51 protein-coding genes, 1 tRNA gene and 2 pseudogenes (1 of these 54 running past the window's edge) are annotated in these 57671 nt (G+C 62.6%); 27 read left to right on the top strand and 27 right to left on the bottom strand.

Annotated elements, in window-relative coordinates; genetic code table 11:
• The 15 genes from H7E91_RS06590 to H7E91_RS06520 all read left to right on the top strand — a co-directional run.
• Nucleotides 1-51: the 3' portion of a GntR family transcriptional regulator gene (locus tag H7E91_RS06590; RefSeq protein WP_182354306.1), read on the top strand. It extends 615 nt beyond the left edge of the window; the window shows 51 of its 666 coding nt (coding positions 616-666); its start codon lies beyond the left edge, outside the window; its stop codon occupies nt 49-51.
• 46 nt (nt 52-97) lie between these two features.
• Complete coding sequence (locus tag H7E91_RS06585) at nt 98-1966, top strand: FAD-dependent monooxygenase (protein WP_182354305.1); 1869 nt, start codon at nt 98-100, stop codon at nt 1964-1966.
• Between the two features lie 35 nt (nt 1967-2001).
• Nucleotides 2002-2787: a 2-oxo-hept-4-ene-1,7-dioate hydratase gene (gene hpaH, locus H7E91_RS06580; RefSeq protein ID WP_182354304.1), complete on the top strand. Its 786-nt coding sequence runs from the start codon at nt 2002-2004 to the stop codon at nt 2785-2787.
• The gene (locus tag H7E91_RS06575) at nt 2772-3584 is read left to right on the top strand and encodes an HpcH/HpaI aldolase family protein (RefSeq protein ID WP_182354303.1); all 813 of its coding nucleotides are present in this window, start codon (nt 2772-2774) and stop codon (nt 3582-3584) included. Before hpaH ends, H7E91_RS06575 begins: the two co-directional genes overlap by 16 nt.
• 155 nt (nt 3585-3739) lie before the next feature.
• A complete protein-coding gene (locus H7E91_RS06570; protein ID WP_182354302.1) occupies nt 3740-4234 on the top strand; it encodes a nucleoside deaminase in 495 nt (164 codons plus the stop codon).
• Between the two features lie 28 nt (nt 4235-4262).
• Nucleotides 4263-5066: a sensor histidine kinase gene (locus H7E91_RS06565; protein WP_338401752.1), complete on the top strand. Its 804-nt coding sequence runs from the start codon at nt 4263-4265 to the stop codon at nt 5064-5066.
• 21 nt (nt 5067-5087) lie between these two features.
• Nucleotides 5088-5792 carry a response regulator transcription factor gene (locus H7E91_RS06560; RefSeq protein WP_182354301.1) on the top strand — a complete coding sequence of 235 codons (705 nt, stop codon included), beginning with the start codon at nt 5088-5090 and terminating at the stop codon, nt 5790-5792.
• A gap of 141 nt (nt 5793-5933) precedes the next feature.
• Nucleotides 5934-7343, top strand: coding sequence for an MFS transporter (locus H7E91_RS06555; RefSeq protein ID WP_182354300.1), 1410 nt, complete (start codon nt 5934-5936; stop codon nt 7341-7343).
• A 64-nt stretch (nt 7344-7407) separates the two neighbouring features.
• Entirely contained in the window at nt 7408-8433 is a 1026-nt protein-coding gene (locus tag H7E91_RS06550) for an extracellular solute-binding protein (RefSeq protein WP_182354299.1), read from the top strand.
• Nucleotides 8420-9937, top strand: a complete 1518-nt coding sequence (locus H7E91_RS06545; protein ID WP_182354298.1) for an ABC transporter permease family protein — start codon at nt 8420-8422, stop codon at nt 9935-9937. Before H7E91_RS06550 ends, H7E91_RS06545 begins: the two co-directional genes overlap by 14 nt.
• A complete protein-coding gene (locus H7E91_RS06540) occupies nt 9934-10995 on the top strand; it encodes an ABC transporter ATP-binding protein (protein WP_182354297.1) in 1062 nt (353 codons plus the stop codon). The genes H7E91_RS06545 and H7E91_RS06540 overlap by 4 nt, the downstream gene beginning before the upstream one ends.
• An 83-nt stretch (nt 10996-11078) precedes the next feature.
• Nucleotides 11079-11453, top strand: coding sequence for a metallopeptidase family protein (locus tag H7E91_RS06535; protein ID WP_182354398.1), 375 nt, complete (start codon nt 11079-11081; stop codon nt 11451-11453).
• Nucleotides 11454-11493: 40 nt separating this feature from the next.
• On the top strand, nt 11494-12315 hold the full coding sequence (locus H7E91_RS06530; protein WP_182354296.1) for an alpha/beta fold hydrolase: 822 nt from the start codon (nt 11494-11496) through the stop codon (nt 12313-12315).
• A 26-nt stretch (nt 12316-12341) separates the two neighbouring features.
• On the top strand, nt 12342-16508 hold the full coding sequence (locus H7E91_RS06525; RefSeq protein WP_182354295.1) for a hypothetical protein: 4167 nt from the start codon (nt 12342-12344) through the stop codon (nt 16506-16508).
• A complete protein-coding gene (locus tag H7E91_RS06520; RefSeq protein ID WP_182354294.1) occupies nt 16505-16720 on the top strand; it encodes a hypothetical protein in 216 nt (71 codons plus the stop codon). The genes H7E91_RS06525 and H7E91_RS06520 overlap by 4 nt, the downstream gene beginning before the upstream one ends.
• Nucleotides 16721-16722: 2 nt before the next feature.
• On the opposite strand, the gene mscL is transcribed toward H7E91_RS06520, so the two are convergent.
• The 4 genes from mscL to H7E91_RS06500 all read right to left on the bottom strand — a co-directional run bounded on the left by mscL (nt 16723) and on the right by H7E91_RS06500 (nt 18851).
• Nucleotides 16723-17112 (bottom strand): large conductance mechanosensitive channel protein MscL, encoded by a 390-nt coding sequence (mscL, locus tag H7E91_RS06515; protein ID WP_182354293.1) that lies wholly within the window; start codon nt 17110-17112, stop codon nt 16723-16725.
• Entirely contained in the window at nt 17113-17730 is a 618-nt protein-coding gene (locus H7E91_RS06510; protein WP_182354292.1) for an SAF domain-containing protein, read from the bottom strand.
• 130 nt (nt 17731-17860) lie between these two features.
• On the bottom strand, nt 17861-18136 hold the full coding sequence (locus H7E91_RS06505; protein ID WP_182354291.1) for an FmdB family zinc ribbon protein: 276 nt from the start codon (nt 18134-18136) through the stop codon (nt 17861-17863).
• A 103-nt stretch (nt 18137-18239) separates the two neighbouring features.
• Nucleotides 18240-18851, bottom strand: coding sequence for a 5-formyltetrahydrofolate cyclo-ligase (locus tag H7E91_RS06500; RefSeq protein ID WP_182354290.1), 612 nt, complete (start codon nt 18849-18851; stop codon nt 18240-18242).
• A 93-nt stretch (nt 18852-18944) separates the two neighbouring features.
• Between H7E91_RS06500 and H7E91_RS12105 the strand changes: the two genes are divergently transcribed.
• The 3 genes from H7E91_RS12105 to H7E91_RS06485 all read left to right on the top strand — a co-directional run bounded on the left by H7E91_RS12105 (nt 18945) and on the right by H7E91_RS06485 (nt 21404).
• Entirely contained in the window at nt 18945-20162 is a 1218-nt protein-coding gene (locus H7E91_RS12105) for a molybdopterin-binding protein (RefSeq protein WP_182354289.1), read from the top strand.
• A gap of 90 nt (nt 20163-20252) precedes the next feature.
• The gene (locus H7E91_RS06490; protein WP_182354288.1) at nt 20253-21260 is read left to right on the top strand and encodes an RAD23 family protein; all 1008 of its coding nucleotides are present in this window, start codon (nt 20253-20255) and stop codon (nt 21258-21260) included.
• Between the two features lie 68 nt (nt 21261-21328).
• Nucleotides 21329-21404 (top strand) — tRNA-Ala (locus H7E91_RS06485).
• Nucleotides 21405-21992: 588 nt separating this feature from the next.
• Here the strand turns inward: H7E91_RS06485 and H7E91_RS06480 are convergent.
• Both H7E91_RS06480 and H7E91_RS06475 read right to left on the bottom strand, forming a co-directional pair.
• A complete protein-coding gene (locus H7E91_RS06480; RefSeq protein ID WP_182354287.1) occupies nt 21993-22490 on the bottom strand; it encodes a DUF4411 family protein in 498 nt (165 codons plus the stop codon).
• Nucleotides 22490-23647 (bottom strand): ImmA/IrrE family metallo-endopeptidase, encoded by a 1158-nt coding sequence (locus H7E91_RS06475; protein WP_182354286.1) that lies wholly within the window; start codon nt 23645-23647, stop codon nt 22490-22492. Before H7E91_RS06475 ends, H7E91_RS06480 begins: the two co-directional genes overlap by 1 nt.
• Before the next feature lie 1338 nt (nt 23648-24985).
• On the opposite strand from H7E91_RS06475, the pseudogene H7E91_RS06470 reads away from it, so the two are divergent.
• Nucleotides 24986-26208 (top strand): annotated as a pseudogene (locus H7E91_RS06470) (IS3 family transposase).
• A gap of 170 nt (nt 26209-26378) precedes the next feature.
• Here the strand turns inward: H7E91_RS06470 and H7E91_RS06465 are convergent.
• The 5 genes from H7E91_RS06465 to H7E91_RS06445 form a co-directional block, all read right to left on the bottom strand.
• Nucleotides 26379-26963 carry a DUF305 domain-containing protein gene (locus tag H7E91_RS06465; protein ID WP_182354285.1) on the bottom strand — a complete coding sequence of 195 codons (585 nt, stop codon included), beginning with the start codon at nt 26961-26963 and terminating at the stop codon, nt 26379-26381.
• Between the two features lie 723 nt (nt 26964-27686).
• Nucleotides 27687-27893, bottom strand: coding sequence for a hypothetical protein (locus H7E91_RS06460; RefSeq protein ID WP_182354284.1), 207 nt, complete (start codon nt 27891-27893; stop codon nt 27687-27689).
• Nucleotides 27894-28007: 114 nt separating this feature from the next.
• Entirely contained in the window at nt 28008-29066 is a 1059-nt protein-coding gene (locus tag H7E91_RS06455) for a TerC family protein (protein WP_182354283.1), read from the bottom strand.
• Between the two features lie 162 nt (nt 29067-29228).
• Entirely contained in the window at nt 29229-29822 is a 594-nt protein-coding gene (locus tag H7E91_RS06450) for a TetR/AcrR family transcriptional regulator (protein WP_206680373.1), read from the bottom strand.
• Between the two features lie 10 nt (nt 29823-29832).
• A complete protein-coding gene (locus H7E91_RS06445) occupies nt 29833-32628 on the bottom strand; it encodes an MMPL family transporter (RefSeq protein ID WP_182354281.1) in 2796 nt (931 codons plus the stop codon).
• 191 nt (nt 32629-32819) lie between these two features.
• On the opposite strand from H7E91_RS06445, the gene H7E91_RS06440 reads away from it, so the two are divergent.
• A complete protein-coding gene (locus H7E91_RS06440) occupies nt 32820-33791 on the top strand; it encodes a DNA topoisomerase IB (protein ID WP_182354280.1) in 972 nt (323 codons plus the stop codon).
• A gap of 5 nt (nt 33792-33796) precedes the next feature.
• Here H7E91_RS06440 and H7E91_RS06435 read toward each other — a convergent pair whose 3' ends face one another.
• The 6 genes from H7E91_RS06435 to H7E91_RS06410 form a co-directional block, all read right to left on the bottom strand.
• Nucleotides 33797-34273 carry a heme-binding beta-barrel domain-containing protein gene (locus tag H7E91_RS06435; RefSeq protein ID WP_182354279.1) on the bottom strand — a complete coding sequence of 159 codons (477 nt, stop codon included), beginning with the start codon at nt 34271-34273 and terminating at the stop codon, nt 33797-33799.
• 57 nt (nt 34274-34330) lie between these two features.
• The gene (locus tag H7E91_RS06430) at nt 34331-34894 is read right to left on the bottom strand and encodes a hypothetical protein (protein ID WP_182354278.1); all 564 of its coding nucleotides are present in this window, start codon (nt 34892-34894) and stop codon (nt 34331-34333) included.
• 365 nt (nt 34895-35259) lie between these two features.
• The gene (locus tag H7E91_RS06425) at nt 35260-35475 is read right to left on the bottom strand and encodes a hypothetical protein (protein WP_182354406.1); all 216 of its coding nucleotides are present in this window, start codon (nt 35473-35475) and stop codon (nt 35260-35262) included.
• A 2-nt stretch (nt 35476-35477) separates the two neighbouring features.
• The gene (locus H7E91_RS06420; RefSeq protein ID WP_182354277.1) at nt 35478-37187 is read right to left on the bottom strand and encodes an NAD-dependent epimerase/dehydratase family protein; all 1710 of its coding nucleotides are present in this window, start codon (nt 37185-37187) and stop codon (nt 35478-35480) included.
• A gap of 103 nt (nt 37188-37290) precedes the next feature.
• Nucleotides 37291-38829 (bottom strand): D-glycero-beta-D-manno-heptose 1-phosphate adenylyltransferase, encoded by a 1539-nt coding sequence (gene rfaE2, locus H7E91_RS06415; RefSeq protein ID WP_182354276.1) that lies wholly within the window; start codon nt 38827-38829, stop codon nt 37291-37293.
• Complete coding sequence (locus H7E91_RS06410) at nt 38826-40196, bottom strand: aldehyde dehydrogenase family protein (RefSeq protein WP_182354275.1); 1371 nt, start codon at nt 40194-40196, stop codon at nt 38826-38828. The genes rfaE2 and H7E91_RS06410 overlap by 4 nt, the downstream gene beginning before the upstream one ends.
• Nucleotides 40197-40233: 37 nt before the next feature.
• On the opposite strand from H7E91_RS06410, the gene H7E91_RS06405 reads away from it, so the two are divergent.
• Nucleotides 40234-41316 carry a glycosyltransferase family 9 protein gene (locus H7E91_RS06405; RefSeq protein ID WP_182354274.1) on the top strand — a complete coding sequence of 361 codons (1083 nt, stop codon included), beginning with the start codon at nt 40234-40236 and terminating at the stop codon, nt 41314-41316.
• A gap of 36 nt (nt 41317-41352) precedes the next feature.
• Here H7E91_RS06405 and H7E91_RS06400 read toward each other — a convergent pair whose 3' ends face one another.
• Genes H7E91_RS06400 through H7E91_RS11535 form a run of 5 tightly spaced genes read right to left on the bottom strand, consistent with a single transcriptional unit; the run spans nt 41353 to nt 46299 of the window.
• The gene (locus H7E91_RS06400; RefSeq protein WP_182354273.1) at nt 41353-42042 is read right to left on the bottom strand and encodes an SDR family oxidoreductase; all 690 of its coding nucleotides are present in this window, start codon (nt 42040-42042) and stop codon (nt 41353-41355) included.
• Between the two features lie 39 nt (nt 42043-42081).
• Nucleotides 42082-43500, bottom strand: coding sequence for a glycosyltransferase (locus H7E91_RS06395; RefSeq protein ID WP_182354272.1), 1419 nt, complete (start codon nt 43498-43500; stop codon nt 42082-42084).
• Nucleotides 43497-44516, bottom strand: a complete 1020-nt coding sequence (locus tag H7E91_RS06390; RefSeq protein WP_182354271.1) for a glycosyltransferase — start codon at nt 44514-44516, stop codon at nt 43497-43499. The genes H7E91_RS06395 and H7E91_RS06390 overlap by 4 nt, the downstream gene beginning before the upstream one ends.
• Nucleotides 44513-45664, bottom strand: coding sequence for a glycosyltransferase family 9 protein (locus H7E91_RS06385; RefSeq protein WP_182354270.1), 1152 nt, complete (start codon nt 45662-45664; stop codon nt 44513-44515). Before H7E91_RS06385 ends, H7E91_RS06390 begins: the two co-directional genes overlap by 4 nt.
• Nucleotides 45661-46299, bottom strand: a complete 639-nt coding sequence (locus tag H7E91_RS11535) for a D-glycero-alpha-D-manno-heptose-1,7-bisphosphate 7-phosphatase (RefSeq protein WP_338401758.1) — start codon at nt 46297-46299, stop codon at nt 45661-45663. Before H7E91_RS11535 ends, H7E91_RS06385 begins: the two co-directional genes overlap by 4 nt.
• Between H7E91_RS11535 and H7E91_RS06375 the strand changes: the two genes are divergently transcribed.
• The 5 genes from H7E91_RS06375 to dhaL all read left to right on the top strand — a co-directional run bounded on the left by H7E91_RS06375 (nt 46201) and on the right by dhaL (nt 50989).
• Nucleotides 46201-47139 (top strand): glycosyltransferase family 9 protein, encoded by a 939-nt coding sequence (locus H7E91_RS06375; protein ID WP_206680371.1) that lies wholly within the window; start codon nt 46201-46203, stop codon nt 47137-47139. The genes H7E91_RS11535 and H7E91_RS06375 overlap by 99 nt on opposite strands.
• Nucleotides 47140-47418: 279 nt before the next feature.
• On the top strand, nt 47419-48153 hold the full coding sequence (locus H7E91_RS06370; RefSeq protein WP_182354267.1) for a PIG-L deacetylase family protein: 735 nt from the start codon (nt 47419-47421) through the stop codon (nt 48151-48153).
• A gap of 117 nt (nt 48154-48270) precedes the next feature.
• A complete protein-coding gene (locus H7E91_RS06365) occupies nt 48271-49035 on the top strand; it encodes a YggS family pyridoxal phosphate-dependent enzyme (protein ID WP_182354266.1) in 765 nt (254 codons plus the stop codon).
• Nucleotides 49036-49354: 319 nt separating this feature from the next.
• Nucleotides 49355-50353: a dihydroxyacetone kinase subunit DhaK gene (locus H7E91_RS06360; protein ID WP_182354265.1), complete on the top strand. Its 999-nt coding sequence runs from the start codon at nt 49355-49357 to the stop codon at nt 50351-50353.
• A 3-nt stretch (nt 50354-50356) separates the two neighbouring features.
• Nucleotides 50357-50989, top strand: coding sequence for a dihydroxyacetone kinase subunit DhaL (gene dhaL, locus H7E91_RS06355; protein WP_182354264.1), 633 nt, complete (start codon nt 50357-50359; stop codon nt 50987-50989).
• A 116-nt stretch (nt 50990-51105) separates the two neighbouring features.
• Here the strand turns inward: dhaL and H7E91_RS06350 are convergent, their stop codons facing one another.
• The 4 genes from H7E91_RS06350 to H7E91_RS06335 form a co-directional block, all read right to left on the bottom strand.
• Nucleotides 51106-52389 (bottom strand): DUF2254 domain-containing protein, encoded by a 1284-nt coding sequence (locus tag H7E91_RS06350; protein ID WP_182354263.1) that lies wholly within the window; start codon nt 52387-52389, stop codon nt 51106-51108.
• A gap of 85 nt (nt 52390-52474) precedes the next feature.
• Complete coding sequence (locus tag H7E91_RS06345; protein WP_182354262.1) at nt 52475-53524, bottom strand: zinc-binding dehydrogenase; 1050 nt, start codon at nt 53522-53524, stop codon at nt 52475-52477.
• A 214-nt stretch (nt 53525-53738) separates the two neighbouring features.
• Complete coding sequence (locus tag H7E91_RS06340) at nt 53739-54764, bottom strand: GmrSD restriction endonuclease domain-containing protein (protein ID WP_422111033.1); 1026 nt, start codon at nt 54762-54764, stop codon at nt 53739-53741.
• A gap of 108 nt (nt 54765-54872) precedes the next feature.
• Nucleotides 54873-56639 (bottom strand): helix-turn-helix domain-containing protein, encoded by a 1767-nt coding sequence (locus tag H7E91_RS06335; RefSeq protein ID WP_182354261.1) that lies wholly within the window; start codon nt 56637-56639, stop codon nt 54873-54875.
• Nucleotides 56640-56739: 100 nt separating this feature from the next.
• Here H7E91_RS06335 and H7E91_RS06330 point away from each other — a divergent pair, with 100 nt between their 5' ends.
• A complete protein-coding gene (locus H7E91_RS06330; RefSeq protein WP_182354260.1) occupies nt 56740-57543 on the top strand; it encodes an N-acyl homoserine lactonase family protein in 804 nt (267 codons plus the stop codon).
• On the opposite strand, the pseudogene H7E91_RS06325 reads toward H7E91_RS06330, so the two are convergent.
• Nucleotides 57540-57671, bottom strand: a pseudogene (locus H7E91_RS06325) (IS481 family transposase); the annotation flags it as partial. The gene H7E91_RS06330 and the pseudogene H7E91_RS06325 overlap by 4 nt on opposite strands.

Below are 57671 nucleotides of genomic sequence, written 5' to 3'. Positions count from 1 at the left end.
AACCACAAGATGGCATCGATGCGTGAAGCGCTTCTGGCAGACGACGTCTAGCCAGCCGAACGCGGCCTCATCCACCTCTGCAAATGAAGGATGAACCATGAAATTCCACCACCACGGCTACGTGTCGGAAGACCCTCGTACCAGGCAACCCGCCGGTGTCGGCATCAACCGAAGCCCCGAACTACCGGACGAAATGGATGTGCTGATCGTCGGAGCAGGGCCCGCCGGCATGCTCGCCGCGGCACAGCTTTCCGTGTTCCCGGAGATCCGCGCCCACATTGTTGAGCGGCGCGTGAACCGCCTCGAACTCGGCCACGCTGACGGCGTCCAGGCCCGCTCCGTCGAAACGTTCCAAGCATTCGGATTCCGCCACGAGATCGTCGATGAGGCGTACCGGATCACGGAGACCGCGTTCTGGAAGCCAGACCCGGAGAACCCGGACCACATCATCCGTACCGCCATCACCGACGATGACCCGTACAACATCTCCGAGTTCGAACACATCATCGTCAACCAAGCCAGGGTCCTTGACTACTTCCGAGAGTTCATGGCTCGTCAGCCTTCCCGCATGGGAGTGAACTTTGGGTATGAGTTTGTCGGCCTCACGATCGACGACTCCGAGTACCCTGTCGAAGTCGAGCTGCTCGCCACGTCCGGCCCAGATCAGGGGGAGATCCGGAAAGTCCGCACCAAGTACGTCCTCGGAGCGGACGGCGCCCACTCGAAGGTCCGCAACGCCATCGGTGCGACCCATCAGGGGAAGATCTCCTACCACGCATGGGGCGTCGCCGACGTTATCGCAAAGACCGACTTCCCAGACATTCGCCTGAAGTCGATCATCAACTCCGCCAAGGGCAATATCCTTCACATCCCGCGCGAAGGTGGGTACCTGTTCCGCACCTACGTCGACCTCGGCGAGGTACCGGAGGACGACAACCACGACATTCGCAAGACTCCGCTCGATGAAATCATCCGCCGCGGCAACGCGATCATGGCGCCCTACACGTTCGACGTGCAGGACGTCGCGTGGTGGTCCGTCTACGAGGTCGGCCACCGCGTCACCGACCGTTTCGACGAAGTCGAGGATCCGAGCAGCGATCAGATGCCGCACGTGTTCATCGCTGGCGATGCGTGCCACACGCACTCGGCGAAGGCCGGCCAGGGGATGAATGTCTCCATGCAGGACGGGTTCAACCTCGGTTGGAAACTCGCACAGGTGCTGCGCGGCTACTCGTCGGAGGGACTGCTGCGCACCTACACGCAAGAGCGTCAGAAGATCGCCCAGGATCTCATCGACTTCGACCTTGAATGGTCGGGTCGGATGGCCGGCAACGACGACGGTGAGGCGATCGAGGAGTTCTACGTCCGTACCGCAGAGTTCCCGGCCGGATTTATGACCCAGTACCAGCCTGGCCTTCTCATTGCCAGCGATGCGAAGCAGGAGCTGGCGACCGGGTACCCGCTCGGCAAGCGGTTCAAGTCAGCTCGCGCCGTGCGCCGGGCTGACGCAAACGACCATCACATCGGCCACCAGCACCGCGCTGACGGCAGGTGGCGCATCTACGTCTTCGCCGACGCGGCGCATCCGGCCGAGCACTCGCGAGTCGATGACTTCGCCCACTGGCTTGGCAACGACCCGTCGTCCCCGGTCGTTCGCCACACCAAGCCGGGAGAGGACCCGGATTCGGTGTTCGACGTCAAGGTCATCTACCAGCAGCCGCACCGTGAGTTCGATGTGACGGATGCGCCGCAAGCCTTCCGTCCCGAATGTGGGAAGCACCGCGTGGAGGACTGGAACCAGGTGTATGGCGTCATCCCCGACGAGGACATCTTCGAGCTGCGCGGGATCTCCCGAGACGGCGCAGTCATTGTTGTCCGTCCGGACATGTATGTCGCTCACATTGTTGGCCTCGAGGACACGGACTCGCTCGCGCGATTCTTCGAGCCGATCTTCGATCTCAGCTAGGGCCGGGCCGCCAGGCACCGCGATAAAGGAATGCAATGTTAGACAGACACGTGATCGAGACGATCGCTGCCGAACTCGCCGAAGCAGATGGGACGAAGGAACCGGTCCGCCGGATCACTGCCCGATACCCCGAGGCGACAGTCGAGGACGCCTACGCCATCCAAGGCGTATGGCGTGACCAGCAGATGTCGTCGGGACGCAGGCTCATCGGTCGCAAGATCGGCCTCACCTCGAAGGCTATGCAGGCCGCCACCGGAATCACCGAACCTGACTATGGGGTCATGTTCGACGACACGGTGTACGAGAACGGTTCAGTCATCGACTATGACCGTTTCGTCCAGGTCCGCATCGAAGTCGAGCTCGCGTTCGTCCTCAAAGACGCACTCGAGGGACCCAACTGCACGATCTTCGACGTGCTCCGTGCAACCGAGTATGTCGTGCCGGCGCTCGAGATCCTCAACTCCCACATTGAGCTTGAGGGCCGCACGATCATCGACACGATCTCTGACAATGCTGCCTACGGAGCGATGGTGCTGGGCGGCAACCCGGTCAGCCCGGACGCCGTCGACCTTCGGTGGATTTCTGCACTCCTCTACAAGAACGAGTCGATTGAGGAGACCGGCGTCGCCGCCGGTATCCTCAACCACCCCGCCACGGGGGTGGCCTGGCTGGCGAACAAGTTCGCCCAGCACGGAGCCAGGCTCGAGGCAGGGGAGATTATCCTCGCCGGCTCGTTCACGAGGCCGATGTGGGTCCATCGCGGTGACAGCGTGCTATGTGACTACGGTCCGACGGGGACGATCTCATGCCGGTTCATGTGAACCTGCCGCCTACATTCGGTCAGGTGCTGCGGGATTCGTCCCGCACCCTGGCCGGCATGTGGGTGAGCTCAGGCAGTGCCATCAACGCCGAGATTTGTGCAGGATCCGGACTTGATTGGCTCCTCATCGACGGGGAGCACTCGCCGCTCTCGCTCGCCTCCATCCAGGCGCAGTTGCAGGCCGTTGCAGCGTATCCGGTCACTCCGGTCGTTCGCGTGCCCGTAGCCGACACGGTTCTTATCAAGCAGTACCTCGACCTCGGCGCGCAGAACCTGCTCATTCCCATGGTCGACACTCCGGAGCAGGCGGCGCACGCTGTTGCCGCAACGAGGTATCCGCCCGAGGGCGTCCGGGGGGTCGGTTCCGCGCTCGCACGTGCCGCGCGTTGGAACAGAGTGGATGGCTACCTGCAGAGAGCCAATAGCGACCATGTCTCCGTCACCGTCCAGATAGAGAGCGCAACGGCTGTCGACCATGCGCGCGACATTTGCCGGACTCCCGGGGTGGACGCGATCTTCATCGGGCCATCCGACCTCGCAGCCTCCATAGGCCTCATCGGCCAGCAGGCCCACCCCGACGTCGTCGAGAACATCCACCGTGCGATCGCGGCAGCGCGTGAGGCCGGCATCCCGGTTGGCATCAACGCCTTCGATCCAATCCTCGCCCGGGGCTACATCGATAACGGCATCGACTTCATCCTCGTCGGAGCCGACGTCGCCATTCTTGCTCGGCAATCGGAAGCGCTCGCACACACCTTCGTCGAGGGCAGTTCCGGGACGGAGCGTTCCTCCTACTGATGTCTCGCGTGCCGACGGGCGCTCACGTCGGCATGGCACGGGATGGCGAGCGGACCTCCTCCCGCCGCACATCCCCAGGTCCCCCTGCGGTTTGTCCTCTGCCGCAGGGGGACCTTCCACTTTCCGCCGAGCCCGCGACGTGCTTGAGTAGTGCTATGGCTGGGACGGGACAGATTACACAGGAAGATCGGGAGTACCTGCGACGGTGCGTGGAACTTGCGCGCAGTGCGCTCGACTGCGGTGACGAGCCGTTCGGTTCGATTCTCGTCGACCCGAACGGGCGCCAGCGGATTGCTGACCGCAACCGTGTCGCCAGCGGGGACCACACTCGTCACCCAGAGTTCGCGATCGCCCGCTGGTCGGCCGAACACCTCACACCCGAGACCCGCGCTCGATCGACCGTCTACACCTCTGGGGAGCACTGCCCGATGTGCGCGGCAGCCCACGCCTGGGTCGGTCTCGGCCGCATCGTCTATGCGGCCAGCACAGAGCAGCTCATATCGTGGAACAGGGAGTGGGGAGTTCCTCCCGGGCCGGTCGCGCCCCTTCCGATCAGCACCGTCGCCCCCGGTGTCCCCATCGCCGGGCCCGACCCAGAGCTGAGCGCCGAGGTGAAGGAACTGCATCGCCGCGCAACGAGCATGCGGTGACTCACTGCGGTTTCTGTGTGAAGATCCAGTGGTGGTTGTCCTTCTCGTCATCGCCATGACGCTTCTCGTCGCAACATCATCCGCCGTGCTCGTCCTGCTTGCCCAGAGGAAGAGGCAGAGGGCCGAAATTGCGGCGCTCTCGCGGGAGCTTAAAGCGCGCCAGAAGCGCCCGGCGATCATCTCACACGAGATCCGCACCCCTCTTGCACTAGTTCGCGGTGCCGCTGAACTGTTGGCCGAACAGACCCCGGGCCCGCTCAATGAGCGACAGGTCGACTTTGTCGAGACCATCACCGAGAACGTTCAGCAGGTGATCGACATCGCCGAGAACTTCATCTCCCAGGTCCGGCTCGAGGATGATCCCTCGATTCAGACATACGAGTTGGTCGACGTGCGTGGTGTCGTCTATGACGCTGCGCGTGAAATGAGGAGGATCACGTCCGTGCCGATCCGTGTCGATGCTCGCGGCGGCTTGGTTCCCATCTACACGGAGCCCCAGTTAATCCGCCAGCTCGTCTGGAATCTCGTAAACAACGCAATCCGCCATGCGGGCGAGGGTGTGGCTGTCATCGTGCGCATCACCCCGTCCGAGGACGGCGGGGCACTCCTCTCCGTCGGAGACACCGGCGCGGGCATGTCCGAAGCGGATCTCGAATCGCTCTTTACTCCGTTCGCGACGGGGTCCTCCCGGAGGCCGGGAAGTGGAATCGGTATGCTGGTCACCCGGAAGATCGTCGAAGCCCACGGGGGCACCATCATGGTGGACTCCGAGGAGGGCTGCGGGACGGCAGTGCTCGTATCGCTTCCGCGTGGGCGGGGCGATGAGTCGTGATCGTGGAGAGAGGGGGAGACCATGAGCAATCTAGTCGCCCTCATCGTCGATGATGAGAGACAGATGCTGTCCATCGTCGGATTTGCCCTTGAGGTCCAAGGATTCGATTTCGTCGAGGCTAGCGGCGTCACTGAAGCCTGGCGGATTCTCTCTTCGCGTCACATCGACATTGTCGTCCTCGATGTCATGATGCCGTCCGGATCCGGCATCGACCTCGTCACACGGATCCGAGCCTCATCCAACAACGTGCCCATCATCCTTCTGACTGCTCTGGGCGGTGAGCGAGATCGAATCAAGGGTCTCGAGGCGGGGGCCGATGATTATGTGACGAAGCCGTTCAGTCCGCGTGAACTCGCTCTCCGAGCGCAGGCGATCGTTCGCCGGTCCCAGCCGGTGGAGGGTCGGGACCGGCTCGAGCACGGTCCTCTTTCTGTCGACCTGCAGGCCATGGTCGCGTACTGGCAGAAAAGTCGTATTGACTTGTCCGCGACGGAGACCCGTGTGCTGCTCGCTCTGGCACGACGAATCGGTGACATCGTCAGCCACCGGGAGCTCCTCAACGAGGCATGGGCGACAACGGAGAGCGCAGGTGGCCGGGAGATGGTGAAGACGACGATCTACCGGTTGCGCAGGAACCTCGCCTCATCGGGTGCGGTCGGTGCTCATATCGAAGCGCACCGTGGCCTCGGCTACAGCCTGACCATCGGTCCGTCCGGAGACGCCTGATAGGGCGTGCGAGAACGTTTGGTGACACGGCTGTGACCGAGTGTGACCCCCGCCCGTAGCCCTGTCACCAGCACGTTCGCAGAATGGGACATGACGGCGCCGTCGACGAAGATGCGATGGCGCATGACCAGGGGGAATTTCATGTCTGACAAGAATCGAGCGAGCCTCGGCGTGCTTTCTGCGCCGCCTGCGGCCGCACGCGTACCAGAGTCCGAGGTTGAGCCGCTGTTCAAGCGCATGCGGCGCCAAGCGTTCCTCGGAATCTTCTTCGGCTACGCAGGCTTCTATCTCATCCGAAACAACGTGTCGATCGTCTCCGCGGTCCTTAAGGAGAACGACGTCCTCGACGCGCTCGGCCTCGGCATCGTCGCCAACGCAGTCCTGTTCTCGTACGGCCTGTCAAAGTTCTTCATGGCGATGCTGTCGGACCGGGCCAACGCCCGCTACTTCATGCCGCTGGGCCTCGCGCTCTCGGCAATCGTCAACCTTCTTATCGCGTTTGTGCCGGTTCTTTCCGCATCCGTCGGCGTCTTCGCCGCCATGATGTTCCTCAACGGCTGGATGCAGGGCATGGGATGGCCGCCATCCGGCAGGGTCCTCGTCCACTGGTTCTCCACCAACGAACGTGGCTGGATGACGTCGATCTGGAACTGTGCACATAACGTGGGCGGCGCGGGCGTCGGCATTCTCTCGGCATGGGCGTTGGATCGCTTCGGCTCATCCGATGCTGACTGGACTCCGGCGTTCTGGGTTCCGGCACTCGTCGCCCTCGTCGTCGCACTCTTCGCTTTCGTCACCATCCGTGACCGTCCGGAGGCTGTCGGCCTGCCGACGATTGAGGAGTACCGCAATGATCCGGCCAAGGTTGAGGTCACACCCGACGAGGACGGCATGTCGTGGAAGGAGACGCTATTCAAGCATGTTCTGACGAACCGTGTCATCGTCCTCCTCGCCCTGACGAACGTCTTCGTCTACACGCTGCGCTACGGAGTCCTCAACTGGATTCCCGTATATCTGACCGAGCAGATCCATGCAGCAAACATCACCGACGGCATCATCGGCTTTGCGATCTATGAGTTCGCTGGCATCATCGGCACTCTCCTTTGCGGCTGGATGTCTGACAAGGTGTTCAAGGGGTGGCGCTCCGGTGCCGGACTCGTGTTCCTCGCGGGAGTCGGCGTGGCGCTCGCGCTCTACTGGCTTGTCCCGCCCAGCGCGCCTCTGTGGATCTTCTACGTCCTTATCGCCGCCATCGGCGGCCTCATCTACGGTCCTGTCATGCTCATCGGACTCCAGGCAATTGACCTCTCTCCGGTCCATGTTGCGGGTACCGCGGCTGGCTTCACGGGACTCTTCGGATACCTTCTGGGAGCATCTCTCGCGTCCACGGGAGTCGGTGTACTAGTCAAGTACTTCGGTTGGGATGTGACATTCATGGCGCTCCTCGGCATCGTGGTCCTCTCCCTCGTCTTCATGTGGATCGTCGGCAGGGACGAACGCGCAATGATGGACGCACGGGAAGCGAAGCTCAACGAGGACACTATCGTCTGAGATGGACGGGTCGCCGTATCCGCCGGTTCCTGGGCTGGGAACCGGCGGATACACTTGTCCCGATATGAGACGGTCCCGCTGGTGGTCAAAGATGGCGCCCCGCATCGCCGCGGGGACTGTGGTGGGCGTCACGGTGCTCGGCCTGGTCACACTCGAGCAGCTCGACTCCCCGGAGCTCGTCGTCCTCTGCTCGAACAACGTTGACTCCTGCACGGCGGTCGTAGCGCGATACGAGCAGATTGCCGGATCGAGAGTGACGATTGTGCGGATGCCGACGACGGAGGCCCTCGCCCGCATTCGAGTGCCGAAGGAGGCTGGCGAATTCGATGTGTGGATGGGCGGCCCCGCAGAGGCGTACACGATTGCAGCCGACGAAGGCCTGCTCTCACGTGCAGAAGTTGAGAACGCGGACAGCATTCCAGGCAATCTCCGTGATCCCGACGGACGCTGGTACGGCATCTATGGCGGTATTCTCGCCTTTTGTGCGGCAAGTGACGTCGCAGCGCCGACGACGTGGGATGACCTCGTCGCCGCCGGCAGCGGCGAACGCGTCGTCGTTCCGAATCCGATGACTTCCGGCACGGCGTTCACGATGCTCTCCGTCCAATTCGAACGGCTCGGCTCTCTCGACGCCGCCATGGACTACATGTCGCGGCTCGACTCGCGCGCAGCGACCTATACGGACTCGGGAACCGTCACAGCACATGTCGTCGCGTCCGGCCGTGCCGGCATCGGCGTCACTTTCGGACCCTACTGCGAGACGGAGAACGAGCTCGGCCGCGACGTGCGGACAATCTATCCGCGTGACGGCACCGGCTTCGAGGTCGGAGCGATTGCCATTCTTCGGGAATCTTCTGCGCCGGATGAGGCGGGGCGCTTCGTCAGCTTCACGATCTCCGCCGAGGGACAACACATCGGTGCTGAATCGTCTGGCCAGCTGCCGGTGAGCGCCAGCATCCCCGGCAACCTCAACGCACGGCTGGACGCCCTCGATGTCACGGTCTTCGGGCAGGACATCGATGCCGCGGGCAAGAGGCGGGCGAGTCTGATCGCGGCATGGGCAGAGAAAGTGCGACATGGCGCGTATTAGCACTACCCTCATCGCATTCTTGGCGCTCATCATTCTGCTCGCCGCGGTAGCGAGCGGTGAGCATGACGCGGTAGCCCGCACAGCGCAGTCGAGCATCGCAGCCAGCACGGCGGCCTCTGCCGCGGGCGGGATGCTCTCCTTCGCACATCGCCTCGGCGGCAGATGGCGATGGATCATCGCGTTCGGAGCCTGCATCCCACTGGCGATCCCGGCGACAGCTATCGCAACCGCACTCATCCAGAACCCGTTCGCCATGGATCCTTACGGTCCTGCCGTTATCATCGCCGCTCAAGCAATCGCACATCTGCCGATTGCATTTCTCATTCAGGCGGGCGCGCTCAACTCGGTGCCCGACGATCTCCTCATGGCTAGCGCCACGCTCGGTGTGTCGCCTGGCGCAACGGTCCGCCGAGTTTTGTGTCGACCGTGGCTCCGCTCGTTCTGGGTCAGCACCGCCCTCACGGCACTCATCATCGCCAGCGACCCGTCCGTCACACTTGTCTATGGTGGAACTGATTCCTATCTCGCCTCCCACATATTCCGGTCGATGAGCACAGGCATGACGGACGACGTCGGGCCGAACGTGGCCGCGCTCGTCATCCCGGCAATCCTCCTCGCCGGTCTCCTATCGAGGCGCGCGGGCAACTGGATCGACATCCAACATAAGGTTCGACGGCGCAGCCCGGAATTCGTCAGTTCTCAATTCGTGTGGCGGCACCGGCTGCTCATTGCCGTCGTCCCACAGCTCATCGTCGTCGCCGCCATCGTCGGCACCATCGTCGCAGGGGCTGTGGGCGCCAGCCATGTGGCATCCGGCAGCCTCATCAACACGACCCTGGCGGTCCTCATCATCGCTGTTCCAGCGGCACTTGTCTGCGGGCTGTTGACGGCAGTGCTGGCCGGGCGTGGGGGAGTCGTTGGCTTCACGGTCACCGCTGGACTGCTGGCGACTTTCCTCCTCTCGCAAACTGCCATTGGCATGATGCTGTCAGCGCTGTTCCGAGATTCGACGTCGATCTGGATTGTCACCTTCCCGTCCCTTGTTGGCGGCGGGTCGGTCGCCGGCGGCTATGTCGCGGTCGGCATCGCATATCTCACCGTCGCGGTCCCGATCGCCCACGTCGGCTTCACTGTCATGTTGCGCAGCACACGAGACCTGTTCGACGCCGCGCGCGACGCGGGCGCGGACAGCGTTCGCGCCGGGGTCACGCTCCTCCCGGTCCTCGCCCCCCAGATCGTCGCCGTCACCGCCCTCGTGTCGGGGATTATTCTCACCCGGACGGCGCCGATCACATTCGTTCAACCACCTGGTTTCGACACGGCGTCGACGAGCCTAACCGCGCTCGCAGCAGCTGGTTGGGACGATCGAGTTTTCGCCATGAGCCTGATGACGGCCTCAGTCGCCGGCGGTCTTCTCCTCCTGGCAGTGGGAAGCGGAGTCCTGTTCGGCCGTGGCATGTGGAGCGGTTCGCCGCGCACCAGAGAGACGACGGGAGTGGCATGAGTGGCTGGGACGAGGGTCATGAGGGCCTGCACATCGAGGAGCTGACAGTCGAGTTCGATCGACCCATCATCCGCGATCTCACGCTTACCGTACCCCGGGGCACCATCCTCTCTCTCGTCGGCCCATCCGGGTGTGGGAAGACCACCCTGCTCCGCACGATCGCCGGTCTCAACAGATCCACGGGCGGCCAGATCGTCATCGACGGCGAGGACGTGACGGACCTGCCGGCGCAGCGCAGGCAGACCGGCCTCGTCTTCGAGGAGCCGACACTCTTCCCTGGCAGCGTCCGGGAGAACATCGCCTTCGGTCTGGATGATGCTCGGATGAGTGAAAGGCGCCGCGACGATCTCGTCGACATCGCGATGGCGATCATGAACATCACCGGGCTTGCGGGCCGGATGCCGCACGAGCTGTCAGGCGGCCAGGGGCAGCGGGTCTCGCTGGCCAGAACCATCGTGCGCCGACCGCGCGTGCTCCTCCTCGATGAGCCGGTCGCGCATGTCGAAGTTTCCCTCCGACAAGCCATCCATGCAGATATCCAATCCCAGGTGACGCGCATGGGGATGAGCGCCATCTACGTGACACACGATATCGACGAGGCGTGCATGGTCGGGGACAGAATCGCCGTCATGAATGAGGGACGCATCGTGCAGGTCGGGAGACCCCGTTGGGTGTACAACCGCCCAGCCTCCCGCTTCGTTGCGAACTTTATGGGGGTCGACAACATCATCCCTGGCGTCGCAGATACACCGAGCGGCGAATACGTGAAGGTCGCAATGGGACGACTGTCCGTTAGCTTGCCCTGTGCCGAAGACGTCAGACCCGGACCAGTCACAGTCGTTGTCACTCCGGAATCGATTGTCCTTCACGATGGTCATCGCGCGAGCGCCGTCGAGCCGGAAGGGCAGGTCATTGCGGCGGGATTCGCCCGCTCACACATGGTCTACCACGTCGAAACGAACATTGGAACGCTCGTCGTTAGAGAACCCGCTACACACGAGCCGCGTGCGATCGGCACAGCCGTCACCGCCGCAATTCAGGGCGGTTGGGTGATCTGACGGTGCCGACAGAACGCACCTGCGGCCGGCCGAGTGTTCTCATCGACTCGCCGCGCACATGGCAGGATGGGGGCGTGGTCGAGATGACGGAAGACGAGTTCGAGCAGGCTGTCGCGGATGCTCTCGACATGGTGCCGGACGAGCTCATGGCGGCGGTCGACAATGTTGTTGTCCTCATCGAGGACGAGCCGCGGCCAGACATGGTCCTGCCTGGCGAGCGCGACGAGAACGGGCAGGCGCAACTTCTCGGACTGTACGAGGGTACGGCGCTGACGGACCGCGATGATGGGTGGGCGGGCGCCCTGCCCGACACGATCTTCATCTTCCGGGGCCCACTGAGCCGTTTCTGCGACACCCGCGAGGAGCTCATCGACGAGATCGCCGTGACCGTTATCCACGAAATCGCCCATCACTTCGGGATTGACGACGAGCGGCTCCACGAGCTTGGCTGGGCCTGAACCTCCAGCGGAGTAGGGATTCTTCTGGGAAAGTGGAGGCATGGACCTCACCCATATCATTGCAGTCGGAGAGCCCCGCGCAACGATCCTCATCCTCCACGGATATGCGGAGCACGCTGGGCGGTACTCATCACTCACGGAGACGTTCGCCGCGGCGGGGTATGACGTGTTCTTCTACAATCAGCCCGGCCACGGCGGAACAGCGGGGCCAGCCGCACGAGTCGACGTCGGCCAGCTCATCACCCTTCACCGCAGGGCACGAGCCGCTGTGATGCAGCGGATGAGAACGGACAGTCTCATTCTGTTCGGTCATTCGATGGGTGGCATTGTCACCGCGTCCTCCGCTCTCATCGATCCCTCCGGCCTGGCGGGAGTCATGCTGACGGGGCCCGCATTCCGCCCCTATCCCGAGCTGCCGTCCCCGATCGCCCGCGCTGGATATCGGCTCGCCTCCTACCTGCCCGCACTCCCCGTCGCCACAATCGACCCACAACTCACGAGCCGCGACCCGGAAGCAGTCCGTGACTACGTGGAGGACCCGCTCGTCTTCCACGGGCCGGTCTCGCTCTTATCGGGTACGTCGATGGCGGTTCACGGGCGCAGAGCGCTCGACAATGCTCACCGGTGGGATAGGAGAGTGCCGCTCTTTATCGCCCACGGTGAGGCGGACGCCATTGCCAACGTCGATGGATCACGTGAATTCGCGGCTGCCGTGCGGCTCGCTGGCGGCGTAGCCGACTTCGTGCCGGTGGCGGGCGGCTACCACGAGATTATTCGAGATCCCGGCCGTGACCTGCTCGAGCGTCAGATGATCGAGTGGCTCGATCTGCACATACCGCACGCGCGCGCTTCAGTGAACTGAGCCTGAGGAATCGGTACGGTGAAGGGGTGACCCCTTTACCGTTCTTCCGCAAGAAGCGCACGCCCGACGTGTCGGCGCCCTCTCCGCAGTCCCCGCCTGAGCCGGTTGCCGAGAAGGAGCCCGCCCACCCCGAACCGGAGGTCGACCCGTTCGGCCCCGCCATCGAGGCGCGGCGCCAGCCGACCGACTCGGAGGAATCGTATGCGGCCGTGACGGAGGCGTTCGCGGCCTGGCGATCAACCCTCGCTGAAAAGTCGAGCGACATCGTCCTCTCCCCGAACGAACCCGATGTTGTTGACCTCAGCCACATCCACCCAACCGGAGCGGCGGGCTTCTACGCGGGAAGTTCGACTCCGCTCACCTCGCTTTTCCGGGAGGCAGACGCGCTGTCGACTGCGCGCACGAAGATCAACACACTGCTGTCCCGCCAGCGCAACCTCGAAGAGTCGTACGGGTCTGCACCGATATCCCTCATTCACGGGACGCTGACATGGACAGAAATTCGGCCCGGGCAGAGGACAGTTCCGGACACGGGCAGTGAGGACGTCGAGCTCGGTGCAGCGTTCGACGAGACCGGCCAGATCCCCCTCGACCAGATCGAAGAAGAGGCAGAGCCGACCGGTCCTCAGATCATTGAGATAACGGAGCCGGCCCTGCGCCGCAGCGTCCACATTGCGACGTCGACCGCATCCGATCCGGTCGTCACCCTCGGCGAGGGCACTGACGTTTCGAGTGCTGTTCTCGACGGGTTGCGCCGCTATGGCGCACCGACGGACGCGGTGGAAGAAGTTCGGCGCCTCGCGCGATCTGCGGAGACGCAGGAGGCGGCGCTCGTGAGACTGCGAGAAATCGCCAGGGTCTATCTGCCCGGATGCGTATTCGAAGCAGGCACCCTCCTTGCGCTCGCATCATCGCCCTCTGCAATCCTCCATGACGATCTCATTGCTATGGAGCCGCAGGTCCGCGCATCCACCTTCATCGCCGACCTCGTCCTCGGCCGTAGCCCCGAAGCTGAGATCACAAGGAACCCGTACGACCGTTCACCGCAGGCGGAGCGCGGCGCTGGTCAGCTTGATGTGTCCGAGCTCGACATCGTCGAAGCTGTCGCCGAAGGTACCTCGGTCTTCATCGACGCGGCCCCTGGAACGGACGTTCGGCGCGTACTCGCCTCCATCGCCGCCGACAGAGCCGCATCCCAGAAGCATGTCATCTACGTCTACGGAAGCTCAGCGGCGCACCACTCCTTCACCTCTCAGTTGGAGCGTCTGCAACTCGGGGAAGCGCTCGCGGATTTCTCGACAATCTCCGAGGTCCCCCTTCGACTCCGGGCCGGTCTGAGACAGAAGTCGCCCGTCCTCGACAGCGAGGCCGCCACCGAGCGTAACGCTCAGCTCGAGGCCGACCGGGAGCGCCTCGCAGAGTTCATGTCTGCACTCCACGAGACCTCCCCAAAGTGGGGCGTTTCTGCCCATCAACTCCTCATCCAGATCGCCGAGATGTCACTCGAGGAGGGCGGGTCCGTGACAAAGATCCGCCTCGGTGAATCCGTTGTCGGCCAGTTGGCCGATGAGGAAAGGCGAGGTGAGGCTGCCTCGCTCCTCGATGAGGCGCTCAGGCTAGATGCTCGGGCTTCGCAAGCAAATCCGTGGGCGGGCTCGACCATCTACTCGGACGAGCAAGCCGCAGCGATTCACGAACGTGTCACCCATGTGGCCGACATCAGCCTTCCCGCCCTCATGGACCAAGTCCAGCGGGCAGCTGCCGAGACTGGCCTGCGCCGCGCGGAGAGCCTCGACGCGTGGGCGGCCCAGCTTGAGCTCCTGTCCGACGTGTCGGACACACTGGATACGTTCCGACCACACATCTATGAACGCTCCGTCACGGACATGATCATCGCGACCGCCTCGAAGGAATGGCGTAACGAACATGGAGCGGTCATGAAGATGTCTGAGCGCAGGCGTCTGAAGAAGGAAGCCCGGGACATGGTCCGGCCCGGTCAGGAGGTGCCCGACCTTCACACCGCGCTGTCACAGGTCCAACGTGAACGCGAGAAGTGGCGCCTTCACTCCGAGCCGGGGTCATGGCCATCGATCCCCGACGGGGTTGACCAGCTTCGAGGCACGTACGGCGACGTACGGGCCGAAGTTGACGAACTGGCTGACGTCCTCCCGGACGGCGGGGAGCTCACGTCAATGAGCCTCATCGACCTGCGAAAGCGGTGCCAGGCACTCGCCCGAGAGTCCGGAGATCTCGCTGATTTGCCGCGGCGCAACGAGTTGCGCAAACAGATCGACACCTCGGGTCTGACCGAGCTGTTCGACGACCTGCGGCAGAGGGACGTGAACCCCGAGCGCGCGGGAACCGAGCTATATGCGGCCTACCTTGCATCGGTGTTTGAGCTCATGTTCTCCACGACGCCGGCGCTCGCGGCTGGGGCAGGGAGCCGGGCAAACGACCTCGTCGCATCTGTCGTGCGCCAGGACCGCGAACATGTCGGGTCGATGCCCGACTACATCTCTCGCGCCATCATCGCCTCCATGCGCGCAACGATCACGAAAAAGAAGGACGAGACCCTCGAGGTCGATGCCGTCCTCGCGGAACACGATGCCGCAGGACTGCGGGAGGCAATCGCCAAGCATGGTGACATCCTCCGGGCCGCGCGCCCGATATGGGCGATGAGCGCGGTGACGGTTGCTCAATACATTCCGCCGATGGAATGGGCAGACCTTGTCATTCTTGATGGCATTGATTCGATCGAGCTTGCCCAGCTCGTCCCGTCGCTCTTGCGTGGACGGACCGTTGTGGCCTGTGGCAGGGCTCAGGGTCTCGGTGAAGCCGTGTCTGCGCTGTCACAGGCTCTTCCCGTGGCGAGCTTGCCGACCCACTCGTCGCGCCACGATGAAATCACGGCCCGTTTCCTCGCGGACAACGACTTCTCACCCAATCTCCGGGTATATCCAGGTGCGCCTACCCGCCCCGCCCCGCGGCTCATCGTCGTCGAGGGTACGGGCGTTCCGAGCCCGCGCTCGGGCCTCGTTGAGGGGCCGGAGAAGGAAGTCGATGCAGTCGTCGAGGCGGTCGTTGATCTTGCCCTGTCCCGGCCCGAGGAGTCGATCGGCGTCATCGCTCTCAACGCCGTCCATGCCGAACGCATTCGCACCGCAGCCCGCGCGGTCGCACGCACCTCATCCGCTCTGGCGGCGCTCACTGACCCGACGGTCCGAGAGCCGTTTGCTGTGGTCGATGCGCTGTCGGCGGGCACGTTGCGACGCGATCACATCATCCTCACGGTCGGCCTCGGCAAGACGGTTCACGGGCGAGTCCTCCATTCGTTCGGCAATCTGTCCACAGAGGCGGGAGTCGAGGGTCTTGTGAGTGCGCTTGAAGCTCCGAGGAAGTCGCTCACCGTCATATCGTCCTTCGAAGCGTCTGACATCGACCGCAGCCGACTGGGTGCCCCCGGCTCCATCCTTCTCGTCGACCTGCTCGAAGCCTTTAGGCACAACCGCGCGACAACGGCAGAGGACACCCAGCCCATGGCCCTTATCGCGGACCTTGTCGCCCGGCTACGAGACCGTGGTTACGATGCGAAGGCAGGATATTCTCGCAGCGGCTCGCTTCCCATCCCGCTCGTCGCAGGCCATCCCGACATTCCCGGGACCTGGGCTGTCGCCGTCACACTCGATGACGAGACGTATGCGGCTGAGAAATCACTCCGCCGCCGAGACCAGTTCTGGCCGGCGATGCTGTCGGAGCGCGGCTGGCGAGTTGTGCCCACGGTCACGACATCAGTGTTCTTCGAGCCGCAGAACGAGGTCAACCGGATCATCGCTGCCGTGGATGCTGTGCGGGATGATGTGCGAGAAGCGGCAGCTCACGCGCGAACGAGCCGCCCGCTCCCTGCGCACCTCGACACCGACACGATTGATGACGATCTCGACCACGAGCGACTTCCTCGCGGACCCCGGCCGAAGGTGTCGCCCGGCATGCCGCTCGCGGCTTACTCGGACGACCAACTCGATGAGCTCGTCACGTGGATCATGAGTGATGGCATCTACCGAAGCGAGGATGAGGTGGTGGAGGAGCTACGCTCCGAACTCGACCTGCGTCGCCGCGGCATCCAGGTCGATGTTGTGCTGCGCAACGTCGTCCGCCGCCAGACGGCTGGGCCATCGACGAAGCCAGAGCTGTGAGAAAGCGTCGCCGCGCCGTCTATCTCTCCCGAGTGGATCGGGAGCGGCTCGAGCGCGGAGAGATCTCGGCTCCAGAAGAGGCCCTCCACAGGGACGATCCCGCCCCGGGACGTCCTGCAGCAGATCGTCCTGACGAGAAGAAGAAGGTGACCGAGAAGGGGCTGTCAGCTCGCGACCGGGAAATCCTGTCCGAGCGGCCGCCCCACTGGTAGGACTACATCCGCGACTGCTCGCGCAACAGGTCACGGATTTCGGTGAGGAGCACGGTGTTTTCGGCCGGAGCCTCCGGCTTGTCAATGCCAGCTGCCCGCCGCTCAGCCAACTTATTCATCGGCAGCACGATAAAGAAGTAGAGGGCGACAGCGACGAGCAGGAAGCTCGCGAGCGCGGTGAGAATGGCGCCGGGCAAGATCTCGACGCCGTTGATTTCAAAGCGGCCCACGGCATCGAAGTTCGGTTCACCAAAGATTGCTCCGACAAGCGGGTTAAAGAACTTGTCGACAATCGCATTGACAACGCCAGTGAACGCCGCCCCAATGACAACTCCGACGGCAAGATCGATAGCGTTACCGCGAGAAATGAAGTCTTTGAAACCCTGGATCATTTACTCCCCCTGTCTGCTGAGCACGGCCATGATCGGCCTCTGCGAACTCATGCCAAGGACCAATGTAGCCTCCCCAGCGGGGACCGCAGCATAGGAGTGCATGATGTCGTCGCCACCGAACCGGCTCGACCCCTCCGCTTCCGAGAACGCCATGATGGTTGCCCTCGAGGCGAGCAGTTGCGCGTTTCCTCCTTCATCTGCCACCCACAGGTCAACGACCGACCCGACGGGGGTGAGTTCGGCCGGAGTTGAGAGGGCGATGGGGATGACGACGGTTCCGTCGGGTGCGGAATCGGCGAGCGTTGGGCCGACAAGTATCGATGTCGTCAGCGGAGTCCCTTCGGGTGCAGCGATCGAAAGTCTTCTGTCTTTCGTGTCATCCAGGAGCAAATCACCGGAAAACGCACCAGAGGGGGCCTCAATCCACCGGACGTCCGACTCGGTGAGCACGTGACCAGCGGGCAGGTCGCGGCCCGCCACCATCATCTGGACTGGTGTGATCCGACCTGACGCGCTGATGGAGGCAACGAGGAGAGCGAGACAGAGAGCGATGAGCACGGCTGTGATAAGCCTGCGCCATCGCCACAGCATTGCACGAAGAGACGGCCGAGAGGACATGCGCCGATCGTAGGAGAGGACGTTGCCGCTAGGTGGCACTGTGCCCTGCCCTGTGGACAGGTCGAGGCACAGGTGACTTGTGGAATGCGAAGCTGCTGGCGGCTTTGGGAGAGGCGTCAGCTCACGGATGTTAGCTTGCGGCGGGCGGAGCGGCGGTGACCGGGCCCGGGACGTCAGTCTTCGGCGCAGGGGCGGGGTCAGTCTTCTTCGCGGTCAGGCTCGGCGAGCTACCTCGTGCATCATTGCGGTAGAAACCGGAGCCTTTGAAGACAACACCGACGGAATTGAACAGCTTTCGAAGCTCTCCGCCGCACGCCTCACACACGGCGAGCGGGTCGTCAGAGAATGACTGCTGGATATCGAATTCATCGCCGCAGGTCCTGCAGCGGTATGAGTACGTGGGCACGTGTCACTCCAATGGACGAAGGTCTGACCACACGCAATCGTACGGCACCCAAACCCGGCAGAGTGCCGAGCGTGGCGCGGATGACACGGGCAGAAATTCGGGGTCAGGACGTTTCGACGATCTCGCCCGGAAGGAGCGCCCACGGAATGGAGACATCCTGCTCATCGTGGGGGAGAGGGACTGAGACGAGTTCCCACGGATAAATGAGCGCACCGACTTTGTCAGTGACGTTGAGCTTGAGGATCCGGTCGTACCAGCCGCCGCCCTGACCAAGGCGGATGCCGCGGTGGTTAAGTGCAAGCGCCGGGACGATGATGGCATCGGCTTCCTCGATGGTTTCGCTCGGAAGCGCATCGGATATGGGGGAGGGCGGTCGGCCCGGAGCCTCGATCGCCAGCCCTCCTTTTCCGAACTCTGCCCACATGCGAGCAAGGCCGGGTCCCAGCTTGGGAAGCAAAACCCGCACGCCGCGGTCGCGCAGAATGTCGAGGGCGCGCAACGTTACCGGCTCGTTGTTGACAGAGACGTAGAGGGAGACCGTCTTCGCGTCGCCCGCGAACTCGAGAATGGAGTCTGTGAAGCCGTCCTTGAAGTCCTCGACCTCTTTAGCGGTCAGCTTTGACCGCCTCGTGCGCAGAGCGCTACGCATCAGCTGTTTCGCATCGACGACGTCGATGCCGGATATGTCAGGCAGTGCCACTTCACCGGCGATCATGACGCCATTGTCCCACGTCCTCCAGCAACTTATCGATCCGCGCGTGCCTCAGTTGGGGATACACGGTCTAGAATCGCCTGAAGGAGGCCCTTTGTGAAACGCGTATCCGAATTCATTGACGACTGTCTCGCGGTCCTACAAAAGATCCCCGTTCTCGACGTTCCACTGGCTGACGCCAGCGGTTCGGTATTGGCCGCTGATGCCATCTCACCCGTGAGCCTGCCGCCGGCAGATGTCGCAGGAGTAGCGGGCTATGCCGTGCGGGCCTCCGACCTGACCGGCTGTAGCGAAGCCCACCCCATCGATCTACCCGTGACCGGAGAGATCATGTCCGGGCAGGACTCCATTGACGTCCTTCCGCCGAGCACGGCGATACGCGTTGCGTCCGGCGCCCCCATACCGCGCGACGCTGATGCTGTCGTCCCGCTCGAGTGGACAGACGGCGGCCTCGTGACCGTCACAATCACCCGGCCCGTCCAACCCGAGGACAATATCCGCTTTGAAGCAGAAGATCTCGAAGCCGGTCTCGTCGCGCTTCCTGCCGGAACTCGGATCGGACCCAGACAGCTTGCGCTTCTCGCGGCGGCGGGTCTTGGCGCAGTCCCCGTCACCCCCTCGCCACGGGTGGTCATTATGTCGATTGGCGATGAACTCGTTGAACCGGGCCGGTCCGGACACCCGGGGACGGTGTATGACGCCAACTCCTTCGGCCTCGCCGCGGCCGTGCAGGAGCTCGGTGCGATTGTCTTCCGCGTTCCTCGGGTACCCGAGGATAAGACGCAGCTACGTGACGCGCTACAGGACCACATCGTTCGGGCTGATGTTCTCATCACGACCGGTGGCATCTCCGGAGCCGGTCCTCTCAAAGAAGTGCTCTACGATCTCGGCCAGGTCCGCTTCGACCGGGTCGCGATGGCCCCTGAGCGCCAATACGGGGCCGGCACGGTCGGCATGGAAGGAGGGGCGGACATCCCAATCTACTGTCTGCCCGGCAATCCAGTCGCAGCGATGATCGGCTACGAACTTTTCGTGCGGCCGGCTCTGCGACGCGCTGTTGGGCATTCGACCGTCCACCGGCGGAGCATCAGAGCACAGGCGGCGAGGCCCTGGTTGTCTCCCGGTGGCCTCGAAGAATACGTGCCCGTCCGCGTGACGGGACGACCTGCGGAAGGCTATCAATTCGAGCCAACGGGGATGCCCGGCAAAGAGCTCCTCTACGGTCTCATCAGGGCGAATGCGCTCGCAGAGGTGCCCGCAGGCACAGAAAGCGTCGCTGTCGGCGACACGGTGAACTGTCTCATTCTCGATTGAGGCGCTCTTATCTTGAATTCTCCTGATGTCAGAGGCGACACTCCGCAGGGCCTCCCGATCCGCCCAGGGGGAACGCTTTACGTTTAGGGTGTGGAGATTCAGGGATACGCACTGTTTGCGGCCGTCATCGTCCTGGTGACAGTCGTTTATCCTGCACTCTCCTGGCGGAGCAGAGTCGCGCTTGCGACTCCCGTTGAAGAGAGCGTGTCTCACAACCTCCGCGTCATCAACTCTGTCGACCGGTGGACGACCACACGCTCCGCCAACCGCGGAACCATCCTTCCAAGAGTGGAGTCGAGAATGAGCCGGGTAGATCCCAATAACCTCCGCACGCTCGCGACGAGCCGCGCCCGGGCACGCGCTCGAGTCGCACAGCGCACGGCTCGCATGAAGGCACTGGGAATGGGAGTCGGTTTCGCGATCCTTCTCACCGTCATCGCCTGGATCGTTGTCGTCGCGGCGAGCGTGACAGCCGTCCTCGGGATCGTCCCGACGGTGCTCACAGTCGGCGTCGCTGTCTTCTACGTCCGGATTCTCGATACGGCCCGAACGGCCAACGCGAAGGATCAGCAGGCGATCGCGAAGTTCGATGCAAAGCTCGAGAAGCTCAGTCAGGCCGCCCGCATCCAGGACAGGAAGACGAAGACGTCGAAGAAGATGCCACCGAGGGTTGCTGAAGCGCGCCGTGCCTCCGCAGCATCGGCTCAGACCACCGCGTCAGCAGACACCGCATCCGCCGCGTCAGCTCCGTCAGCGTCCACTGCGTCCTCTCCTGAGCCGGTCGCGTCGGGCCCGGCGGTTTCGTCCGCACCAACAGGCGCCTCTTCGGCAGAAACGGTGGCTAAGAAGGCTGCCGTTGCGACTCCCGCTGCTCGCCGGGAACCGGCGACCCCCAGCTACACCCCGAAGCCGACATTCTCGCGACGCACCGTCAAGCCATTCGAACCTGCTGAGGCTCCAACCGCGCCCGTGCCATACCGTCCCATTCAGACAGGAGAGAAGTTCTCGAACGCTCCTTCTGCCTCATCTGCAGACGCCGCCCCCGTTATCGCGTCCTTCAGTTTCGATGAGGTTCTTGAGGCTCGTCGCAGGGCATGAGAGTGATCGACGAGACGTGACCCCGATACATCTTTTGGACACGATTTCTGCTAGATTATTCTCCGTAAGGGGCTATGGCGCAGTTGGTAGCGCGTCTCGTTCGCAATGAGAAGGTCCGGGGTTCGAATCCCCGTAGCTCCACCACGATGACGACAACTGCCTCGCATGAGCGGGGCAGTTTTGTTTTTCGGGTGACATCCCTCTTATTGGGCTTATTGGACAGAACGTGTTTGTCTTCTCCTCCAAGCCCCGGATACACGGTGGCCGCGTCAACGTCAGCAACGACGCATACCACCAAACCGGCGCTACACCAATCGAAGGGCCACTACTGTGTGGGCGCACGGATCACGGTTACTGTCCGGGGTGGGGAGGGGTATCCGCAGCAGAAGTCGTCCGGCACAGCTCAGCGACTAGCTTTGGCGCGAGACTCGGTCGGGTCCTGTTCGGTGCGCTTGTGGAAACCGCAACTGTGCCAGACACCTTTGGGTCCACGAATAGGAGGGGCGGCGCGAATGCTGTTCCGAACAGGTTCTTGAACACTGCCTTGGTGCTTCTTCTGCGTCTCGGATGCAGATTGGAGATCAGCGCGGCACCGCCGACAAGTGGAAGTAAAGCAGTCTCCCGCCGGGTCGTCACGGCCGCACTATTCACGCTTCGGCCATTCCGCGCGGACAGCCGACGCCATGGTGGGAGTGGAAGAGAAACCGGCTTATCGCTCTTGCTGGTCTATGCCTACTGATGGCGCGGGCGGAGATCTAGTTGCGCGCCGGTGAGCCGCAGCATCTGAAAGGTATCAACGGTGCTCACGCCCATGGCCAGGCATGCGTCGGGAATGAGAACCCGGGTGCGTGCATTCGGTTGAGATCGTTCGTGCGTAACTACGGTGTGCTGATGATTGCGGGCATAAGCGATGAGGAGATAATTGGCGTTGTTTCCTGTGAAATTGGATAGCGCCGCAGGTGTGAAGTTTCGAGAGGTTGCCCATGCCGAAAGTGCACTGAAGTATTGGGTGGATCCTTGATCGATTGGGCGAAAGAATGAAGTGTTCTTCTTCGCCCAATCGGCAAGTTCATCGCTGCCCTTAAGGAGTTCGTCTCGTACTGCTTCGACGCTGCAGGCGACGGCATCGTTGTGTGCTTGGTCGAGCCAGTCCCAAAATCCGGGAGCAATGTCAAACGCGTAGTAGCGATTCTTGGCCTCGATGAGGACATTCGCGTCAACCAGGTACATCACACTACCCCCAGCTCGGCTGCAAGTCCGGCGAAAGTAGAGTGCTTCTTCGTTCCGAGAAGCCGATACGCGTCACGATAGGTCGTTGTTCCTTCGAACGCGCTCGCGATTACTGCCTGAGCGAACTGACGGCTGAGACGTAAAGGCTGCGTGTAGTAATAGTTACCGCCGCCGTCGTCACCCTTTCGTGCGGCAAGAATGCCCATGATGCGCTCGCGCTCTGCTTTGTATCGTTCTTGATAGGTATCCCAGTTAAGGAGATGGGCGTCAAATATCCTCTTCAGAACAACGAGCGTGCTCACCCGGTACTTCCGTGCGAGCCTCTCCAGTTCTTCCTTGTTCGCCTCACCCCGATAATCGACGCGCAGTGCGGCGAGCGGCAAGAGCACCTCTGCGGCGACTTGATTGCACCACTGTTCCTCGTCGACTCCTCCCCGGGAGAGCATCGCTGCATCGGACAAGGCACTTTGCCCCAGCCAGATGTGTGCGAGTTCATGGATCATGGTGAAAATCTGAGCCGCTTTAGTATCAGCTCCGTTCACGAAGATCAGTGGTGCGAGGGGATCCGCAAGTGCAAACCCGCGGAACTCTTCGGGGTTTAGCACACGGTGAGTGTTTGCGCCGACGATGCCGTTGACCATGACCAGGACGCCGGTGGCTTCGATACGATCGATGAGCCGCCTCAGCGCGTCATTCCAGTCGGAGAACATGCCCCTCTCCGTCAAGTCGAAGCCGAGCATGTCTCGCATCTGGTCGGCGATGAGTGTTGGGGCGGTTGCCGTTGTTGCAGATCCGACGAACTCGCGTGCTACTGCCGCGTTCTCCTGCGCGTAATTCCGATACCACTCTTGACGGGACTGGCAAAGGTAGATCGTGTCGAGAAGATCGGCGGACGGACGGGGGACAACAACATTGCCGATTGTGCGCATGTCGGGAATCGGAACTTCTTCCACCGGTGGTTCCGGTAGGAACAGCAGGCCAAATGGGGTGTGCGTATCGGTTGCGAACTTCTCCAGCTGCTTGAGAGTCGGCTTGATCGTGCCAGCCTTCCACTCGTCCAGCATGGGAACACGACGCTCGACTGTCTCTTCGTCCCATCCGGCCCGTTCGACCGCCCAGTGCAACAGATCGCGAGCTACATCAACTCGAACGACCATGCCGACCACCTCCACTCTACGGGTCAGTCGAACTCCATCTTTGTTGACATTCTACCGAGACCAACTGTTGATGGCCTGATACCGATGCCGCGTCAGACACGGAACCGCACTGCTGCTATATGTCGCGACAGTGCTTGCAGAGCGGCCAGCCATTGGGTCCGGGTTGTCGGTTGTGAGCCGGGGTCTGCTGGCCACTGGGGCAGTTGTCGTGAACGTGGTGGACGTCAGGATCGGTGGGGTTGATCGAATGATAGGCCGCTACTCGCATGACATACTCCGTGTTCTCGGTATAGGCGTGTTGAAAGACACTCTCTTGAGGATAGCGTCCGCCACCGACAAAACCGCTTCGCCTTTTGGCGTCCATTTTTTCCGAAACCGCCATCAGGCTGACCTCGAATCGCCGAATTGAGCTTATTCATCGAGCGTTTAGAAGCGCTCGACTCCGTCTCGCAAGTCGCTTCACCATCCCGAGCTCGTCCGCAGACGGCGCCGGGAGTTCGCTCGATACGCTTCGTTTCGCAAGCTCGCGGGTGGAACCCATCCGTTCGCGCCGCGCCAAGGTGTTTGAGCTAAGTTCCTGGGGCTCCACGGAGAAGGCTGTTGTCCAGACCAGTAACAGTACTGGCTGGATTTCTGGGCGCTACCGTGTGTCCCTACGCCGATGCTGGATAACAATCTCAACGGGATGCTGGCCTCGCTCACGGAGGTTTCGTCACCTCAACCTCCAGCAGACCCGGTCGAAGAGAAGAGTTGGTTGACGATCCATCGCCCGGAGCCATCGATGCTCACGTAGAAGGTTGCAGGTCGCTGGCCAGCCACGAGCGGTTGTCCCAGTGACCTGGACACGCTGACGGTGACGGTCGGCTGTGCGTGTCGGCCGGTCACGAGCTTCAGGTCGTCCCGGAAGAGTGAATGCGCCAGGGGGCGGCAGAAAGCGACATGTCCGTGACGTAGTCAATGGCAACCACCGACTAAAAGACGAGAGCAACACGGATCTAGTCTCAGCTTGAGCTAAGAGATAGGCATGGGCGATGCGGAGCGAACGTCTCTCGAGTGCCTAGGCGCTTGCCGTTTGATTTGTGACAGCACAGAATCGTTCGCAACGTCGCACGTCGGTATCGTCGTACGAGCGATGCTCTACGTGCGTGAGCTCGCATTATTCTCGTGGTTCGGAGTGAGACCGTGGCTCGTGACAAAGTAGAAGCCGGGAAGTGCGAGTAGCACGAAGAGTGGCACCGCGACCGGAGTGACGAAGCCCAATGCTCCTGCAGCTCCATATCCAACAATTCTGATTCGGCCTGGGTTTAGTTCCGAGTTTTCAAGCAGAATAGGAACACTATGCCCAGAAGATATGATCCGGAGTTGAAGCAGCGTGCTGTGCGGATGGTTGTCGAAGCGCTTCCTGATCACCCCAATCGCACCGCTGCGGTACGTCATGTGGCGGACCTGCTCGGGGTGGGTGCGGAAGCCCTGCGCACCTGGCACCGCCAGGCAGAGATCGACCAGGGACAGCGTCCCGGGGTGACAACGGACCTCGCGGCTGAGAACAAGCGCCTGGAGCGGGAGAATGCTGAGCTTCGCAAAGCTAATGAAGTCCTCAAAGCTGCGAGCATATTTTTCGCGAAGGAACCGGGCCACCCACGGACGAGATGATCACCTTCATCGATGCATATCGTGATCGTTTCGGGGCCTGTGTTCCTCTGCCGCACTCTTGGCCAAGCAGTACGTGGATTCCTCACCTCTCGCGGATACCGAGCCGCTAAGAGCCGGCCTCCGTCAGCACGTCAGTTGAAGGACGAGCTCTTGATCCCCGAGATCCAGCGCCTCCACACAGAGAACTACGGAGTCTATGGTCGCCGGAAAATGCATGCCCTCCTTCAGCGTGAGGGCTGGGACATCGGCCGCGATCAGACCCACAGGCTCATGAAGCTCGCCGGGGTCGAAGGTGTTCGCAGGTCGAAGAAAGCCTTCACAACGAGGCCTGATCCCGCCTTGGCGTTGCCAGGGGATCTGGTCGAGCGTCGGTTCACTGCTGATCGGCCCAATCAGCTGTGGGTCTGTGACATCACCTATGTCGCGACATGGTCGGGCTTCGCCTATGTCTCGTTCATCGTCGATATGTTCTCCCGCCGTATCGTCGGCTGGAATGTCGCTGCAACCTTAAAGGCCGATGTCCTGCCGCTGCAGGCGTTAGAGATGGCTGCCTGGCACAATGGCGGGGACCTTGATGGCGTCATTCACCATAGCGATCACGGCTCGAACTACATGGCCCTGGTCTACACCGGCCGCGTCCAGGAGCTTGGGGCGATACCGTCAACAGGCACGGTCGGTGACAGCTCGACAATGCGATGGCTGAGGCCGTGAACGCGCTCTACAAAGCTGAACTTATCCGTCAACGCGGACCGTGGAAGACCGTGGAGGAAGTCGAGCTCGCAACTTTGGAATACGTGTGGTGGTGGAACAACAAACGCCTCCATGGTGAGCTCGATCTGCGCACTCCTCTTGAGGTCGAAGCCGCCTACTACACTGAACAAGAATCCCTCCTGACATCAGCACGGTGACAGGAAAAACGGTCGGAACTCAACCCAGGCCGAATCACGGCCTTGGCTGGGTCTGTGGGAACGGTACGAAACCGTGTCGGCTATGCGGACGTGGCGAGCGATGTCGACCGAGGTGAATGTGGCCCGCCACGTCCGACGTTGGGTGTCTCTTCATCATGGTGCGGTGAGCGTCATTGCGGACCGCAGTTTCGATCCGCTGACTCGCTGTACTCAGGCACGGGGCGGGATTCCGCTTCCTCAGCTGTGGCTGCGACTCCATTTTGTTCGATGTCGTCGATGAGCCAGTCCATCTCGAAAATCTCGCGCCGCTGAGCTTCGCTAATGTCCACGGCAAGCTCGCACACGCGAAAATCCTCGAGGTTAGCGCGCTCAGATCGGGTGATTGCGAGCGAATGGTGGGGAATCATGCCACGCATGAAAGCGGTGTCATCGACGGTGGCCTGGCTTCGGTCGAGAAGCGTCCCGCCTCCAAGCAGCAGGAGGCTCACAACAACGACAGCGATATTTGCTTTGACGTTCTTGTACATGTTCAACATCCACGCCAGCATGACCAGGCCCATGGCCCCACCCATGGTGATCGCCATGAAGATACGGCTCTGACTAAAGCGGACGTGGCTCAATTCCCACGAGGCGACGAACATGACTGCGTACATGACGACCATGCCGGTAAGAATCATCGCCGCGAATCGGAGGTACGTTTTTGTTTCGTTGGAGGAGGAGGAGTGCTCTTTCTTTGTCTTATCGGTGGACGGCATTAATCCAGCTCCTTCTGACCCACGCACGTCGGTTTCGGGCTTTCCACCATAATATGTGTGTAGCATCACACACGCAGGTCAGGGCGGCCCTCACCTTCGAGCAAATCAGAACCCCAGGTGTCGAGATGGGCTGTGGGCGTCGATATGGGCTTTGGCGCTCAATGTGTCGACTATCGAGCCATTCCGTCCCAGTCAGTCGGCGGTTTCCTCATGGTGCGCCCCAGCAGATCCGTCATCCACGTCAGCGCCTCATTCAGGCTGTCGCGGACGATGTTGGCCGGTGTCTCCGACGCGGGCTCCTGTAGGCGGCTGGAGACCAGCCCATAGGCCGCCCCATAATCATTGCCAGGTGCTGTCTCGCCTGTGGATCCGTAAGAGCGAGCTCGTCGCCGAGTCGGGCACTGACGCTGTCCCACACTGTCCACAGGACGTCCCGACCATAGGGGCCAAAAGAGGCGTGCTCGTGGCTGAGCCGGAAGATTGTCCCGAGCATGTCCGGTACTCCATGTTCCAGCAGGTGGTGGACGATGGAGGGCATGCGGCGATGAATGCGAACAGCATGCCCACCACCATGACCATTGTCGAATCTGTGCCGAGGCGTGCCGCGGCAGGGACCGAGCCCGCACGACGGTGGCCGACCACATCGCCTCCAGTGCCGCCCACGCCCGTCGCAGACTCTCGGATCATGTGCCCGCCTGAGCTCCCGGCCGGGGAATCGCCGATTCAGTTCCGCGTCGACGAGCGGAATGACGTCGACTCGTTGACGAGGAGGGTGTTGCCCGCCTCGATCAGCCACGGTGAGTCGATCTCAACGCGCGAGACCTCGCTGCCGCGCACGACGACCCGCGTGAGGTCGCACGAGACGAATCGTGTGCCCGCAAAGCTCGCGTCGCGGAAGGTCTGCCGCTCAAAGGAATGCTGGCTGTTCATGCCGCCATCGTCCCACAGGGGTGGCTCGATCCGAGCTGAGAGGAGGGCAGTGAAGGCCCACCGCCTTCCTCTCGCTGCTGGCCTCCCGCGCCCGAACTCGTAGGACCCAAGCCCTCAGTCGTCGGCCCCTGAACCGGGACCGGTCTCAGCGGGTGCCGCGGCTGCTACGCCGCGCCGCCAAACGGGCTCAACGGCGGCGAGCTCCTCGTCGGATGCGACGCGGAAGGGGGCAGTCGCAGGTGCGGGCGGGGCCTGGCGGCCCTGTCCGCGGGTGGCTCGCAGACTGAGGGCGATCGAGACTCCGATGATCGTCGCAACGACGGCGAGCGAGATTGTTGTCGGGATGTAGAAGAGGTCCACTTTGAGCATCATCTTGATGCCGACCCAGATGAGGACGAGGGCGAGGCCCGTCCTCAGGTAGATGAAACGGTGGATGAGGTCGGCGAGGAGAAAGTACATGGCGCGCAGGCCGAGGATCGCGAACGCGTTCGCCGTGAACACGAGGAAGGGCTCGCTCGTGACCGCGAAGATCGCGGGGATGGAGTCGACGGCGAAGATGATGTCGGTGACCTCGACGAGGACGAGCACGGCCAGCAACGGGGTTGCGACGATAACGCCTGCCCGGCGGACGAGGAAGCGCTGCCCGTAGAAGGTATCGGTCATGGGGAACCACTTCCTGAACAGCACAAGCGCGCGGGACTTCTCGGGGTCGAGCTGCTCGTTACGCTGTCGGATCATTCGGTAGCCGGTCACCAGGAGGAACGCCGCGAAGAGATAGAGCACCCAGGTGAAGTTGGCGATGAGCAGGGCGCCGAGGGCGATGAAGATGCCGCGGAACACGAGTGCGCCGAGCACCCCGAGGAAGAGGACGCGATGCTGATATTCGCGCGGGACCGCGAAGTAGCTGAAGATGATCGCCCAGACGAAAACGTTGTCGACTGCCAGCGACTTCTCAATGAGGTAGCCCGCGAAGTACTGCTGGCCGAATTCTGCGCCGTAGGCGGACCAGATGATGACGCCGAAGGCAACACCGAACGCGACCCAGACAGCCGACCAGAGTGCGGCCTCTCGCACGCTGATGACATGGGCGCGGCGGAGTGCAATCAGGTCGACAGCGAGCATGACGAGGATGGAGCCGATGACGGCCGCCCAGACCCACAGTGATACAACCATTGGAAAACCTTCCGATCGATTCGATCGGAGGTCTCTCCCGGCCCATGGAGCTCGCCCGCCGGAGAAACAGATACCTCGCGTCGGGCGCAAGAGTCAATTCCTCTCCAGCTCCGTGCGCCTCCCGCACCCCGCAGGGGAGCAGGTCGGGTGCGTCCCGGCTGCTCAGCGGCCGTCGGGCTTCAGCAGGGTCCTCATCCACGTGAGGGCTTCGTCCAAACTCTCACGGACGATGGCAGCGGGGACCGCGCCAGGTGCCGGATCCTGGAGGCGGCTGGAGACGAGCCCGTAGGCGGCGCCCATGATCATCGCCAGGCGCTGGCTCTCGGGATCGTTGACGGCGAGCTCCTCGCGGAGCCGGTTGCTCACGCTGTCCCACACGGTCCAGAGGACGTCCCTGCCGTAGGGACCGAACGAGGCGTGCTCGCGGCTCAGGCGGAAGATTGTTCCGAGCATGTCGGGCATGCCGCCCGCGAGCAGGTGACGCACGACGGAGGTCACCGCGGTGAGCGTGTCGCCGTCCTCAGGGGGGACCCAGCTGGCGAGCTGCTCGCGAACCAGGTCGACGGGACGGGCCGCCACCGCCTCCTCCTTGTTCGCGAAATAGTTTGAGAACGTTCTGCGCGAGACAGGGATTGCTGACGTGATGTCGTCGACTGTGACCTGATCGAAGCCCCTTGCGAGCACCAGCTCATAGGCGGTGCTCGCAAGGGCGCGGCGCGTAGCCTCGCGTTTGGCTTCTCTCAGGCCGGGCTTCATCGGAATGATTTTACCGGACCGTGTCGAGTTCCCGTTGGCGGTTGTGGGAAGGCTCAGCGGGGTCGTCGTCATCCTTGTCGAGCTTTGACCCTTCGACATCGAGGTTGGGCAGGATCCGGTCGAGCCACGCCGGCAGCCACCAGGCGGCACGGCCGGCGACGCTGATGACAGCGGGCATGAGAGTCATCCGCACGAGGAAGGCATCCATGAGAATGCCGACGGCAAGTGAAAACCCGAACTGACGAACCATGATGTCGTCGGTGAGGATGAAAACTCCGAAGACGGAAACCATGATGATGGCGGCGGCAACGACGACTCGGCTGGAGTGAACGAAGCCGGTAATGACAGCTTCCCTCGGTTCTGCCCCGCGCACGCGGGCTTCACGGATCGACGTGCCGATAAAGAGCTGGTAGTCCATCGCGAGCCCGTAGAGGATCCCGGCCGCCATAATCGGCAGGAAGCTCAGCACGGTCCCGGGCTGGTCCACCCCGGCAATCCATCCGAGATCGGCGGTTCCGAACACGGCTGTCGTCAACCCGAAAGTGGCGCCGATCGTCAGCAGGAACCCAGCGGTGGCTGCGAACGGGATGACAAGAGAGCGGAACACGAGTGTGAGAACGATGAAGGACAGGCCCGCGACCACAGTGAGGTAGACGGGAATCGCATCGGCGAGCCGTTCCGACAGGTCAATGTTGATCGCTGTCAAACCCGTCACCCCGACATCCTCCGCGCCGACGATCGCGCCGGGCTCACGGAGCGTGTTGACGAGAAGCTCGGTGTCCTCCGACATTGGGCCACTCTCCGGGGTCACTTCGTACATCTCCACCGTACGATCGTCATTCATCCCACGAAGCGCAGCGTTCGCGACGCCGTCGATCGTGCCAAGGTCCGCTAGGGTCGCGTCGATCCGGTCGAGATCAGGATCGCCAGCGGTCCGCTCAACAGCGACAAGGAGCGGGCCGTTCGCACCCTCGCCCAGCGCCTCGGCCGTCAGATCACTGTTGATGCGCTCCGGTGATCCCGCAGACGAAGCCGCCCCCGAGGGCATGCCAAGTCGCATATCGCTCGCGGGAACCGTGAGTAGCCCGAGAACGAGAGCGACACCGAGAACGGTGAGCCAGGGCCGAGCCGTCGTGGCTTGCGCCCACCGCCTGCTCGGTCGGGGCCTGGATGTATCACGGGCTGCCGCACGCGTGCGAAGTCTAGCGCTGACGATCCTCTCACCGATAAGGCCGAGAAGGGCAGGCAACGCGGTGATGGAAATGAGGACCGCGATTGTCACTGTCGCGGCCGCGGCGAGCGCCATCGTCGAGACAAAGGTGATGTCGAGGACAAGGAGGCCAAGAAGGGCGATGACAACGGTGAGGCCGGCGAACACGACTGCGGACCCTGACGTACCGACCGCGCGTTTCGTCGCATCATGAGCACTCATGCCACCGAGGATGAGGGAGCGCTGCCGGTGGAGGATGAAGAGCGCATAGTCGATGCCGACTGCGAGGCCAAGCATGAGGGCAAGGACAGGCGTTGTCGACGTCATCGGATAGAACTCCGACAGGCCGAACGCGCCGCCGACACCGATCGCGACACCGACGAGGGCGGTGAGGATCGGAAGTCCGGCCGCGATGAGCGAGCCCAGGGTGATGACAAGGACGATCGCGGCGACGAGCACACCAACTGCCTCATGTCCGCCAATTGGAGGCTCGATGGGAAGAAGGGAAGAGCTTGGACTTGCGATGAGACCAGCAGAGTCAACCTCAGATTCGACCAGGCTGACGATATCCTCCGTCACCCCGCCCGGCAGATCATCGAGCTGCGCGACAAGTTGGAGAGAATACACAGCAATCGTTCCGTCATCGCTCAACGTCACTCCGGGGACTGCCTCACCGTCGTGGATAAGCGGCTCACCCGCCGGTGCGATCCCGCGCTGAAGCGCCTCGAGCTCTGTTGTCATCGCCACGACGCGCTCGCGGACCGCCGCGTTGACATCCGCAACCGGGTCGCTCGAGCTGGTGAGCATCTCCACGGTTGCGGGATCCATCGCCTCGTGCAACATCGCGGCCGCCTCGGGGCTCTCGGCGATCATAGACTCCAGTGAAGTCATGAGTTGCGAGATCTGTTCGAGCTTCGCCTCGGGTGCGGCGGTCTGAGCTGCCTCGAACTCGGCCCGCATGGCCGCCACCTGATCGAGCTGGCTGGCGAGTTGGCTCTCCAGATCTGAGAGGGAGTCAGGCATCGAGGCGCCGTTGGGTGCCTGCCCGCCCATCTTCTCCGCCTGCCACGGCTCGAGCGCCGGTGGGTTGCCTGCGCGAAGTGCGTCGATCTGATCGACCACGGTTGAGTGGCGTTCTGTCAGCGTTTCCTCGAGCGCGCCAAGGCCCTGACCGACCTGCTCGAGCTGGGTATCCATCAGCCCGGCGGCTTCAACGTAGGCCTTGTCCGCAACAGTCGCCTCAAGGTCGGCCATCTGCTTCGCCTTCATTGCCGCCCGATCGACGGTGTGCTCGTTGCTTTCCACCTCGCGAACGGTGCGGGCGATAAGAGCCTGATCGTCCCCGCTGAGAACCCGGCCGTCCGCTGCGTTGAACACGATGGAGCCCTGGGTGCCAGCAGCTTCCGGCATCGTCCGCTGAATCTCATCGAGCACCTCCTGGGCAGGAGTGCCGTCAACTTTGATGCTCGTCTCAATCTTCGTGTCGGCCGTGACGATGAGGCCGATCGTGCCAGCGAGAACGAGTAACCAGGCGGTGAGAACGAGGAGCGGTCTCCTGAAAGAGAATCCGCCGAGGCGGGCGAGCAGTCTGGACATAGGAAGCCTTTCCACGAAGTGACGTCGCAAGTGAAACACACTAATTGCCCAATGCGCAAACTTACGCAATAGGCAGAAATAGATCTGTTGTCACGTGGCGCCGATGTCCTGTGCCCGGCGGGTGACGTTGCGGGTGCATGCCAGCAGCTCACCGCGTAGATTGTTTTTGCACGTGCGGGGAGGGGCTGTCCATGGAGAAACTTGTTCGGGTCGAGCCTGGTCGCGGCGGCATCACCCGCCAGCGTAAGGGGCGCGGCTTCACCTACGTGTCGGCCAACGGCAGGAGGGTCGGATCGACACGCATCCTCTCGCGAATCGAATCTCTCGTTATCCCACCCGCATGGGACGACGTATGGATCGCCTCTCAGCCGAACGGTCACATCCAGGCCACCGGAGTTGATGAAGCAGGGCGGCGGCAATACCTTTATCACCCGAAGTGGCGGGAGATGAGGGACAGCGAGAAGTTCACGCGCTCGCTCTCATTCGGTCAGAACTTGCCAACCATCCGCCGGGCAGTGACCCGTGACCTCAAGCAGACAGAGGATGGACGAACGCGCGCATTGGCAGCGGCTGTTCGCCTCATCGACCGAGTTGGACTGCGGGTGGGTGGTCAAGAGTACGCGGACGAGAACGGCTCCTTTGGCGCCTCCACTTTGCAAAGGCGACACGTGACTCTAGAGGGCGATACTGTCCACCTGCGGTTCAAGGGAAAATCAGCCGGTGATTGGGATGTCGTCCTCAATGATGACCTGCTGCTTGTCTTTTTCGAGGCGATACCGAAAAGTCCACGCAGTGCCCCCGCCATCTGTTACCCCATCGTCTCGGGGCGTCGCAAAGAATGGCATGGGGTATCGGCAACAGACATCAACGGCTACATCGGTGACATCGCTGGCCCGCATTTTACCGCGAAGGATTTTCGGACATGGCAGGGAACTGTCATCGCGGCTCGATCGCTCGCGCAGGCATTCAAGAGAGGCTTGACCGCGCCTGAAGCCCAGCGTGCCGCGATCAAAGAGGCGTCGGTGCAGCTCCACAACACGCCCACCGTTGCCCGGGATGCGTATGTTAACCCGCGGATTTTCGAGTTGTTCGAGCGGGGCCGCGTGGCCGATCTCAAGAGACAGCCGGACCAGGCAGTGGTCCGGCTTCTCACACAAAGCTAAGGGTCTCAGTCGACGGCGCGGGTGAGCTCGGAGACGAGATGGTTGGTCATCCCCTGACCCACCGCCGCCATGTCGAGTCTCGTGTTGAGGGTGTCGCCGTCGAGGCGGTACTCGCGAATCATCGAGTCAACCGTCTTCGCCGTCCCCGAGTTGAGCACACGGGAATGCAACTCAATGACGACCCCGCTATCGGTCTCCGTGACCGTTCCCTCCGCCATCTCCGACTGGCCCGTGGGCAGGGCGATGACGAACTCGATGATGCCGGGGGCGGGGTGACGCAGGTATCCGGTCTCGATATGCATGGGCTGTCCAGTCGGCGACCACGTGCGCTGCTGGTAGGCGAGGAATGGTTTCCCGACGTTCGTGAACGTCAGCTCTTCGGTGTAGCTAAACGTCTTGATCGTTGGATATTGACCGGTCGCGGGTCCCCGCCACGCGCCGATGAGGCCCGCAAGGGGGGCCAGTTGTTCGTGAAGTTCCATAACTCCACTCTATGATCGAAGGGGAGCGTGTGGGCTGGAACCGGTGGAACCGTGTGCTTATGCGAGCGGCTCCGTCGGTTCTGACGGGAGGACGATGTCGTCGCGGCCCGTGAGCTTGAGTCCTCGCAACGTGACCACCATCTCGCCAGTCACATCGAGCGGGTCATCCCACGTGAATGACCACCCGTGAGAGACCAAGTCCATCGTGCAGGCCCTGCCCGTGTCCACCGGATCGAAATCGATCTCAATCCGTTCCCCGTCCGTCCACGCCTCCGTCGGCACCGCATAGCAACCTTCGGTGCTCGAGCCCTGCGTGTAAACGTGGAACGTCTCGCCCGGGGTTTCCCAGGTGACGACCGCCGGCTGATTCGACATGTCAAGTCCGATGTCGGTGCTGAGCTCTTCAGGCTTTGCCGTCTGCCCGGAGTCTCGTGCGGCGTCAGTCGTGTCGCCGTCCGAGGGCTCGTCCGTACCGTCAGTCGGCTTTTCTGTCATTTCGTCCGATGTGGGTGCCCGTGATGTGTGGGTGTCCCGATAATCCCTCACGTTGTTTTCTGAGCACGCTCCGAGGAGCATGGCTGTGGCCGCAAGTCCAGCTGCGACAACTTTCGTCTTCTTCATGCTGTCCTCATCCTTCCGGCACGGGTTATGGTGACACAGATTATCAGTCTCGCCCGAGAAAAGTCAGGGAAGCGCTCCACGAGAGCTCACCGCCTAGGGAAACACGCCCGACAAACATGGCCGAGTGGGGGATTCGCGCAGGGGCGTCGGTGGTGCGCTCACGCGGCCACTTATCCGGATCTGTTCGTCAGAAAGCGAGCCGTCCGGAGACAGTAAGCGGGCGGCTCGTCACAAGCGCGCTTCGCCGTCACTATCCGTGACCTCAGTGTCCGATTCTGTCTTCGTCGGAGAGAGACGTGCTCACTGGTAAAACATGCGTTGGGGCCAGCCGTCTGGCTGACCCCAACGTCATCCCACCGCGGTGGTTAGAAAGATCCGGGTGGGTCGCTCGCAGGGAACGAGTCCTCCCCCCAGAGGTCGACGATATCGTCGGCGAGCTGGTGGAGCCTGGCTCGTTCCTCTTCGAGGGCGATGGCCTTTGCCTCGTCGTCGGCGACGTCCGATGCATCTGCCGAACCTGATTCGGGCTCGTATTTGTTGGTGGATTTGATAACGAAATCGGCTGGATCAGTGCCCATCATCCTCACTCCTCATGTCGCTCATCTCCTCGAGAGCGTTCATCGGAGAACGTCGGCACGTCATCCCTGAACGCCCTATGTCGAGCATACTCGTGAACCTCGTCCAGCGCTCTGAGCTGCTCCCACGCATCCTCCTGCAGGCTGGCGAACATGTGGGGGTCAAGCCCGAGGTCGTGGGCGTTGTCGTGTAAGGCCTGCCAGCTGCCGAGCTTGCCGATGACGGCACTGCGCATAAGCTCCGTCTCGAGGACGAGCGTCATCGGGGAGCGAGTCAGCACGCGGTTGTTCATCTTCAACCGGCCAACGTGTTCACCGACCCAGGCGGCGGCCTGCCGGTGGACCTTCTGCTTGAAGCCGAGATCATGGATGATCTGCTCAAGAAGCGCGCGCTCGCGACGGATTTTGTCGGCCACCTGCGAGATCTGCGTATAGACCGGGGTGTCGACGAAGTCTTTCTCCATTCGCTCGATCCGCTCGGTGCCTGCGGTCGCGCCGGTGAGGTGATCCGACAGGTATAGCTCAACGAGGTCCTTTGTCACCCGGTCGGAGATCTTGTCCGCGTCCCGGCCGAACTCGCCCTGCAGAGGATCAGCCCGCGTCTCCTCATCGCCGCTGGGACCCTCCTCGGAGGCGCCTGCGCCGATGGGGGACCGCAATCCCGGCACGGTCGCATGGTCGCGGTCACGAGGGCGCAGCGGAACAGAGGCACTGCCTTCGCCCCTTATCATCGCGTCGACGAGCTCGCGCAATGCATCGGCTGCTGAATGGGTGGGTTGCCAGCCAAGCTCGCTCTTTGCGCGACTGTTGTCCATCATTGGCACCGAGAGAGCCATGTCGATCCATCCCTCGTCCATCTCCACGACGTGCGTCTTGTGGCCACCTGCCAGAGCCGCCCTGACGAGGCCAGCGGGCAGGTGGACGTATCGTCCGCGACCAACGATGTCGGCGAGATTCTGCGGGGTGAGGATATCGTCGGCACAGATGTTGAACGCCCCCGGAGCACGATTGACCGCTGCAAGCGCATACGCTTCGCCAACGTCGTCGGCATGGACTGCCTGAACGCCGGTCAGGCCCTTCGGCAGGGGAAGCACCGGCGGGGTGAACTTGTCGAGCGCCTGAACGGGAAGTCGGGTGCTGAGAAAGTAGCGTTGAATCTCCGATGCTGCGGCCGCTTGAAAGATAAGGGCGGGACGGACGCGGGTGACGATGACGTGCGGATACGCTGCCGAGAAGTCGTCGAGGACCCGCTCCTGAGCGGCCTTGTCGACGCTGTAGTGAGAGGTCTCGATACCGTCGGTCGGCCAGCTCTCATCGCGCATTGCCTGTTCCGGATCCGGAGAGTATGCGCCGACAGATGATGCGACGATGAGGTGGGTAACGCCAGCCTCGGCGGCGGCCTGTGCGACGTGAGCGGTGCCGTGGACGTTGACTCGGCGTAAGAGGTCTCGCTCCTCGTTGGGTTGGATGAGCCAGGCGAGATGGATAACCGTGTCAACGCCGCCAAAAGCCTCCCGCAACTTATCGAGCGCCTCCCCCTCATCTACGGACGCTCCGATGTCGATAGACGCCCACTCGCACCCCGTGTACGGCTCCGCATCCATGTCCGGCATGCGGCGGGCAATGCCGAGGATCGAGTCGACCTCACCCTTCTTCTTCAGCGCCCTGAGCACCGCTGTGCCAGCGTTCCCGGTTGCTCCTACGACTGCGACTCTCATCTTTCTCCTTTTGACGTTCGAGGAATCGTTACGTTAACCAGCGCGTCTGGGAATACCTGCACATACCTCTGGGCCTCCTCTGCACGATGACGAACGTTAACGATCACGATTCCTCCCCGGCTGGGGCGGGGGAGGGGGACATAGCGGAGTCCGCCGAGCGTGATTTCATGCGCTCGACGACCAACGTCGTTGAATAGTCCGGCACGTAGTCGAGGATCTTCACCTGCCCGCCATAACGTTTAACGACGTCAGTTTCTTTCAGCATCTCCGGCGTGTAGTCTCCGCCCTTGACGTAGATATCGGGCTGCAGTCGCTCGATGAGAGGGATCGGGGTATCGGTGGAGAAGTAGGTGACGTAGTCGACGCACGATAGCGCAGCCACGACGCCCGCTCGATCAACGAGCGTGTTGATCGGCCGTTCTGGCCCCTTGAGGCGCCGCACCGAATCATCATCGTTAAGAGCGACGACGAGAACATCGCCCAGTTGCTTCGCCTTGTTGAGCGAATAGGTGTGGCCCCGATGAAGTACATCGAAACAACCGTTCGTCATGACGATCCGCCGGCCTGCCCGCCTGTCAGCACCGACCTTTGCGAGCAACTCATCCTGCGACAGCGGAGCATCGAACGCTCCGAGATGAGCGACAAGGTCCTCCACGCGGCACAGGGCCGTGCCGGGCCGGTGCACAACGACATCGGCCGCGGCCTGAGCGAAGTCGAGCGCGGTCGTCAACGGTAGCCCAGCGGCACGGGCGACCGTCAGCCCGGCGACGAACGTGTCGCCCGCGCCGGACGCCTGTCGTTCGGTCGCTGGCCGTGCCCAGGACCTATGGACGATTCCGGACTCGTCGAGCAGGACTGCGCCATCCCGATCGAGAGTGACGATGGGGGTGGCAGTGCCCAGGGCTCGCGTCAGCTCAGCTGCGCTCGCTGCGACCGTCGCCACGCGGTCAGGCCCGTCGCCGAGACGTCGCCCGAGCGTTTTCTCTGTCTCGACCGCGTTGGGGGTCGAGATGTCGGGACGGATCCGCGCCCATCGTTCCGGTTCGTGAGAGTCGACGATCGTGAGCGGCCGATCGACCGCGGCAAGACTGTCCGGAAGAGCGCTACTCAACGGCGAATCGTAATCGCAGATAACGACAGCATCGCTACCCTCGAGGCTCGCAAGAGCCTGCTCGACGAACGCCGTGACAGCCTCTTCGCCGTGGTCGCGTGCGGCCCTGTCGAGCCGGCAGATAATTTGATCCCCCGCGACGATCCGAGTCTTGCTTGTCGTTTGAACGTCGGCGCGGACGAGAAGAAGGCGTGTATCGACGCCCTCCGCTTCGAGCAGACGAGTGAGGGTTTCGCCCTCCCGGTCCTTCCCTACCACGCTGACGATCCGGACACGGGCACCGAGCGAGGCAAGGTTCATCGCGGTGTTCGCGGCCCCTCCCGGCATGAGGGTGCGGCGGGATTGGTCGATGACGGGGGCGGGAGCCTCCCGCGCGAGCCGCCTGCTACTGCCGTACACCCAGACATCGAGGATGGCGTCTCCGATGACGGTGATGGTGGGAGCCTGATCGGCGATGATGAGTGGCAGGTCGGGCGAAAGACTCTGCCGTCCTGAAAGGGAGCGTGCGGTCTGCTTTTCTGATGCAGTCATGATCGCCCTGCCTCAATATGAACGACGCTCGTGCGCGTCATCTCGTCCAACAGCTCCGGGCCGTACCCGAAGCCCTGTCCGCTCTCTGCGTGCGGCTGGGCAGATCCTCCGGGTGCTCCGCCGAAAACTCCGTTAATTTTCAGGGTCCCAACGTGGAGTCGGGCCGCTGACTGCAGGGCGTGTTCGATGCGGGTCGTGAGAACCGTTGCCGCCAGCCCGTAGCGGCCAGCAGCACCGAGAGCGAGACCCTCCTCAAAAGAATCGACCACCGTGATCGCGGCGACCGGGCCGAATGTCTCCTCCGCCATGACGGCCATATCCTCCTCGCACTGGACGAGGACCGTTGCAGGATAGTGGGCGCCGGGGCCGGTAGGGATCTCTGCGCCCGTGAGCGCCCTCGCGCCCGCGCTGATCGCGGCAGCAACATGCCCGTGAACGTGGTCCCGATGTGACACATCAACGAGCGGTTGCCCCGGGGAGCTGTTGAGTCGCGTCGCCTCTGTGACGAGTGCGTCAATGAAGGGCTCGGCGACGTCGTGATGAACGTAGATCCGCTCCACCGATGTGCAAATCTGGCCTGCATTCGCGAAGCACCCCAGCGCTGCCTGGCCCGCTGCCCACTGTGGGTCGACGTCCCGGTCGACGATAAGCGGGTCGTTCCCACCATTCTCCCGAATGACGTGCGCACCGGTTCGAGCCGCCTCTAACGTAATCGCCTTGCCCGTCGCTGTTGACCCGACGTGCGCGATGACATCGATGGCGCTTCTCGTCAACTCGACGCCGACCTGCGGGCCGCCGGTGAGGGTGATGTGGACGTCTGCTGGAAGGACCGCTGATAGCACCTCGCCCAGGTAAATACCGAGATGAGGGTTTCGTTCGCTCGGCTTATGAATGACGGTGTTACCGGTGACGAGTGCCGCCCCGATGAGCCCCATCGCTACCGCGACCGGATCGTTCCACGGGGTGAGGGCGACAGCGACACCCCGAGGCCGGGTCATGGTGTAGTCGGCGGCGTAGAGCTCGCCGCGCAGGCTGTGGCCCCGATGGAGGGGGCCGAGTTCTGCGTATTGCCGCAGCGTCGAAATGCCGGCGTCAACGCCACCGCGGGAATCCTCGAGAGTCTTTCCCGTCTCGCGGTGATTGAGGTCAGCAAGGCGCTCTTTCTCGCGCTCGAGTGCATCCGCCATGGCATGGAGATATCGGCCCCGCTCCTGCGCTGACGTCTGCGCCCATGACTCTTGCGCATGACGAGCCGCAGCGACGGCGGCGGCAACCTCCGCAGGTCCGGCACTCCGCACCGTGCCCACGTCCTCCCCGTTTGATGGACAGACTATTGTAAGACTCTGGTCACCGAAAGTTGTTGACATTCGTGCTCCTTCGGGGGTGTACGGAATGGAGTAGTTCATGGTGTTTGTCGGTCAGGCCGGTGAAAAATTCTCCGGCGTTGAGCACATCGTCGTTCTTCGCGCGGCGGGAATCGGCGATCTCATGTTCGCTATGCCGGCGATCGAGGCACTCGCGGCCGCCTACCCGGATGCTTCGCTCACCCTTATCGGTAGCCCGGCGGGTAGCGCCCTTCTTGAGGGGCGACCAGGGCCGGTTGATGAGGTCATCATCCCGCCGTTCGCCGAGGGTATCCGTCCAGGCCCCGAGGATCGGAGCGAGCTTGAGCTCTTCTTTGAGCGCATGAGGCAGAGGCGTGTCGACCTTGCGGTCCAGCTGCATGGCGGGGGACGGTTCTCCAACCCATTCCTCCTCAGGCTGGGAGCCCGTCATACGGTCGGGACCCGCACCGACGATGCGGTGCCGCTGGAGCGCACCCTGCCCTACGTCTATTACCAGAGCGAGATGATGAGGAGTCTCGAAGTAGTTGGGCTTGCTGGCGCCCCAGCCGTCACACTCGAGGCTCGTCTCACCGTGACCGAGCCCGAGCGTGCGGCCGCAGAAAAGTTTCGGGATCCAGGCCGGGCCAGGCTCCTGACAATCCACCCCGGCGCGACCGACCCCCGTCGTCGCTACGACAGCTTCGGAGAAGTAGCGGCTCGAGCTGTGTCCGACGGTTGGCAGGTTCTTGTCGTCGGCGACGAATCCGATCGTGAGGCTGCGGATGAGATCGTCGCCGCCGCAGACAACACGAGCCCCGGCTCCGCCACGTCGCTGGCCGGCACATTGTCGCTGCCGGAACTGCTGGGTGTCCTCTCGATCAGCAATGTCATGGCAGGCACGGACAGCGGGCCTCGCCACCTGGCCATGGCGGTGGGCACGCCGACCGTTGGGCTGTTCTGGGTCGGCAACGTCATAACGGCAGGACCCCTTGGTCGCGGTCAGCACCGCATCCACATGTCGTGGGTGACACGTTGCCCGGTGTGCGGCGTTGATGTGACTCAGGTGGGGTGGACGGCAGATCGATGCGAGCATGATCCCTCCTATCTCGCACATATTGACCCCGCTACTGTGTACGCGGATGTTATGAATGTGGCGGTCTAAGTAGCGGCGATGAGCCGCAATGATCGAGGGGACACTTTAAGGCCAGGAGTCTTCGTCCTCGTGGGCAATGAGGATTTCCCGGACTTCGACCCCCGGAGGTTGAGTGAGGGCAAAGATGATGGCGTCGGCAACCCTGGCCGGGTCATTGAGCCGCGAATCGTCTTTTGGCATGAAGCGTTCAGTGCGACCATCGAAGAAGCGGGTCTTCATCCCTCCCGGGATAACGTTTGTGACCCCAACACTTCCTGCGGTCTCGGCGGCAAGGGCCTGACTGAACCCGCGAACACCGAACTTCGACGCGCAGTAGGCGGTGGCGCCGCCAGCTCCTTTGAGGGCGAGCGTCGATGAGACCGTTATGACGCGACCACCGGACCGCTTGAGGTGTGGCAGGGCCGCACGCACCGCATAGACAGTCCCAAGAAGATTGACGCTAAGTACCTCATCCCACTGGGCTGGGGAGACCTCGTCGAGGTCCCCCGGCCGGTCGATGCCAGCGGCGGTGATGATTCCGTCAATGCCGCGATGGGCGGCGACCTCGGAGATGACACGGTCAACCTCGTCGGCATTCCGAACATCGACCTCGTAGCACGTGTAGTCGAGGGCAGCGACCGTGTTGCGGTCGAGAACAATCGGGGTTCCCCCAGCAGCGGCGACGGCGTCGGCACATGCGAGGCCGAGGCCCGAGCCGCCACCGGTGATGAGGATGGTTCGTGAGTCAAGTTTCATCAGTGTTTCCCTTCGACGGGCGGACGCGGTGGATGCTAGTCAGAGCTGAGTGCGACGGACGCGGAGGTCCTCACCGGCGCCCCGCATCCACACCTGGCGGGCGCGGGCTTCGTCCACTCGTGCAGCGAGGCTCAACCTCAACTCGTCGTCTCGTAGCGCACGGTCCCTCCTGCGTGCGCGTTCAATCCGATCGAACTCGACGAAATCATCGATCGGGTCGGACCACGTGGCCGCGGCGCCATTGTCGGCACACAGCTTGAGGAAGACTTGCTCCGTGTCGCGAGCGACCTGCGGCCACGCGTAGCGCTCACGGGCACGCTCGATGCCGTGCTTGCCGAGTTCCTCGGCAAGGTCTGGGTTGTCGAGCAGAAGCGCGGCCGCGGTCGCGACCGCTTCCGGTGAATGCGGGGGTACGTGAAGGCCGGTCAGCCCGTCAACGACCGTGTCGGCAAGGCCGCCGACCTTCGCTGCGACAACCGGCACCCCGCATGCCATTGCCTCGAGGGGAACGATCCCAAACGGCTCGTACCAGGGAGTGCACGCGACGAGAGAGGCGCTACGGAAGACGGAGGGCATGTCGGCACGCGGAACGTGGCCTCGTAAGACAACACGGTCGGAGACACCCAGCTCACTCGCCACGTCCATGAGCCTCATGGCCTCCGTGTCGCTACTGAGATCGCCCGACGAACCGCCGCCAATGATATGGAGCTCAACGTCGTCGTAACCGCGGCGGGCAAGATGCGCCAGTGCGCTGATGCCGATGTCCATACCCTTACGGGCGACGAGCCGACCGACGGAGACGATGCGCCGAGTACCGTACGTCTCCTCAGGTGCAACGTCGGGGCGGAACAGTCGCAGGTCAACTCCGCACGGAACGACGGAGGTCTTGGCCGTATCGATCCCCATCGCTTCCAGCTCTCTCACTTCATCGTTGCAGGTGGCGATGATGTGGGTTGAGTCGAATCCGACCTGCGGCTCGAGGTGAACGCGGTCGGGTGGGCTCGTGTCGAGCACGCCCTGATGGCGGCGCTTCACCGTGCCGAGTGCATGGAAGGTGTGGACGAGCGGGACGCTGTCAAGACCGGCCGCTTTGAGAGCCTCTCGGCCTGCGAGACCTGACATCCAGAAATGGGTATGAACGACGTCTGGAATCGTGTCGGGATGCTGGCCCCAGTAGGACGCCATGCCACGCCCCAGCGCGGGCATGAAGGGCAGCATGTCATCCTTCGAGATGACCTTGGGTGGTCCCGCCTCGACGTGGACAACCTTCACCCGATCGGCGAAGTCGACTGTTTCCGGAAGCTCGGTGCTGTCGCGCCGGGTGAACACTGTGACGTCGTGGCCTCGTTCCCCGAGGGACTGAGCGAGGGCGGCAACGTGGACATTCTGTCCCCCGGCGTCAACACCGCCAAGCGTCGCCAGAGGGCTTGCATGCTCCGATACCATTGAGATTTTCATGATCGTCCGCCTTTCATAGCTGCCGCCGGCGTAGCCGGCATATCGAGTTGCGGTGATGTGAGGACTCCTGTGAGCACCCGGTCCCAGTCAGTCAGGAAGCGGTCAAGGCCGTATCGGTCGAGCGCGGCCGCTCGAGCCGCCTCACCCATGCGTCGCGCCTCGACAGGATCTGCGATGAGCCTGTGTGCGGCGTCGTAGAGTTCCATGAGGCTCGTCGAGATAATTCCCGCCTCGGGCGGCACTGCTCGTACAGCTTCGGTTGCCGCGAGCGCGACGATTGGCATCCCGAGATGCATGGCCTCAAGGAGGGAAAGACCGAGCGAGGTCCACCGCACGGGGTGAATGTAGGCCCGCCGCCTCGCCATTTCGCGATGGAGGGCGTCCCTGCCGAGGTCGCCGACTGACGTGATGCGAGCGCTACTCAGTCCGAGAGCATCGGCAACGCCGTCCCCCAACATTCCGAACACGTCGACAGGCGCAGCAACCGTGAAACCTGGGAGAAGGTCTGTGCCGGTCACTCGCCATCGTCGGACCGGTTCGTTCGTTACAAACGCGAGGCGTTCGAGTTCCCCCGTGTAGAGGTAGCCGGGGTCTCGGATGCCGTGTTCGACGACAGTCGTTGGAGCATCGCCGTTGTCCCACATGAGTTCGTTGAAGTGGGTGACATGGACGATGGGGATGTCGGCTTGTCCAGCCAGAGGATGAACGGTGTTCGGCACATCTCCCTTAGGCGTGTTGTGCTCGACAAACACGGCAGGTACATCATGGCCGAGCCGACGGCCGAGATACCGGGTTGCCTCCTCGAGTTCTTCGGGACGCTGGAGGACGACAACATCAACCCCTTCGTTTCGTAATCGGTCCGGATGAACGTCGCGAACCGAGTCGGGCCACTCGCGGCCCGCTCGGCCGAGGCCCCAGGGGCCTCCCTCCGGTAGCGCCGGAAGAAGATACTCGTGCGAGCCATGGACGAATGCGTCGGTCCACGAGCCGTGGACGTGCCAGAGAAGGATTCTCATACGATGCCCTTTCGAGTCAGCGGTTCGATGCCCGGATGCGAGGTGAGCGACGGGTTTGGTGAAGTGGCCTCTGCGGACGGTGGCACACCACCTGTTTCAATGAGCCGCATCGCGGCTTCCAGGACTTCCCGAGGGCTGACAGAGGCGAGGCAGGGATGGCCCGGCACCGGGCACTCGCGGGCACGGCTGCCCCGGCACGCGGCCGTCTGATCGCCAAGCAGTTCGATGGGGACTCCGTAGGGTGCCCACCTGATCGGCGGAATGACAGGAGAGTACAGGCTGACGACAGGCGTGCCGACTGCGGCGGCCAGGTGGGCGGGCCCCGTGTTTCCGGAGATGACGACGGAGGCATTGGCGAGTACGTCCGCGGTTTCTCGTAGGTCAAGCGCACCTCCGAGGTCGATGCCGGTCGTACCAGCGACGGTGGCGGTCAATTGCTTCTCGCCGCGACCTCCGGTCACGACGACGGTGAAACCCTCCGATGAGAGGAGATCAACCGCGGCGGCGCTGTGGCCGGGCGGCCACATGCGGGCGGGTACCGCGGCGCCAGGATGGAGCACGATGTACGGGTGATCCGGACCAAACTCCTTTCCCGTCCCCTTCTGGGTCGCGTCGTGGCCGGGAGTGCCGAAGAACGCACCCGTCGGATCAACGATTTTCATTCGTCCGTCGTCGCTCTCCGGAAGCGAATACCCGGCCGCCTTCGCGATCGTGAGAGCGCGGACGACCTCGGGTTGGTCCTCCGGGAAGTCTTCGCCAGGTTTGAGACGTACATCGAGTAGCGAGCCAGCGAAGTCGACGGAGGCGGCGGTGATCCGGTGGACCCCGGCAAGCCGGAGCACGAGAGCAAGCGGCAGTGGCGACTGGTGGAACGACGTGAAGATGATCGCCTCGTCGAAGTTGGCGGATTCAACGAAGGAGAGCAGAGAGTTGATCCCGTCCTGTGTAACGGCGGGTGAGGGCACGATTGTCCACGGACTTTTCCATACATGAATGTGTGAGACCCCGGGTAAGAGATCTGCAGCGGGCTTGCCCTGCGGGCCGCAGAGAAGCGTGACGTCGGCGTCAGTAGCGACGGCGCGGATGGCGGGACCGGTGACGAGGATGTCACCGAGGCTGTCGAGCCGGGCCGCGAGCACTTTTGTCATCGTGCACCGCCCACACGAATAGCTCCCAGTGCGACATCGACAGCCTCTCCAATCGACTGGCACACGGTTTCGGCAGCATCGATCTCCTCCTGGCGGGTGACCCTGGTTGGAACGAGGATGCCCCGGGCGCCAGCGGCCTGTGCTGCCTCCATGTCCGCCCCGATGTCGCCGATGAAGACAATGCGGCACGGGTCGATGTCGAGGGATTCTGCAGCGGACAGGAGCATGCCCGGCATGGGCTTCCTGCAGGGGCAACCATGGGTTTCGGAGTGGGGGCACATCCGCCAAAGAGTGAAGGGTCCAAGGATATCGTCAACCCGGGCGTTGACGGCAGCGACCTGTTCTGACGTGATGCGGCCGAGCGCGATGCCGGACTGGTTGGTGATGACGCCGACCGGAATTCCCAGGGCACGCACGCGATCTACGGCTGCCCGTGCGCCAGGAACAGGAACAACCCGATCGGGATCACCGTTGTACGGCACGTCGACAATGAGGGTATCGTCACGATCGAATAGGACGGCCTGCGGGAGGAACCCATGAGCGCCCCGATCATTCTCACCCTCCGGGCTCTCAAGCTCGGCGATCTCCTCGTCGCGGTTCCGGCTCTTCGCGGGTTGCGGCGTAGCAGGCCCCACCACAGGTTCATCCTCGCCAGCCCTATCGGGTTGAAGCCGGTTGTTGACCTCATTGAGCCGACGATTGAAATCCTCCCAACTGACGGCCTCCACGCGTCCCTCGCGATCGGTGAGGACATTGACATCGCCGTCAACCTCCACGGAAAGGGGCCCCAGAGTCATGCCCTGCTTGATGAGCTTGATTCCACAGTGAAGATCGGTTTCGCGGCCGACGGGTGGGACGGCCCGGAGTGGGTCGATGACGTGCACGAGCGTGAGCGGTGGGTTCACCTGCTGAGGTCGTTCGGCATGGAGGCTGACGCTATGGATCTCCGGCTGCCGCGCCCCGATCGCGACGTCACGCGCTTTGGGGCGGAACCCGGAGTCGCCGTTGTTCACGTTGGTGCGGCTCACGGTAGCCGTCTGTGGCCCGTCGACCGTTTCGCCCGCGTTGCGGAATACCTTGCCACGGCCGGCAGGCGAGTGGTGCTCACTGGTAGCCAAGCTGAACGGCCGCGTGCTCTCACCGTGAGAAACCTCGTAGAAGAAGCTTTCAGGGGCAGGGTTGATGTCGTCGCGGGTCAGACGGACCTGCTCGACCTTGCCGCGATCATTGCCGATGCTGGCGTTGTCGTCTCGGCGGATACCGGCGTCGCACACCTCGCCTCCGCCTATGGGACACCGTCTGTCGTTCTCTTCGGCCCTTCGACTCCCGAGCGGTGGGGGCCGCCGCCTGGACCCCACCGGGTTTTGACCGTCGCACACCTGCGTCGAGGTGACCTGTTTGCCGACGATCCTGACCCCGCGCTTCTCGCGGTCGACACGTGCGACGTCACTCGTGCGTTGCACAGCCTCATGTAGTCTCATCGCCGCCTCTCTTACTCGTGGTCAGCGGAGTCGGTGACGCCGCGCTGAACCGTGCCCAACAGGTGTGTCGTGGCTCATATTCGCCCCCGACCTGCAGGTTTGCAACCGGAGGGACTCCCGAGGTTGATGTCGGACTCGACAGCGGCTGATGTATATGTCACACTTCTCGCCACTTTCTCTCAGCAGCATCGTTCGAAAGCCTCCCAGGAGCTTCCGAGCCCTGGGAGGCGATGAGCGGAGCCGCCTATGCTTGAAGTCGAGAGGAGATAGCTGATGAACGAACACCTGACAGTTCTGCCCGATGGTGGGTGGGAGAGAGTGCTGTGTATCGTCGCCCACCCCGATGACATGGAATACGGCGCATCGGCCGCCGTGTCTGCATGGACGGCCCGAGGCATCGAGGTCATCTACGTCCTGCTGACCGCTGGTGAAGCTGGCATGGCTGAGCCGCCGGAAATCGTGGCGCCACTGCGCCGAGCTGAACAGGAGGCGGCCTGCGCCGCCGTCGACGTCAGCGAGCTTCATATCCTCGGGCATCCCGACGGCATGCTCGTCGCCGATCTCGAGCTCCGGCGTGACATCGCGAAGCTCGTACGAGAGCTTCGACCTGATGCTGTCCTCACCGCCAACTTTGACTTCGAGGCGTACGGGGGCCTCAACCAAGCCGACCATCGCGCCGCCGGCATCGCCGTCATCGACGGTGTGCGCGATGCGAGTAACCCGTGGGTTTTCCGTGAGCTCGGCAGGGATGGTCTGCGAGCGTGGAAGACGAAGGCGATCCTCGTCGCTGGACATCCGGAACCGAACTACGCAGTCCCGGTGAGCCAGGTCGACGTTGATCGTGCCGTCCAGTCCCTTGAATGCCACAAGGCGTACCTCGAGCACATCGGCGACCATCCCGAGCCGTCTGTTTTCATTTCCGAGATCCTTGCCGAAGGTGGCCGCACTTCCGGCACCGACCATGCCGTTGTTTTCAAGGTCTACGACCTCGGGGGATTGGGCGACTGAGCCAGTCCGCACCGCTGGCTGTCGACACTGCGTTCATCACTGAGCGACGAAGCAGCGGCGCGGGTGACGGGAAAACTTATCGATGAGTGCGCTCGGGCGCGCGGACAGGGAGCTGATGTGGAGTTCACGACGGCACATACGGTTGAAGAGTTGAAGAAGAACGTTGACGAGGTCAAGCGAAGGATCGCGGCCGCCGCTGCTCGAGCCGGTCGAGACCCGAAGGAGATCCGCCTCCTGCCCGTATCGAAGACCGTCTCGGAGGACCGGATTCGGGGCGCCATTGCTGCCGGATGTACACGATTGGGCGAGAACAAGGTCCAGGAGGCGAAACGCAAGCACGCCGCCCTGATCGACACGGGGGTTGAGTGGTCAATTATTGGCCACCTTCAAAGGAACAAGGCGAAAGACGTTGCCGCTTTCGCACGCGAGTTCCATGCCCTTGACTCCCTCCGCGTCGCTGAGGCTCTCGACAGGCGACTTCAGTCCGCTGGTCGCAGTCTCGAGGTCTACGTCCAGGTCAACACCTCAGGTGAGGAGTCGAAGTACGGCATTGAACCGGACGAGCTACCAGGCCTCCTCACTGCTTTGCGGCCCTTCGATGCCCTCAATGTTCGCGGTCTTATGACCCTCGCGATCTTCACGACCGATGAGGAGGCAGTGCGCCGCTGCTTCCAGCTTCTGCGGCGGCTGCGAGATGATGCGCGAGACCGAGACCCCGACCTCATCGGACTCGGAGAGCTCTCGATGGGAATGTCGGGTGACTTCGAGATCGCCATTGAAGAGGGCGCTGACGTGGTTCGTGTGGGGCAATCGATCTTCGGAGCTCGCCCCACCCCCGACAGCGATTACTGGCCCACCCCGCAGGCCAGCGGCCACTCGTGAGGGCGTACCCTTCCACGGGACATGACCAAGCGAGGGGAGTGCGACAGGACGTTACGCGGCACCCCCTTGCAGTGAACAGTCGTGCGCAGAACACCTGCATTGTCGTCACCGCCATTCCGCGTCAAACGCACCCGAACACCCGAGGTGGCGAACGGCACCGTCCTCGAGACATTCCGTGCTCGCTGCCCCACGCGGCGAGAAGATGTGAAACTGTCATGCTCGCACGTCGGGCTGGCCGATAGTACTGTGAGAGGGGACACGTCGAAAGCGTGTCGTGATTGCGCGAGCCATCGCACACCCTGACAACAACGAGGTAGTCATGTCACAAGCAAAAAAGATCATGAATGATCCCGAGAATCTCGTCGATGAGACTCTCGATGGGTTGGTCGCCATCTCCAACGGACTACTCACCCGCGAACCAGGTTCTCGAGTGGTTCGCTCGACGAAGATCGAACAAGGCAAAGTCGGCCTCCTGGTCGGCGGCGGCTCGGGCCACGAGCCGATGTATGGAGCGTTCGTTGGCCCAGGCCTCGCGAACGCCTCAGTTTCGGGTGACATCTTCGCTGCCCCCGCACCACAGCACGTCCAAGAGGCCATCGAAGCGGCAGACGCCGGAGCCGGCGTCCTCATCGTGTACGGCAACTATGCCGGCGATGTCATGAACTTCGACATGGGCGCTGAGATGGCGGAGGACGACAGCGACGTCGAGTCGAAGACGGTCCTCGTCCGCGACGATGTCGCGACTGATGACTACGACGGACGTCGCGGCATAGGCGGTGCCTTCTATGTCGTTAAGGCTGCCGGAGCCGCCTGCGCGAAGGGGCTCTCCCTCGAGGAGGCCGCAGAGGTCACCGAACGCGTCCAATACAACACGCGCACGATCGGCGTTGCCGTCCGCGCCGGCATCCTGCCCGACACCGGCAAACGCACCTTCGAGCTTGGCGACGACGAGATGGAGATCGGCCTCGGCATGCACGGCGAGGTCGGTGTCGAACGGTCGAAGATGATGACCGCCGATGCGGTGGCGAAGAAGATGGTCGACATGGTCGCCGATGACCTGCCGTTCGAATCAGGTGACAGGGTCGCCGTCTACATCAACAACCTCGGTGCGACAACACAGATGGAGCTCCTCATCGTCTACCGCAAGGTCGCCGAACTGTTGAAGGACCGCGGACTTAAGGTTGAGCGCACCGATATCGGCGCCCACTTCACCTCGCAGGACATGGCTGGTTTCTCGCTCACACTCCTCAAGCTGACCGACGAGATCATCGAACTCATCGACGCACCCTGCGAGTCCGTTCCGTTCACACAGGGCTGAAGCATGGCAGACGAAGTCAACGCTGAACAGCTCCGCCAGATCCTGTCGGACGCATGCCAGGCGATCGTCGACGCTCGTGAAGAGCTTGGCGCCGCCGACCGCGCCACGGGCGATGGTGACCACGGCACCGGTATGGCCCGCGGGTTCGGTGCCGCACTCGCCGCTCTCAAAGACGCTGACCTGCCGACCGTCGGTGACGCCTTCAAAACGGTGGGCATGGCAGTTCTCAACACAAGCGGCGGAGCCTCCGGTGCGGTGTTCGGGACGATGTTCCGCGCACCCGCTAAGGGCCTCTCGAGCCAGGTGTTGGACGATGCTGGCTTTGCTGAAGCACTCGAGGTCTCGGCCGAGAAGGTCCGTGCCCGCGGCAAAGCAGAACCGGGTCAGAAGACCATGCTTGACGCCTTGATCCCAGCCGCCGAGGCCGCACGCGCGGCGGTCGGGCAGGGCCTGCCGGTAGCTGCCCGCGCAGCAGCCGACGCCGCAGAACGCGGCTCTGAGGCGACGAAGGACATGGTCGCCAAGGTTGGCAAAGCGAAGTCACTGGGAGAGCGGAGCCTCGGCCACCGCGATCCTGGCTCGATCTCGGTCACGATCCTCCTCAACGCGATTGCGGACGGGATCGAGACCGCATAATCCTGCCGCGCGCATCACGAAGGGATGAGTGTCGCGGCAGATCAGTAGGGGCAGGTCAAATGACCTGCCCCTACCCCCTGGGCGAGGTATGTGATTCCACCTCGCCCAATTGCTTGTTATTCCGATTCCGCCTTCTCATCTTCCAGGATGCGCCTCGTCTTCTGGATGGAGGAGACGATGTGGCCGGTAGCGGCGGTCTCGAGGTCATCGACCATGTTTCTGAGGAGCCCGGGGATCATGGCTGAGTTCTGGCCGTAGAAGTGCACCTCGTAGACAACCTCGTCGAGCATGTCAGCGACTGACTGTGGCTGGTGGACGACGCGAACCTCGCCGTCGCTGTTTGCCATGTACGGGCTCGGTTCAACGACGGTGACGAGGTATCGGAAGATCCGGTGGAGTTCTTGGACAGCTTGAACCGCAGTTGCAGGATCGTTGACGCCGGGGGAGAGCGCCCGATCAGCAATGTCGACGAGCTGTCGCAGCCCGAAAGCGATGTCCTGATGCCGTTCTCTCTCAGTGCGCAACTCGAAGGCGGCGTGAATCTGCCGCAGGTCGGACTCACTCGGCTCGTCCTCCCACCAGATGCTGAGGAGAGGCTGACCGGCAACGAGATAGTCTCCGACGGTCCGGTCGATCGTCATGACTGCATCGTGGCGATCCGCCCATGCCATGAGCTTGCGGTAGTTGATCCACACGAGTGAGCCATGGCCCTCTACTGTGACATGCGTTCTCGGGTCGCCCGGGCGTGGCGACCATCCCGGTCCCTGAATCGGCCCCGCGTCCTCCACCGAAACCGGATAGAGACGCTTGGCAAGTCGCATGGTTTCCTCACCGATCTCTGATATCGCCCGCGACACCTGCATCGATGACGTAATGAGGTGGATGAAAGCGAGGAAGAGACCGACACATCCGAGGACGAGCAGGAATGAGAGCGTAACGGAAGCACGCGGCACGAAGGCAACGATGTCCTCGTCCTCACTCAAGACGGATCGAAGGACCGTCAGCGAGTAAATGAACGTGCCGAGGAAGATGCCGAGAGTTGCCTGGACAACCCTGCTGGCGAGAAATCCGGAGAGCATGCGGGGACTGAACTGGCTGCTGACAAGCTGGAGCACGACGAGCGTGATCGAGAACGTCAAGCCTGTTACCGAGATCGTCGAGGAAGCGATCGTGCCCAGGACTTCCCGAGCCGCATCGGGTCCGCCCTCGAAGACGAACGGAAATGGTTCCCCGAGCGCCCGCTCCCACCGGGGTAGCAAAGAGCCGGCAACGATCGCGGCGAGAACGCTTGCCGCAGGGATCGCCCAGAAGCGCGACCACAGCAAACCCCAGCGGGTCCTTCTCGGAATATCGGGAATGGATCCCCGGATTCGGCGCGTTTCCTCGTTCACGTCACTCATGAACTGATTCTGTCACCCGATGCGAGCGGGATGTCGAGAAACAACGCCACTGCCTCGGGCGTCAGCGTTGCACAGTGGCGACGCGTCAGCGGCGAGGTTCGATGAGCACCTTGAGGTGCTCGCCGCCCCTGGCGGCCTCAAAAGCCTGATCGGCCTCCTCGAGGGGAAACGTGGCGGTGATAAGTGGAGCGAAAAGTTCTGGCTGGGCAGCGAGCAGGTCGAGTGCCTCCGCGTTGTCCGCATTCGTGTTCGCCGTTGAGCCGGTGACGACGAGCTCGCCGTAATGTATGAGATTCGCGTCGAGCGGGATCTCACCCTTCCCGGAGGGCAAGCCAGCAAAGAAGTTGATCCGGGCGCCCTTCGCGGCCGAATGTAGAGTATCAGTGAACACCTGCCCGACAGGTGTCGCCACTATGATCGCGTCCGCACCGGCGCCACCCGTGAGGTCCTTGACCTGCTCAGGCAGGGCGCGCTCGCGCGGATTGATCGTGTGATCAGCACCCAGCTGTTCGGCAATGGACCTGCGATGAGGTGATGTCTGGCTGACGATGACTTTCCCGACTCCGCGATGCTTGGCGACAAGGAGAGCGATGAGGCCGATGGGACCCGCCCCGCAGATGAGAAGCGTGTCATCTGGCGTGATGGTGAGGGGACGCAGACCGCGCACGACTGCGGCGATCGGTTCTGTCAGGGAAGCGATCGCCAGATCAAGACCCTCTGGCACAACCATAACATTGCCGTTCGTCACGGCGGGGGCGGGGATGAGGAGCTGGGTCGCGAACCCGCCATCAAACGTCAGGCCGACGGACTCGTAGTTCTCACAGAGGTTGCCCAATCCGCGGCGACACGGCCGACACGTCCCGCAGGCAATATTGGGAGCAACGGCGACAGGCGTGCCCGGAGCGAAGCGTTCATTGCCGCTTCGGTTTTCTGCAACGACGCCAACTGTTTCATGGCCAGGGATTCGCATCGTACCAGGGGGATAGAAACGATGCTCGCCGCGTGCGATCTTCAGGTCTGTCCCACAGATTCCAGCGGCGGCAACATCGATGAGGAGCTCGCCCTCCTGTGGCCGGGGATCGTCGCGTTCGACGACTCGCATGATTCCATCGCTCTGGTGTTCGTATGCAAGCATGTCCCGAGCCTACCTGCCGGACCACACCGAAAAGCGAATGGCCGTCGGACACTCCACATCACCTTCTCCTAGCTCGTTGTCTGAATGACGTCGGCCGCCCGCTCGATTCCAGTCCGCTCCTCCTTGTCGAGTCTGGAGCGGACTGGGCAGAGTAGCGATCGCTTCAAAGGCGCGAAAGCTGGGACGCGACGCTCATCATCTGTCTCAGACCTGTCTATTCGCAGGCGATCCCGTCGCGGTCGCCGTCCATCGCAATGCGATAGCCCGGCTCGCCTTCATAGAGCGGCGCCACTCCGGCGGCTCGCGCCTCCGTACAATTTGCGTAGTACACATCTTCAGGAGCGGCGGGTGCGGGCGCGGGTTGCGGTTCACCTTGCTCCGGTGATGCTGGCACGGCCTGAACCGGAACGTGGGCGTCCGACTCTGGGATCGTCTGGTCGGGACAGTCTGCGAGGATGCGGAGAATGGCATCCTTCTCAGCTGACGTGACCCAGAGCCCGTACTTCGCTTTCACCCCGACCTGGCGTGCGACGTAGTCGCATCGGAACGGCTTGTTGCTCGGTAGCCATGTCGCGGCATCGCCAGCGCCCTTCTGGGAGTTGCTGCGGCCGTCGACTGCGAGGAGGTTGAGAGGATCGTTGGCGAACAGCTCTCGGTCGCCAGCAGACATGTGCTGGGCGCCCTTTTGCCAGGCGTCAGACAGGGCCACGACATGATCGATTGGAATCTCCGAGGAAGTGTCCTGGCCGCGTTGGAAACTTATTGTCTCGCCCGTGTAGGGACTAACGAGGGTTCCGGTGAGAACGACGCAATCTCGCGTGCCGGGCTTGTACGTCTTGTTCGTGAGGTCTCGATCAAGAATGTCGTTGCGAGTATCGCACCCGTTCCGATCAGTATCGGCCCAACGCTGCCCGAACTGGTCACGATCGTAACCCGTATTCGGTGCGCGGCCCTTGACCTCAAGAGTGAGGACGACTTCGGCCGCCAACTCGCCCTCGGTGTCCCCAGTAGCCGTGTTCGGTCCGGGATCCTGGGAAACGCGAGCTGATTCGGTCTCGGCGGGGGAGGGTTCTTCCGTGGCTTCGACGGTTGGTGGTTCCGGATCCTCGGTCGGTTCCGTTTCGACGACTGCCGCCGTCGTCTCCTCAATCGCGTCCGGCGTCTCAGCTTCGTCATCAAAGAACAGGGGCCCGGCGCCAATGACGAGAAGAGCTCCCAGGATCCACATCAACTTCTTCACGTCATGTCCCCAGTTCCAAAAGAGCGCGACTTTTCACCACCTTCAACTTACTGGGAAGAGCGGACGGAACATGGCCGGTCCGCACACAATCGGCGCGGGTGGTTTTCGTCAGGTGAGGGGCGTGCGAGTCTTCAGCGACCACATCCGCAGGCCGAGCTGGATGTCGAGAGAGCGCGGAGTCTCCTGCCAGTCGGGGCCGATGAGTTCCGCGATTCGAAGCAGTCTCTGGCGGACAGTGTTCTCATGGACAACGAGATTCTGCGCGGTCGCTTTGATGTTCTCGCGTTTCTCCGTGTAGACCCACGCCGTGCGCGTGAGCTCCGTGCCGTGCCGAGCATCGTAGGCGATGAGATCCTCGATCTCGGTCAGCGGAGAGTATGCGTGAGGGTCGTCCCGTTGGGCGGCGAGAATGACTCCGAGTGAGCCGAGGTTGTCAGCTCTGTAGATGCGGTGGGAAAGCCCAAGTGCCTGGAGGGCGGCCATGGCGGTGAGCGCCAAGCCATGTGCGGGGGCGAAATCCGCATCGGCGGCGACATCGCCGCCGATGGCACACTGTATCTGCCGTTTCCTTGTGTGCGCGTGCTTGACGAGACTCTGCAGGACCCGCTCTGCCGATCCTCTCGGAAGGAGAAGGCAGACATGGTCGTGATGTTCGACAGCCAGGAGCTGGTGACCGCTGATTCCGTTTTCCTTCGTACTCAAAGCGAAGGCTTCTCGCAGTGTTCTGTCGAGATGGGTGCTCGCCGCATTCCCTGTTCGAACGACCGCCACTGAGGCCGGGCCGTTCAGCAGGAGAGACTCAAGCCTGCGGGTTCCCGAAGAGGTCAGGCGCCTGTTTTGAAGGAGATCATCGATGAGGGCCTGATCACGCTGTCGCTCTTCGCCTCGTTGAGTGCGTTCGAAGAGAGTGAGGATGCTGAGGAAGACAGCTGTCCGTGTCACTCGGGGTAGGAGCTGATCTGGCACCGCTTCGAAGACAACAACGGAGCCCACGTGCTCGGAGTTCGATGTGGCGGCGGCAGCGGTCAAGCCATTGCGGATGACGGGGCGGCCGGACGTGTAGGCCAGTCGACTGATCTCCGCGGCAAACGACGGCAGGTCGGGGCTTGAGTGCACCCGGCCTCGTGCGACGAGTGATCCGTCGGAATCGAGAATCGCGAGATCCGTCCCCAGCGCTTTCGCGGCTGTGTGCGCAAAATGATCGAGCCCCTTTCTTTGGGCGAGACTTTCGCTGAGGAGAGCGTCGAGATCGACGACAGTCTGAAGGGCTTGCAGGCGCTCAGCACTGTCATCAAAGCTCACCCTGAGGCCCGCCAGCGCCGCCCTGACCTCCCGGAATCTGCGGGACTGGTCGAGGGCGACAGCAGTGTGGTGGGCGATCGTTGTTACCGTGTCGACAATTGTCGGGGAGAAGACACCGGGATGGCGGTTGGCGATGAGGAGCGCGCCATGGAGGGCGCCATGAACCATGATCGGGACGCCGAGGATCGAGCGGACTCCCTCCTTCCGGACCGTCTCATCGATATCGTCGAGGTGGATGATGTCCTGGTCGACGAGGTAATCGGCCGTCTGCACAGTTCCGTGACCGACTGCGGCCTTTCCGAGCACTCCGCTGCCGAGTGGCATGCGAATGTGGCGGTACTCGTCCGTCCGTACCCCCGTGGAGTACTGGATAAACGTCTCTTTGGCGTCGTTGAACGAAATGTAGGCGAGATCGGACCGAGTCAGCTCCCGCGTGAGTGACGTGATCCGGTCAAGGACCATGTCGATGTCATGATTAGCCGCCATGAGTGAGGCGATCTCGGTCACTGCTTCGAGCACTCGATTGCGATGTTCAAGCCACGCGATCCGAGTGGAGAAGTCTCTACTGTCCATACCGAAAGAGTGTAGTTTCCCCCATGGAGTGTGTGCCAGTTCACGGTTATTGTCGGGGCTATGGTTCGCTATCTGCGACCTTGGACCCGAGAGGATCACCATGAAGCTACATTTCTTATCGACAGGAATCATGGAGTGCGACCACACGTGGCTCCTGCTCCAGGCTGGCAATACGATCAAGGACCGCCATCACAAGCACGAACCTGCAGCCTGGGGAGAGTGCCCGACCCATGCCATTCTCATCGAAACCGAGGAGGGCAAGATTCTGTGGGACACCGGTGTGCCGCGTGACTGGGAGTCGCGCTGGGCTCCGACAGGGTTTCATGACTTCTTCCCAGTGCAAGAGGAGCCGTCTGGCCCGGGCTTCCTTGACTCTGCGCTGGCTGACCTCGAGCTCACTCCGGACGACATCGACATTCTTGTCCTGTCACACCTCCACTTCGATCACGCGGCGAACGCCAAGATGTTTGACAACGGCAAGACCCGAATTCTTGTCCAGGCGGATGAGATCGAGGGTGTTAAGACAATCGATGGTCCGTTCAAGGGCGCCCACCTTGTCTCCGATTTTGATGGGCTCAACATGGAGGCCGTCCACGGCGACGAAGAGATCGTTCCTGGGGTCTCCGTCATCTTCACCCCGGGCCACACCTGGGGCACGATGAGCCTGCGCGTCGACCTGCCGAATGACGGAACCAAAATCTTCACCTCGGACGCCGTCTACATGGGCGCGTCCTGGGGCCCGCCTCCGATCGGTGCCGGCATCGTCTGGGATTCCGTGGGCTGGCTTGAATCCGTCGAGAAGCTCCGCCGCATCGCAGAGGAGACGGGCGCCGAGGTCATCTTCGGCCATGACGCCGAACAGCGGAAATCGATGAAGATCGCGCCGAACGGCCACTACAGCTAGATGTGATGTCCAGGCAGGTTGTTCAGTCTGCTGATGGGCGTGGCCCTGATTGCGGAGTGGTGCCTGTGGTGATTATAGAAGTGCAGCCATCCGGGAAGCGCGTCCCGCCGCTCGGTCTCTGAGGTGTA

This window comes from Flaviflexus huanghaiensis (assembly GCF_014118685.1).
Lineage (GTDB): Bacteria > Actinomycetota > Actinomycetes > Actinomycetales > Actinomycetaceae > Flaviflexus > Flaviflexus huanghaiensis.
The sequence above is the reverse complement of the archived record's forward strand: the minus strand, read 5'-3'. Positions and strand labels throughout refer to the sequence as shown.

Bases quoted from the DNA above. Each gene is read 5' to 3' on its own strand.
- H7E91_RS06425 (WP_182354406.1), bottom strand. From the start codon at position 35,475: ATGATGGGCACTGATCCAGCCGATTTCGTTATCAAATCCACCAACAAA.
- H7E91_RS06375 (WP_206680371.1), top strand. From the start codon at position 46,201: ATGAGCGCCCCGATCATTCTCACCCTCCGGGCTCTCAAGCTCGGCGAT.
- H7E91_RS06420 (WP_182354277.1), bottom strand. From the start codon at position 37,187: ATGAGAGTCGCAGTCGTAGGAGCAACCGGGAACGCTGGCACAGCGGTG.
- H7E91_RS06575 (WP_182354303.1), top strand. From the start codon at position 2,772: ATGCCGGTTCATGTGAACCTGCCGCCTACATTCGGTCAGGTGCTGCGG.
- H7E91_RS06500 (WP_182354290.1), bottom strand. From the start codon at position 18,851: ATGATCGCCGGTGAAGTGGCACTGCCTGACATATCCGGCATCGACGTC.
- H7E91_RS06385 (WP_182354270.1), bottom strand. From the start codon at position 45,664: ATGACAAAAGTGCTCGCGGCCCGGCTCGACAGCCTCGGTGACATCCTC.
- H7E91_RS06550 (WP_182354299.1), top strand. From the start codon at position 7,408: ATGAGACGGTCCCGCTGGTGGTCAAAGATGGCGCCCCGCATCGCCGCG.
- H7E91_RS06400 (WP_182354273.1), bottom strand. From the start codon at position 42,042: ATGAAACTTGACTCACGAACCATCCTCATCACCGGTGGCGGCTCGGGC.
- H7E91_RS06555 (WP_182354300.1), top strand. From the start codon at position 5,934: ATGTCTGACAAGAATCGAGCGAGCCTCGGCGTGCTTTCTGCGCCGCCT.
- H7E91_RS06510 (WP_182354292.1), bottom strand. From the start codon at position 17,730: ATGTCCTCTCGGCCGTCTCTTCGTGCAATGCTGTGGCGATGGCGCAGG.
- H7E91_RS06460 (WP_182354284.1), bottom strand. From the start codon at position 27,893: ATGAACAGCCAGCATTCCTTTGAGCGGCAGACCTTCCGCGACGCGAGC.
- H7E91_RS06430 (WP_182354278.1), bottom strand. From the start codon at position 34,894: ATGAAGAAGACGAAAGTTGTCGCAGCTGGACTTGCGGCCACAGCCATG.
- H7E91_RS06585 (WP_182354305.1), top strand. From the start codon at position 98: ATGAAATTCCACCACCACGGCTACGTGTCGGAAGACCCTCGTACCAGG.
- H7E91_RS06545 (WP_182354298.1), top strand. From the start codon at position 8,420: ATGGCGCGTATTAGCACTACCCTCATCGCATTCTTGGCGCTCATCATT.
- H7E91_RS06480 (WP_182354287.1), bottom strand. From the start codon at position 22,490: ATGTACCTGGTTGACGCGAATGTCCTCATCGAGGCCAAGAATCGCTAC.
- H7E91_RS06560 (WP_182354301.1), top strand. From the start codon at position 5,088: ATGAGCAATCTAGTCGCCCTCATCGTCGATGATGAGAGACAGATGCTG.
- H7E91_RS06350 (WP_182354263.1), bottom strand. From the start codon at position 52,389: ATGAGTGACGTGAACGAGGAAACGCGCCGAATCCGGGGATCCATTCCC.
- H7E91_RS06360 (WP_182354265.1), top strand. From the start codon at position 49,355: ATGTCACAAGCAAAAAAGATCATGAATGATCCCGAGAATCTCGTCGAT.
- H7E91_RS06390 (WP_182354271.1), bottom strand. From the start codon at position 44,516: ATGAGAATCCTTCTCTGGCACGTCCACGGCTCGTGGACCGACGCATTC.
- mscL (WP_182354293.1), bottom strand. From the start codon at position 17,112: ATGATCCAGGGTTTCAAAGACTTCATTTCTCGCGGTAACGCTATCGAT.
- H7E91_RS06475 (WP_182354286.1), bottom strand. From the start codon at position 23,647: ATGGTCGTTCGAGTTGATGTAGCTCGCGATCTGTTGCACTGGGCGGTC.
- H7E91_RS06465 (WP_182354285.1), bottom strand. From the start codon at position 26,963: ATGCCGTCCACCGATAAGACAAAGAAAGAGCACTCCTCCTCCTCCAAC.
- H7E91_RS06440 (WP_182354280.1), top strand. From the start codon at position 32,820: ATGGAGAAACTTGTTCGGGTCGAGCCTGGTCGCGGCGGCATCACCCGC.
- H7E91_RS06455 (WP_182354283.1), bottom strand. From the start codon at position 29,066: ATGGTTGTATCACTGTGGGTCTGGGCGGCCGTCATCGGCTCCATCCTC.
- H7E91_RS06530 (WP_182354296.1), top strand. From the start codon at position 11,494: ATGGACCTCACCCATATCATTGCAGTCGGAGAGCCCCGCGCAACGATC.
- rfaE2 (WP_182354276.1), bottom strand. From the start codon at position 38,829: ATGACTGCATCAGAAAAGCAGACCGCACGCTCCCTTTCAGGACGGCAG.
- H7E91_RS06330 (WP_182354260.1), top strand. From the start codon at position 56,740: ATGAAGCTACATTTCTTATCGACAGGAATCATGGAGTGCGACCACACG.
- H7E91_RS06445 (WP_182354281.1), bottom strand. From the start codon at position 32,628: ATGTCCAGACTGCTCGCCCGCCTCGGCGGATTCTCTTTCAGGAGACCG.
- H7E91_RS06535 (WP_182354398.1), top strand. From the start codon at position 11,079: ATGACGGAAGACGAGTTCGAGCAGGCTGTCGCGGATGCTCTCGACATG.
- H7E91_RS06370 (WP_182354267.1), top strand. From the start codon at position 47,419: ATGAACGAACACCTGACAGTTCTGCCCGATGGTGGGTGGGAGAGAGTG.
- H7E91_RS06335 (WP_182354261.1), bottom strand. From the start codon at position 56,639: ATGGACAGTAGAGACTTCTCCACTCGGATCGCGTGGCTTGAACATCGC.
- H7E91_RS06570 (WP_182354302.1), top strand. From the start codon at position 3,740: ATGGCTGGGACGGGACAGATTACACAGGAAGATCGGGAGTACCTGCGA.
- H7E91_RS06405 (WP_182354274.1), top strand. From the start codon at position 40,234: ATGGTGTTTGTCGGTCAGGCCGGTGAAAAATTCTCCGGCGTTGAGCAC.
- dhaL (WP_182354264.1), top strand. From the start codon at position 50,357: ATGGCAGACGAAGTCAACGCTGAACAGCTCCGCCAGATCCTGTCGGAC.
- H7E91_RS06450 (WP_206680373.1), bottom strand. From the start codon at position 29,822: ATGAAGCCCGGCCTGAGAGAAGCCAAACGCGAGGCTACGCGCCGCGCC.
- H7E91_RS06410 (WP_182354275.1), bottom strand. From the start codon at position 40,196: ATGTCAACAACTTTCGGTGACCAGAGTCTTACAATAGTCTGTCCATCA.
- hpaH (WP_182354304.1), top strand. From the start codon at position 2,002: ATGTTAGACAGACACGTGATCGAGACGATCGCTGCCGAACTCGCCGAA.
- H7E91_RS06395 (WP_182354272.1), bottom strand. From the start codon at position 43,500: ATGAAAATCTCAATGGTATCGGAGCATGCAAGCCCTCTGGCGACGCTT.
- H7E91_RS06345 (WP_182354262.1), bottom strand. From the start codon at position 53,524: ATGCTTGCATACGAACACCAGAGCGATGGAATCATGCGAGTCGTCGAA.
- H7E91_RS06540 (WP_182354297.1), top strand. From the start codon at position 9,934: ATGAGTGGCTGGGACGAGGGTCATGAGGGCCTGCACATCGAGGAGCTG.
- H7E91_RS06435 (WP_182354279.1), bottom strand. From the start codon at position 34,273: ATGGAACTTCACGAACAACTGGCCCCCCTTGCGGGCCTCATCGGCGCG.